Consider the following 57,671-nt stretch of genomic DNA (forward strand, 5'->3'; position numbering starts at 1 on the left):
AGCTATTAATCCAAATGCAAAGGGATTTAAAGAAGGTAACCATACAACTCATTATTCAGTAGCAGATAAATGGGGCAATGCTGTAAGTGTTACTTATACTTTAAATAAAAGATACGGCAATGCGGCAGCTATTGATGGTGCTGGTTTTCTTATGAATGATCAAATGGAAAATTTTTCTATTAAGCCCGGCTACCCTAATAGACACGGCTTGATAGAAATGGAAAATAATGCCATAGAACCAAATAAACGTCCTTTAAGTTCAATGAGTCCTACTATATTGCTCAAAGATGGTAAACTATTTATGGTAGTTGGAAGTCCTGGAAGCGGAAAGATAGCAACTGTTATAGTTCAAGTCATTTCTAATGTTATAGACCATGGTATGAACATATCTCAAGCCGTTGAATTTTCAAGAATCCATCATCAATGGTTACCAGATGAGATAAGAGTAGAATCATTTGGGCTTAATAAAGATACACAAGATGCACTAAAGAAAATGGGTTATAAGATTCTACTATCTGAAGATATGGGCGATGTAAATGCAATAGTGCGAGATATAAAGACAGGTATTTACTATGGAGTAACAGATCCTAGGCGTAAAATATAGCAAAACAGCACTTGAAAACTAACTATTTGTTCAATCTAATCTAAGCTTTTGGCATTTATCACCATGTCATCAATATCATAAAAAAGTTTAAAATTTTTTTAAAAATGCTATAATTTTGTAGAAAAGAGTCTTCTAACTAGGAGTGCATTAATGCGTATTTTAGTCATACACAATAACAAAGAAACTGTAGAGTATTTGAATCGTGAGTTGTCAAAAAATAGCTACCAAGTTGATGTTGCACATAATATGAAAGATGGCGAATATCATATTAGTGTCCGTAGTTATGACTTAATATTATGCGCATGGAAGTTGAGCGATGCAAAACCGGGTGAAGTTGTCTTTACTGTTAAAGAAAAATGTTCAAGAGTTCCACTGATTGTAACGGGTGAACCTAATATAGGATATGAAATTGCTTCATTTAAGGCTGGAGCAGATGATTATCTTGTTGAGCCGCTTGATATTGAAGTGCTATTAGTTCATATACAGGCTAGATTAAAGCTATGGGGCTCTAGTTTGATTGAGATAGGAGATTTAGTTATTATTCCAGATGAAGAACGAATTACATATAAGGGTATAGAAGTTGGAGTTAAGGGAAAGCCATTTGAAGTTCTAACACACCTTGCTAGACAGAAAGATCAAATAGTATCAAAGGATCAATTGCTTAATGCTATTTGGAATGAACCAGAATTGGTTACGCCAAATGTAATTGAAGTGGCAATCAATCAGATAAGGCAAAAAATGGACAAACCTCTCAATATAAACACTATAGAGACAGTCAGGAGGCGAGGTTACAGATTTTGTTATCCTAAAAAATAATACATTCTTTATATACTTTTTATAACTATATTGTATTAGCTTCTTCCTAACAGAACTTCTACAAATCCTTGAATTATAATTAATTTTATATGATTTTACATTTGTTGCAAAATCGCTTTTTTGTTTCAAACTAATTTTATAATTTGTAATTTATTGGAATCATTTTTGCTTTTACTATGCAACTCTTATTGAAAGGATTTCAAATGCAAATTACACAAAGTATCTTATATAAACGATATGCACAGGGCGTTCACAATCAGCAAAAAGTTGACATAGAGCATGGAGCAAGGAGTTACTATATCCCTAGTGCTGGTGAAGAAAGTTATTTTCCTCAAGATGTATTTGTTAAATCTGATTATTTACAAAAGATTGAGGGATTAGGAGATCTTATACATGGCGGGTTTAGAGATGCTAGCTCATTTGTAGAAATGGTAAATACACTACGAGGAGAAAGCATTCTTAATAGTCAAGATGTTATTGCTGCTGGTTATGTTGCAAGAACGAGCGATGAAATAAATTTTGATTCTTTTAATAAAATCTTACAAAATGAAAGTTTAAGTGTGGAAATGCGCGGGCTTGTTAGCCAACTTGTTAATAAGCTATATAATATTAATTATGTACATACTGGAGCAATGATGGCTTCTTAGCTATCTATTATGACTTTAATTTAAAAATATATTACTTGCTAGGTTTATGATTATACTATTTTAGATATCTTCATAAAAACTATAGCATTGATACATTGATAAGTAATATTTATTACTCTACTATCTGTTTTTGATATAATTAATCTTTATAGCTTAAACAAAGGAGATTACATGCTTGGTAAGATTATTGATTTAGATAAGATTCGAAAACAAGGTAAAGTTGAACAGATTCCTACCAAACGTGTTTATCCGTTTTTTTTTAACGCATGGGAAGGAGAAGAGGAGGATTTAGCTCCAAACATTGAAGTTGAATTTACAGTAGAAAATAGAGTTGTTTCTAAAATGAAAATTAAAATATCATTGGAAGACTTAGAAGCAATACAAATAACCAAGTCAGCTGATGATTGTATTAATGAATTTTTTGATAGGGAAAGAAGTATTCTTGAAGAATATACTGAATTCGTTGGCAACAACCCAGAACTTAATTTTATACTTATGCAAAGATTCTTATTCACAGCTTATAATGATCTATGCGATTTAGATTCTTCCTTAGAAAATAAGGAGCTAAGAGCTGTGAAGACGGAAGTAGCTAATCTTTATCGCAACTTCATAGAATATAATAAAAAAATACAATATCCTCTTCCGTATTGTTTTGATAAAATATTTTTATCTAAGCAGTTAAATTATATACATCTTGAACAATTTGTTGAAGATACAAAGATTGGAATGCAAAGCGCAAAAGCCGAATCTGAACCCTTAAGCAAACATTTAGAGGAAGAAGAACGTAATCTAAAGTTAATAGCAGATAAAAAAAGTCGAGAATACCTTGAGTATGAGAAAGAAGTTAAAGCATTAAGAAGGCGACTTGTGGATTTGATTGATTATGCGGCAAAACAAAAGGAAATTATTGCAAAAGAGAGTGCTAGATTAAAGTATTTTAAGGAGAAACACCTCCAAAAATTTTCCGAAATATTTTCAACAATGACAGATGAGATAAAGGGTAGATTTATCAAGTTACTTAATACTAAAGGATATTATCTAGATAAATCACTATGGCAGAGGGCTAAAACAAACCAATATGTGAAAAAATTCTTTAGAGATGCGGATATTCATGGGGGTTATAACTCAAAAACTTATTTACGTTATTTCTTAAGGGGTTTGGACAAAAATAAGGTCTCTGGTAAAACAAAAGAACTTTTTAATCTTTTAAAGAGTTTAGAGGATAATAGCGTTAAGAATATTATGATTATACAAGAAAATGATACAAATTCCTTTAAATCTAGACAACTTATTGAACGAGTTGATTCTAAATTGAAAATTACTGTTGAGCATAATCCATTTGAAGCACTTGTTAAATTACAATCAAAACCACAAGATGTTGTTATTATTGATTCTAAGATTAGCGGATTGCATGCTTTTGACTTTGTCAGTGAATATAAAGATTCACCACAAGCAAAAAATCTAACATTTATTGTTATTACGCCGCAGCAAGTTGAATATGAAATAATTGAAAAAGGTAGAGCACTAGGAATAGAATATTTTGTTGTAGCAGCAGATTCTGAAACATTTTCAGATGTTATTAGAATGGCAATTTAATTGAAAAATAGCATAAAACCAATTTAATAATAGATAAGAAGTAATAATGTATAACAATATTTACTCCCCATGGCGTAGCCCATATTTCTCAAGTATTGATAATGACATATGTGTATTTTGTAATATTTCCAAACAGATATTTAATAGCAACAGTATTAATTATGACAATAATTGCGCCAATAATGAACATAATATCAACAGGTACTCGTTGCCAAAGAAATATAGAAATATAGAAATAGAAAAAGAACTCTATGTATTCTACAATGACTCACTGTGTTTTGGAGTAATGAATCTATATCCATATACACCCGGACATTTTATGTTGATTCCGCATAGTCATGTTGATTCTCCTAGTTTGCTTTCGCAAGAAATTTGGCTGCATATTAATGGTATTGGACAAAGAGCTATTGCCATGCTAGAAGAATATGGAGCAAGTGGAATTAATATGGGTATAAATATTAGACAAGCTGCTGGAGCTGGGATTCCAAAACATTTGCATTTGCATTTTGTGCCCAGATTTGAAAGTGATACAAATTTTATCACTGTAATAGGCAATACTCGAGTATATGGTATTGAATTTAAATTGATTTTTGATAAAATTACAAAACTAGCAGAAAAATACTTATATTAGCGTTAATTTGTCATAGAGTGCTAAAAATAGCTATTCATTAAAAAAGCAAAAATACTTTTAATTTGGAGTCATCAATGATATGAAAAATTTAAAAAAAGCCTTATTTGTTGTTTTGTTTGGTGGTTTTATAAGCTCTAATCAATATGATTATTTATTATTTAGCCATATTCTAACTGACGTAGAAAGTGGACTTGAGCTAAAAGCTGATGTAAATGCTAGAATACATGGCATTACACCACTATATCAAGCTATTGCTACAAATCAAATTGAAATTGCTTATATATTAGTTGTTATGGGTGCAGATGTGAATGCTAAGGTAAATGGAGAAACTCCTCTTCATAAAGCGGCACAAGTTGGCAATCCTCTTATGATAGAATTGTTAATTAATGCTGGAGCGCAAGTTAATGCCCAAGATGAAAAATATGGAAATACACCATTGCACTACGCTGCTATTAATGGCGATTATCAATCTATTAACATTCTCACTCAAAACAATGCAAACGTAATGACTCCAAACTTTCAAGGTTATAATCCAGCGCAAATTATTAGTTCTGAAATAATCATTCCGCCCATTATCTTAGAAGACGATAATCTGGCAGTTAGTGCTAGCAGTTTTAAGCTTGGTTATGGAGCAGTAACATTCAATGTCAGAAATCTTACAAATCGAACTTTGAGAATTTTTTATACAGGGTTATATATTAATGGCAGATTGGCTAATTCCAAACATGAAATGCTAGTTATTCCACCAGGGACCACAGTAACTGAAGTCAATACCATGACAATACCAACGGTTGCTCCAACATTCATTAAGCCAAGTGTAGACGGATTGGCAGATATTAAAGTTGGATTTAGCATTGATTATCAGGCCGAAGGCAAAATGGGACAGGTTTTTGATAGTGTGGAAATGAAAATGCGTTTATGGAGTTCCCCTACAAAAAATAAACAAGACAACACAACAAAATAATTATTGAATTCTTTAGATAGATTCCATAGTTTATTAATATTATAATGTTCATATTGGCAAAATAAATTTTGGATTATCTACCTTATCTTGGAGCTTCTTTTAAAAGTGGAATATTTTCTATACTATTGCTGTAATTATAATTTTCTGATTCAGAATCTTTATTATCATCTAGATCTTGTGGATATGTATATTGATTTGATGACTGCTCTTTAGAATCCTTAGGTTCTTGCGATGTATTGGAATATAATAAATTATTTAAAATCGTATTATCCTTATCATCAAGCTTATTGGAATTTATATCTTGAGTTAATACACCTTGTTGAGAAGAAACTGAAGGCTGAATAGAATCTAAATTGGAATTTAAGTTATCATCGAATTCATTAGAAAAATTAACATCATCTTGACTCTCAAGAGAATCGTTTTGCGGATTAACTTGATCGGTTTTTATAGCAGATTCTTTATCTATCTTTATATATTTACCCTCTATCGGTTCTATATTAGAACTAGACTTACTGCTCTTGCCATAGCATTCTATTTTTGTCTCATGTTTTTGATCTCTATATGGATATTCATCTATAAATTCTTGAGACTGTAAAGATACATCTAAAGATTGCCCTACTTTCAAATCCATAGGAATATTTTTCATATAAGTCTTCTTTGGTTTTATATAATTTAACAACATATTCTTATATTTGTTAATTAGAGACTGATTCTGCGTTTCATATAATATATTGTGCGATATAATACAACCCGATATATTCCTCTTTCCAATATTTGTAATAGTGGCATTATATTTATATATATCAGAATATCTCAAGATACGGTCATATTGGACTTTAATATCAATTTTATAAAATATTTCATCCATTATATAACGCATAACAAAAGGTAGGCATATAACTGCCACAAATCCAATAAAAAATAATGCAACCGAAATAATCTTATACCTAAAAGCTATGAATGATAAAAACATAAAGCAAAGGCTAAGCATAAGTAGCGAAGCAAACAATAGTAAATCATAAGTATGCAAATGGGAAAAAAAAATAATTATCTTTTCTTTCATAACTAAAAACTACTTTTTATTTCTATTTTGTTTTTCTTCTATACCGCTTACGCCTAAGCGTCTCTCTAGCTCTTTATAAACTCTATCTGGACTAACTCCATTTTTTGCTAAAGCAACAAGAATATGATATAGCAAGTCAGCGCATTCATAAATCATCTCATCTATATTTGCATCTTTAAAAGCAAAACAGAATTCACCTGACTCTTCTATTACTTTTTTTGCAATAGCATTATCACCTTTATTAAATAAATTAGCAGTATAGGATAAGTTTGGATCATGAAATCGCTTTTCTAATATTATGTGATATAAAGTATCTAAGACTCCATATTTTAGCAAAGAATAGCTAGAGTTAGTAATATCTATAGAATCTGTATTCTCATGCATTGTTAATACATCTAAACTATTAAAGAAACACGTTTTATTGCCTGTATGACAAGCATAACCTTTTTGATCTACTTTCAATAGAATAGAATCTTTATCACAATCAAATAATATTTCCTTGATAACTTGAATATTACCACTAGTTTCGCCCTTTTTCCAAATTCTCTGCTTTGAACGTGAGAAATAATGGGCTATGCCAGTTTTTATACTTCGAATTAGAGCTTCCTTATCCATATATGCCAACATCAAAACTTCCCCAGCCCTGCAGTCTTGCACTACACAGGGAATAAGATCTAATTTATCCCATGATAGCGTATTAATAATCTTTTGTAAATCATTTGACATTGAAATATCCTATTTATTCTATTGATTAGATATTGTTGTTCTCTGCCTTGATTTAGAATCAACCCAAATATTTGGCACAGATCCTCCCGGAGTTAAGAATATTTGAGCATCTTTATTTTCTCTTAATGCATCATTAAACTTTCCTTGCATTTCAACTTGCCTTAACTCAAGCAATCTAGCAGATAGGCTATCACTAACTAGTCTATTTGCTTCTGCTTGTCCTTTTGCTTCAATAATATTTGCATCTGCCTTTCCTTGTGCTCTTTCTCTAGCAGCGTTTGCTTCTTGTTTTGCCCTTTCTGCTTCTTGTTTAGCGGCTTGGACTTGTTCTATTTTTTCTTTTACCAATGGAGGTAAAACGATTTCTCGTAACTGAATAGAATCAAGCTTTACAGGTTTATTGGGAGTGGCATCTAATTTTCCTTGAAAATTGGCAATTATAGCATTTGCAACTTCATCACGTTTGTTTGGTAAATCCTCTGCGGGATAATTTCCTACTACACTACGAACAACATCTAAAATTTTTGCATTAATGATTTTTTGCTCCCAAGAATAACCATATTCTCTGAAAGTTTGAGGAACTTTACTTCTATCGAGCTGATATTGAACAGTTAATTCAATTGAAACAGGTAAACCTCGAACATCGATTACATCTATTGCCTTGCTACGAACTATGCTTTGAGCATTGATTCCACTTCCAATAGCATCTTCATTGCGTGAAAAATTCCATGCTCTAACACGAGTATCAACAGTAATAATATTCTCAATTATTGGTATAAAAAAATGCAAGCCCGGATTTAGAGGAACATCCTCATACTTACCTAAATGAACTTTGATTCCAACTTCACCGTCATTTACTATCATAAACGGTCTAGCAAGAATAAATATTAAAATTAATACAATAAATACAAGTAACAATGTAAGCAATTTACCGTTAGGCATAGAAGGCATTTGCAAGGAATCCATGTTAAATCCCTTATTGTTTTTGTTGTTATTGCTATTGGAGCCATTATTTTGCCTATTCTGTTGCTGTGGCGAATTATTTTGTTGTCTTTGGTTATTTTGTTTATTCCTATGTTCATTTAAATCAATTGGCATGTTTTTCCTTTTATTGGGTAACGTGTTAATGTGTATTTAGTATAAATATAAATGATTGTGTAAGATTGCCTTGTAAAATACATCATATACAACTGCTAATTTAATATCCATTTTAAATTATTAAATAACGAAGCGATGGACATAAATGAAATTACTTAGAATTTTAATACAATAATATTCTAAATACCGTTAAAACTCTAGTTTATATAAGTTAGGAAATGTTTATATTTTTCGGAGTTACCTGTAACAATTTCAAAAAATACATCTTGTATTTTCTTTGTTATTTCGCCTCGTTGACCACTGCCAATGACTCTAAAATCAACTTCACAAATAGGTGTAATTTCAGCAGCTGTCCCAGTAAAAAAAGCTTCATCCGATACATATATTTCATCTCTAGTAACTCTCCTTTGTTCAATTTCTAGTCCCATATCCTTAGCGATGCAAAATACAGTATTATGAGTTATTGATTCTAGAGAATTATCATAAGGAGGTGCAATTATTTTTCCATTTCTAACAATAAATAAACATTCACCACTTCCCTCAGCAATAAATCCATTATCATCAAGTAATAATGCTTCTTCAAATCCACAAGCAATAGCTTCATGTTTTGCCATCTGCGAGTTAAGATAATTTGCAACGGCCTTAGCTTTACCCATAGTTGATTTTACACTACTTCTAACAAACGAACTAACTTTAACACGAATGCCTTTTTGAAGTGCCTCATCTCCTAAATATGCGCCCCATTCCCATGATGCGATTGCTACCTCAACAGGAGAATGCAAATGATATACACCCATCGCGCCATATCCAAGATAAATAATAGGGCGTATATAAACGTTTTTATTAAAGCACTCTTTATTGGCTTTTAACAATTCTATTTGAGCTGCTTTTAGTTCCTCTTTAGAGTAAGGACATTTTATCATTACAATCTTGGCACTATCTAGTAGTCTTTGTGTATGCTCATCAAGTCTAAATATTGCTAAACCATTCTTTGTCATATATGCCCTTGTCCCTTCAAATACACCATTTCCATAATGCAATGTATGACTTAGGATATGAGTAGTAGCATCTTTCCATGGAACTAACTTGCCATTCTTCCAAATATATTTCGCTTCTTTCATAATGGAACAATCCTTAAAGCAGTTTATTGAAATATTTTAATTATATAAATTGAACTTTAAATATAAAGATCTAATTATAACATATAAAGTTTAAAAAAATTAAAGCAGATTGCATAACTACTTTATAGTGAATAGAAATATTAAATGCATCTTTTTGTTTCTTAAGATTTTAGAATCTTTGACAACATCCATATATGATATAATATTTTATAAATGCCAAATTAAACAAAGGGGCTATCTTATGGATATAGGTAATATTAAAAATATCGAAAATGCCACTTCCTTCGGACAAAAGGATTTAATTAAAATAGGAATAGTTCTCCTTTTTTTCATTGCTATATCTATAATTGCAATATCATTTGGTTATCCTGTGAGCAATCCCATTGTTTTAATCTTTGCTGTTGTAATAGGCGGATATATGGCACTTAATATTGGGGCTAACGATGTAGCAAATAATGTAGGTCCAGCTGTTGGCTCTCATGCTATCACATTAGTTGGCGCAATAATTATTGCAGCATTTGCAGAGGCGTTAGGTGCTATTGTCGCTGGAAAAGACGTAGTAGATACTATAAAGTCTGGAATTATAGATTCAAAAAGCCTACAAGATAGCAAGATTTTTATATGTGTTATGCTAGCAGCATTAGCGTCAGGCGCAATTTGGTTAAACATAGCGACTATGATTGGAGCACCAGTTTCTACTACACACTCTCTTGTTGGCGGTGTTTTTGGTGCTGGAATCATGGCTGGTGGATTTAGTGTGGCTAATTGGTCTGTAATTGGCAAAATTGCATTAAGTTGGATTATATCGCCTATATTTGGCGGATTGATTGCAATAACTTTTCTTTTTATCATAAAACACCTTGTTACTTATAAAAAAGATAAAAAAGTTGCCGCTAAGAGAGTAGTTCCATTGCTAGTGTTTATTATGTCTTGGTGTTTTGGAGTTTATTTAGTTCAAAAAACAGGTATATTAAAAGTTAATTTTCAAATTTCTGTGCTATATAGTTTTGTCATTGCATTGGCTATATTTTTTATATCTCGTCCATTTATTATTAGAAAGGCTAATGCCATTTCAAATACTAAAGAAGATATAAATGAGCTTTTTACTGTCCCATTAATATTTTCGGCTGCCTTACTTAGTTTCGCACACGGAGCAAATGATGTTGCCAATGCCATAGGACCATTGGCCGGAATATATAGTGCCATTGCAGATTCCAATGATACATTTGGCGGTAAGGCTAATGTACCATTTTGGATTATGCTAATTGGTGGCTTAGGTATATCTTTAGGACTAGCACTCTATGGACCAAGACTTATTAAGACTGTGGGAAATGAAATTACAGAGCTAGATAAAATGCGAGCATTTTGTGTTGCATTATCTGCGGCTATGACTGTTTTGATTGCTTCTCAGCTAGGACTTCCTGTAAGTTCAACACATATAGCCATTGGTGCAATCTTTGGAGTTGGATTTTTACGTGAATATCTCAAGAAGCGCTATTATAATATGCAACAAGAAATTATTAAAGCTCATACAGGCAAAGATGAAGAAATAGTCAATAGATTCCTAGCTAAATTTCACAGCGCAAGTATAAAGCAAAAACAACAAATGCTTAAATCCTTAAAAAATATGCAACTAAAATCAGACAAAAAGAATGCTGTTGTTCAAGATCTACCACTTCTTAAAAAGAAAGAGCGCAAAATACTTAAAAAAGCATATAAGAATGAGCTAGTAAAACGAAGCACAATTAACCGTATAGTTGCCTCATGGCTTATTACTGTTCCATTATCTGCTGTATTGGGTGCAATTGGTTACTACTTAATTTATGAAATAGGATTTATTAAATAACACTTAGTATTAAGCTATTTTATTAGGCTTACAAATTTTACTATGGGTATCCATTAAATTATATTTAAAATTATTTTTATATCTGTGTTACAAGAAAGTATTTAAATTAAAGCAATTATTAACTATAAATATATCTAATTTATAGCATGTGAATCTAAATATTCTTTGATAGATAGCTTTCTTATATAAATTGAGTTTTTATAAACCATGAGTTATTTTAATGAAGTACCTTTTGTAGAAAATTATGCATCCTTGAGCTTAGCTGCTCGGCATTACTAAAAACTTGAGCAGGAGTATTATCAACAAGAATTTGTCCGCTCTCCATAAATAAAATTCTATTAGCTACATTTTTAGCAAATCCCATTTCATGTGTTACTACCAGCATGGTCATTCCATCTTTAGCAATTTCTTGCATTAGGCTTAATACTTCTTCTATCATTTCTGGATCAAGTGCGCTTGTTGGTTCATCAAATAGAATGACATCTGGATTCATACAAAGACTTCTAGCTATTGCTATACGTTGCTTTTGCCCACCTGAAAGTTTAGATGGTTTTACAAACTCTTTATCACTCAAGCCTACTCTATCTAAAAGAGTCTTAGCCTTATCAAGTGCCATTTGCTTTGTCATTAACTTAGTTTCAATAGGGGCTAAGATAAGATTCTCTAAAACTGTTTTGTTATTATATAAATTAAAATGTTGAAAAACCATACTCACTTTTTGTCTAATCTTGTTAATATTGATTTTTTGATCTAGGATATTTATATCATTGATTCTAATTTCTCCACTAGTTGGAACTTCTAGGAGATTTAGACAACGCAAAAATGTACTTTTTCCAGAGCCACTCGGACCAATTATAGCTACTACTTCGCCTTTCTTAAAACTTGTGCTTATAGAATCTAAAACCTTCAATGAATTATAATATTTTGTTAAATTTGTAACTTTTATAATATTTTCTTTCATAATTTAATCCAAATTAGTCATTTTTATGTAAGAGTTTTTCTATAAATTTCACGCCAAGTGAGAATATTTTTACTAAAGCATAATAAATAACTGCGGCAAATATAATTGGTGTTGGGCTATATATGACTGCTTGTAAAATCTTACTTTGAGAGGTTAAATCGATTACACTTATATATCCAACAACAGAAGTTTCTTTAAACAAAGCGATAAATTCATTTGCTAAAGATGGCAATATATTCTTGATTGCTTGGGGAAAAATGATATGGCGCATAGTTTGATAATAATTTAGCCCCATAGCTTTACCAGCTTCCATTTGCCCCTTATCAACACTTTGTATGCCAGCTCTAACAATTTCTGCAATATATGCTGATGAATTTAAGCCAAGTGCAAATAATGCAGCATAAAAATTATCGCTCAATGTGGCAAAAATAACATAGGCAAAGATCAATAATTGAACAACCATAGGTGTTCCACGTAAAATATCTATGTATTCATCTATTAAAAAATTTAATATCGCATTGTTCATCATACGTAAAAAAGCTAATATAAATCCTACTATAGTGCCTATTAACACACCACCTGTAGTAAGTAGTAATGTTACATAAACACTCCTTATGATTGCTTGATACTCTTTACTTGTTAGATTATATGGGAAGGTATAATACAAACCTACTCCAACAACTAAGCAAAATACAAAGAGTTTAAAAAATCTGTCCATTATCAAGCCCTATTCATATTGACTATTTAAAATTCAATAAGATTTTTAAGAATTAAATATATAAAACTATATACACTTCAATTACTTAAAATATTACTTCCCAAAAGCAAAGAAATAAAGATAGATTATACCTTATACGTTTGTAGCATCATATATAATATATCTTTTATGATTAATTTTTTAGCTTCTTTTGTATATAACTTTGGCTTGGATACATGTAAAATGTTTTGAAGCTAGTGCTTATAGTATCCTTTGAATCTGTAGCATAAGATTTAATCGTAATTGGGATATTTCTATCCTTATCTTGTTCATTATTTAAAGATTCTTTTGCTCTAAGTAGAACAACAAGCGTCCTATCGCTTTTACCCGGAATACTAAAATCGCTAACATTTGGATAGTCTGGGATAATAATATCAATATAATTTGCCATTTCGCCTTCTATCTCAAATGTAAAATTATGTTCTCTATCGTCTATATTCTGTATCAAAAATTTATACGCGTTATCCACCGCTCCACTTTGACGAACCATATAAAGTTCTGCTGTGCGAGTTATATTTAATAACATTGTAGTCCTCATATTAGCAACAAGTATCAAACTTATAAAGAATATACCCAAAATAACCATATAAGCGATTGTTTTAGCTCTAAATAGCTTAACTTTTGTTTGTTTCATAATGGCATTTGGAGAACTCCAATTCACAAGTGATGGCTTACCTAAGGAGCTCATAGTTGTAGAACAAGCATCAACACATTCTAGGCAATGAATACACTCAAGTTGCACACCCTTTCTAATATCTATATGAGTTGGACAAACTTGAACGCAACGCATGCAATTTGTGCATTCATTGTTTGGATCTTGTTTCTTTGGAGATAGTTTAATTAATTGCCCTGTAGAACTATATACACTTCCGCCTCTTTTTGTGTCATAAATTGACATAAGAGTATCGTTGTCAAAGAATACAGATTGAACCCTTGCATATGGACACATATAAATACAAAATGTCTCGCCAATAAAGCATACTTCAATAGTCATAAATATTGTAATTACCAACCAAAATCCAAGCAGTATAGTGTGATTAGCTGGATCTAAAATGTAAGAGAAAAAATCTTCGGGGGGAACAAAGAAGAACAAAAAATCAGCAGATGCAATTAAAGAAATAATAGCGAATAAAAAAACGCCTATAATATATTTTATCTTTTTAGCTGGAGTATTTAATTTTAATACTTCTTGCTTATTAGTTATTTTTTTTCGCAATTTTAGAATCTGGGTCTGAATAATATCCCTATATACAGACCTAAATATTGTCTGTGGACAACCCCAACCACACCATATCCTACCACCCATAACAGTTATAAAAAATATCCCAACGAATAAAATTATTAACATAAATGGAAGGACATAAAATTCTTGTATATTAAATTCAATTCCCAGCAAATGTAAAACTTTGTGATCAAATGAGAGTAAAAATATATGATTCTTAGATTCTCCAAGTCTAATAAAAGGTGCTATCAATAAAACAATAGTTAGGACAATATAAAGAATATGTCTTTTGCGTCTAAAATCCTTTATAAATAGAGTTTTATCAGATACATTATTATTACTGTTCATTTAAATTCCTTTAAAGTAGCTATACGACTATAAAATTAAATACTACTTATTAAGTCTCATACAAATTTTAACTATGGTTAAAACTTTAATTACGGTAAGATTATATTAATTTAATCTCTAATTGTCAACAATTATAGCTTTTTAGGAATTTTAATTGTTTACCAATAATATAAAGGATTTTATTTTATGTTACAAACAATAAATATCAGCATGCGCTATCCAACTAAAACTCTTTTTGAAAACATTAATATAAAGCTAGACAAAGGCAAAAGATATGGATTGATTGGTGCTAATGGCGCAGGGAAATCTACCTTTTTAAAGATTCTTAGTAAAGAAATAGTAGCAAATAACGGTGAAGTTTTGATTGATTCTGGTCTTAGGCTCGGCGTACTAGGACAAAATCAATATGCATATGAAGATATGTCTCTAAAAGATACTGTATTGATTGGAAATAAAAGATTATACAATGCAATAAAAGAAAAAGAAGCATTATATATTTCTGCTGATTTGAACGATGATAAAGTCAATAATAGACTTGGGGAATTAGAGATTATTTGTGTTGAAGAGGATCCTATGTATGAGCATGAAGTTGCTATTGAAAAGATATTACAAGATTTAGGCTTTCCATCTTCTATACATGACAATCTTATGAAAACGCTTACAGGTGGAGATAAATTTAAGATACTTTTAGCTCAAGTGCTTTTTCCAAAGCCAGATATATTACTACTTGACGAGCCTACCAATAATCTTGATTTATATACAATATCTTGGCTTGAAGATAACCTTAAAAGACACCAAGGAACTCTTGTAACTATATCACATGATAGGCATTTCTTAAACGCAGTTTGCACGCATATACTTGATTTAGACTTTAAAACACTGAGGGAGTTTAGTGGAAATTATGATGATTGGTATATAGCATCAACAGTTATGGCAAAGCAACAAGAGGTTGAGCGTAATAAGAAACTAAAAGAAAAAGCGGCTCTAGAGGATTTTGTCCGACGTTTTGGCGCGAATGCAAGCAAAGCAAAGCAAGCCACTTCGCGCCAAAAGCAGATTGATAAATTAAATATAGAATCTTTGCAGTTATCAAGCAGGAGGGATCCTAGCATTGTTTTTAAACCAAAACGTCAAATTGGCAATGAAGTTCTAAATGTAGAAAATGTAGATCATTCCTATGGAGATGTAGAGATTCTAAAGAATTTTAGCCTAACCATATTGCCTGATGACAAGATTGCGTTAATTGGTGCTAATGGTGTAGGGAAAAGCACAATTTGTAAGATTCTCGCTGAAGATATTTGCGCTAATAATGGCATCGTTAAATGGGGAGCAACCATACAGCTAGGCTATTTTCCTCAAGATACAAGTGAAATTGTAAAAGGCGATGTAAGCCTTTATGAATGGCTACGAGCATTTAATAAAAATGTTGACTCCAGTGAAATAAGAACGTCTCTAGGACGAATGCTCTTTAGTGGCGAAGAGCAAGAAAAAAAAGTAGATATGTTAAGTGGCGGTGAGAAGCATAGGCTAATGATATCCAAACTTATGCTATCAGGAGCGAATTTTTTATTACTTGATGAACCAACAAATCATCTTGATGTAGAATCTATTATTGCCCTTGGTGAGGGATTATATAACTATACAGGTGGAATTTTGTGCGTGTCTCATGATAGAGAGCTAATTGATGCCTATGCAAATAGAATATTATTCGTAAAGCGAAATAATAATGGAATAGAAGTTATAGATTTTCGTGGCAATTATGAAGAATTCCTGCAAAAATACAAATTGTAGTTATTTGATTGCAAATATTTTTTATCTTAGACTATCTTAATGTAACTTATACTGTATAATAATTAATATGTAAGTATATGCCATTTATAGATAGATTTAGTTATTATGTGTTGCAATCATTAAAACAGTCATTTTGCGGAAGAGATATTATGAGTTTTATTAGTATGCAAGGGATTACAAAGGCTTATGGCAAAGGTAAGAATTCATTTCAGGCTTTGCATGGGGTGAATTTACAAGTTCAACAAGGCGAATTTGTGGCACTTATGGGGCCGTCTGGCTCAGGAAAATCAACAATGGCAAATATACTAGGTTGCCTTGATATAGCTACCACAGGCAAATATCTTTTTAACGGTGTAGATGTATTTAGCCTCAATCGCACACAAAGATCCTTATTACGCAGGCATTACATGGGTTTTATATTTCAAGGATTTAATCTTCTATCTCGCACATCTGCCCTTGAAAACGTAGAATTACCACTTGTATATCGCGGTATGCAAAAAAAAGAAAGACAGAGATTATCAATGCGAGCTTTAGAAATGGTAGGGCTTGAACAATGGGCTAGTCACAGCAGTTCAGAGTTAAGTGGTGGACAATGTCAAAGAGTTGCTATTGCTAGAGCTATTGTAATTAGCCCGTTATTTCTCTTGGCAGATGAACCAACTGGAAATCTTGATACAAAACGCAGTAACGAAGTAATGCAAATTATGACAAATCTTAATAAAGAAATGGGTATAACTATTCTTATGGTAACACATGAACCAGATATGGCACAATATGCTCATAGAGAAATTTATTTTTTAGACGGAAATATCCAAAAAGAAGTCATTTTAGATTCTAAATTTGCTATTGAGAATAATATACAAGCAGCTAGTATAGAGTAAATTGAAGCCATTAAATTTCAACTATAATAACTCAAATATAAATTCTTGAAATAGCTATATAAATAAAGGATTCTAATGCAACAGAAAAACAATCAAAATATTCATATTATATTGTGTTGTGATAATAATTACATAAAATATGCAGCTACTCTATCTTTAGCATAGTAAATACTGTAAAAATCCATAATGACTTTGTTTATGACGCAAGCAATGTTCATTATTTAAAGCAAGTAGGACTAAAAAATATTCTTTGTAAATCGTTTAAAGAATTAGAGAATTTTAGTTTTATAAATAGTCCAAATAAGGAAATATTCAAGCAAAAACTACTAACGAAAAATCGGGGGGGGGGGGGTAAATCCCTAAATAATAATATAAGCACTCAACACAAAAATGAATCTTATATTAAAAATAATTCAATACATACAACAGTATCCAATAAAATGGCAGACAACATAAAGGATTCTAATCTTATCTTTCATATCATATTAGATTATATCTCTGCTAGCAATTCATATAAGATCCAATTATTAGAATCTATGCTAGGTGTCAAAATCAAAATAGATATAATCAATCCAGATATATTTCAAGATTTGATTCCTTGGGGAGAAGGAAAAAATTATACAACTTACTATAGATTAAAAATTGCCTCTTTTCTTCCCGTAAATGTTAGTAAATGTATCTATTTGGACTGTGATATGATCTGTAACGCTGATATAAGAGATTTATTCTTTACAGATCTAAATGGACATATATGTGGGGTTGTAGGAGATGTAAGAACATCTTATGAACCTATGTGGGAAATAGAAGACAAAAACTTTTCTATCAGAACAAAATACAGTTTTAATGCGGGCTTACTATTAATTGATATGGATAAATGGAGAATCCAAAATATAGAATCAAAGCTATTTTCTCTATTAAAAGATGTTAGGTTAACAGACCAAGATGCTCTAAATATTGTATTTAATGATGATATTTTGTTAATTGATCCTAGATGGAATTGCATCCCTGTGTTATTACAATTTAAACCTTCCACGGCATGGCACCATATATTTAGCGATGAAGCTACTCAAAATATCAAGCCTACTACTTCGTTTACTAGATATGAATATGAAAACATTTGCAAAGAAGCAAAGATAATTCATTTTGCAGGACCAAAACCATGGCAAAAACGTGCCTATGATTCTCCAAATACAAATATGTGGAATCTAAAAAGATGGTATTTCAGACTATGGTGGTTAAATGCTGCATGCACACCTTTTTATAAAGATATAACATACAAAACCTTGGAGTTAAAAAAATCCATATATGATACTATCAAACTACCAGAAAAGGCCATAAGAGCCTTAATAAAATATATTGGCAACCTTTTATTTAAAAACTTTTGATAGATAAAGCTTAAATTGAACACTTATATCTATATAGCTAATAAAATTTTTAGCATTTTAGATAATTATGATAAAAATGGACTCTTTATTGCATTTCATACTTACTTTATAATAGCCAATCTAATAAAGCAATAATTTGCTTAAACTTAAATATATAATCACACGCTAGTTATCAATCAACCCTAGCCAAAAAGAATAAGATTCTCTAAATTAGATATAATATCGATAAGATATGAATGATACTTGGAGATATAAATATGCTCGAAGAGTTACGCCCCCATATACAAGACTTACGTAAACGACTAATAATATCCTTATGTTGTTTAGTAGTTTGTTTTATGGTGGCTTTTGGATTTCATGAAGAACTTGTAACATGGATGAGCATTCCATTAAAAAATGCTTTTGCCAATGATGTAGGAAAAACTATTCAAACAGCACCAGCTGAATATCTTTTTGTAGCAATTAAGATCAGTTTATTTACCGGATTTATTGTTTCTGTTCCTGTAATCTTTTGGCAAATATGGCTATTTATCGCACCAGGATTATATAAACACGAAAAAAGGTTGGTTCTACCATTTGTATTCTTTGCTTCTATTATGTTTGCATCTGGACTCTTATTCTGTTATTTCATTGTATTTCCATTTTTGATTAAATATGTCATAGCTTTTGGGAGTAATGTAGTAGAAGCAAATATAACTATTAATGAATATTTAATATTCTTTGTTCGAATTATGTTAGTTTTTGGTTTTGTCTTTGAGCTACCTGTTGTAGCCTATTTTTTTGGTAAGATTGGTTTGGTTACAGATGAAACACTAAAGCATTATTTTCGCTATGCCATTGTTATTATCTTTATAATTGCCGCAATAGTAACCCCGCCAGATGTAATATCACAGCTTTTATTGGCGTTACCTATGGTGTTGCTATATGGATTTGCCTATTTAATTCTAAAAATAGTAAATCCAGCTTCTAGATTAGATTCTAATCTACATAACACTAAAAATGATAATGCCAATGAACAATCGACATATGAAAATGAAATACATAATGATAAAACAGATGAAGAAACAAATGCCACAAGAGAATCTAGTGATGAAGAAAATAATAAAAACTCAAAAAACACAATAACAAGCTTCTAATATAATTAAGCAATTAATTTGGATTTGTGTGTAAAGTAAAATCTATATAGTTAATTATTTTTTTACACAATACTGAACAATTGATCAAATAATAAAATAGTATCAATCATTAACAATATAAATTTGATTGTTAAAGGATTATTAATTGGGAAAAATTATTGTAAAGTAACCAATACAATAGCTAAATTATTATTTGCTATATATAGTATAAAAACTTTTAGAATTAATACACTTGAACCTGTAAATTAGCCTTAGCTTTTGGTGGGAGTTTATCTTTAAAACTTTGTAGATTAAATTTAATTCCTTGTGTAGCAGCCTCTTTTATTAAGGCTACAGCCTCATGGACGTTATATGGACTACCCCCCTGATAAGGTTCAAATATCCTATTGCCAATGGCTAATGCATAAGCACTTTTTTTAACATGATCAGAGGCTGCATGAGGTGCTGTTATATATGCTAGGCTTTCAATCAAGTCCTCATCAAATTTCCAATGATTAAACAAAAATCCAGAGAAACTAAGATGATCTGTTCCAAAAAATTCATTTTCAACAAAAGATATATTTTGAAAGTTATTTTGCTTTATTAATGCAAGAAATTCCTTATCTTTCTTATTTTGTATAAGCATGCTAGAAAATAATATCATACCAAGCCTTAATAACATAGTGCATGGCACAATTTGCTGTGATAATTTCTTATCTTCTTCACTTAGCCAATCTGACATAAAATTTGCTTCTTCAGCGCAGTTACGTAGAAAAGTAGCCGTATCTAAACCATATGGCGAAACATCAATACTAAGGTTGCCTTTTAGAGAATTAGCAATAGCTATATTTTTTATATTTCCAACGCCAAGCAGAGCAACCACTTGATTTATTGTAGAAATTTCCCTTGAAAAACCATAATATGGAGAATTAGCCAAACGAAGCAAATCGGCAGTCAATAGTGGATCATTAGAGATAATATTCACTACTTCTTGAATCTGCACTTCAGAGCCAGCCTTATCAACATAATCTCTTAGCTTTATTACAGTTTCTGGTAATGGAGGTAGACTCTCAATTGTTTCATTCAACAAATCTTGTATCATATTTCAGCCCCTTGTAGTCATTAAGATTCTATACTCCTGAAAAGCAACAATACAATTTACTATTATAGCATAGAATCATTAGCAAACATTTATCAAAACATAAAATAGAAAAAGTTAAATCTTAAATTGATACACATAAAATATTATCTTCAGCATACTAACATTCAATATAACAATAATAGAAAAATAATTTATAAATAACACATTCTTATTGCAAGTTATCCCGCTTAAGTGTCTTTATAGCTATTTTTTACACCAATTTGATAATATGTGAATCCGTTAGATTCTAATTGAGAATGCTGATAAATATTGCGCCCATCAAAAATAACAGGATTTGCCAAAAGCTTTTTTATCTCCTCAAAATCGGGGCTTCTAAACTCACGCCATTCTGTTAGAAGCACAAGTGCCATGCAATCTTTTAGTGCATCATATTTATTTGTTTGTAGCTCTATATGTTGCAAATTATCCTTAAAATAAAAAGCTGCTTGTTTAGCTGCCTTTGGGTCGTATGCTTTAATCTTTGCTCCTCTTTTAATAAGCTCACGCACAAGCACCAAAGAGCTTGCTTCGCGCATATCATCAGTTTCTGGCTTAAAGCTAAGTCCCCATAGCGCAAAAGTTTTGCCGTTTAAATCCTCTCCGAAATGGCGCACAATTTTTTCTACTAAGAGCATTTTTTGCGATTCATTCACAACCTGCACCGCTTTTAGAATCCGCGCCTCATAACCATAATCTTGCGCACTCTTTTCTAATGCACGCACATCTTTAGGAAAGCAACTCCCACCATAACCACAGCCCGGATAAATAAAACTATATCCGATACGAGAATCAGAGCCAATTCCTAGTCGCACATCATTGATATTTGCCCCCACGCGCTCACAAATCTGGCTCATCTCATTAATAAAGCTAATCTTTGTGGCAAGCATTGCATTTGCGGCATATTTTGTCATCTCTGCAGATTCTATACCCATAGCAATCAATCTATCGCTTTTAAGTAAAAATGGTGCATATAGAGATTTCATCACCTGAAGTGCACGCTCTGAATCTGCACCAATCACCACACGGTCTGGACTCATAAAGTCTTTAATGGCCACGCCCTCTTTAAGAAATTCAGGATTACTCACCACATCAAAGTCTATGTGTGATAAGTCGTTATGTCGCGCTTCTTTGTGGGAATTAGAATCTTTGCCCTCCCCTACTTTTATGCCACGTTCTTGCAGAGCAGATTCTATAATTTTACGCACCTTTCTTGCACTTCCCACAGGCACGGTGCTTTTATCAACAACTACAACATAAGGAGATTCTATAAATATTCCAATATCTCTTGCCACACTCTCCACATAGGATAAATCAGCACTTCCATCTTCTCCCATAGGCGTGCCAACAGCGATAAAAATCACTTCAGCAGATTCTAAAGCCTTTTTTTTATCAGTTGTAAAATGCAGCGCATTAAGGGCAATATTATCTTTTATCATAGATTCTAAGCCGGGCTCATAGATTGGAACCTCACCCTTTTTAAGATTTTCAATTTTACGCGCATCTATATCAATGCAAGTAACCACATTCCCCATTTGCGCAAAACATGCACCAGCCACAAGCCCCACATATCCACTACCAACGATTGTAATCTTCATTGTATCTACTCCATAAGATGATCGTCATTTTTGCGCAATATATTGGTATATAGCTTCCATTTCAGAATCTGTTAGATAATATTTAGGCATGACACCACTATTACTTCTTAGCTTTCTCTTAAACACAGATATATCGACATCTGTTATATCTGGAGCATATATTTCCATTGGTTTACCTTTATGTTTATATTGAGCTAACTGCATGCCTTTTCCATATTCACCATGACATATCTTACAGCTAATTCCTCTAGGGCTATTGTAAAGTTGCTTGCCATACTCCTCTTGCGTAATAAAATTAGTTTCTATATCAGATTCCATATTTCCTGTAATATTTAAAGAATTTGCAAATACAATAAATGCTGTAAAAAACATACATACTAATGTTAATGTAACTATTCTTAACAAAATTTACTTCCCATTGAAAAGACGGTATTATATCATTCTTTGCAAAAATTAGATAGAATGATGAGCTTAATTTTACGAAAATTAAAATTTCGCAAGGAAGATTCTTATGCAATATAAAGACTACAAAGATACTCTAATTCTACCTCAAACAAACTTTCCAATGAGGGGAAATCTCCCTAAAAAAGAACCACAACGATATGCCAAATGGCAAGATAACGCATATTCTTTCATAAGCAGAAAAAGAAAAGTAAATAAGGAATTTATTAATTCCAAAAATGACCGAGAACAACAAAATAGTTCAAACCATAATTTACAATTTACTCTTCATGATGGTCCACCTTATGCCAATGGACATTTACATGTAGGGCATGCCCTAAATAAAATTCTAAAAGATTTCATTGTAAAATTACATTATTTTCGCGGCAAGCAAGTTTTTTACACTCCGGGCTGGGACTGTCATGGTCTGCCAATAGAACAGCAAGTAAGCTCTCAATTTGAATCAAAAAATATTAAACCAAGTAAGCTTGAAACAAGACAAGCTTGCAGAGAACATGCAGAAAAATTTATTGAGATTCAAAAACAAGAATTTATTAGTATGGGAATTGTAGGAGATTTTGATAACCCATACAAAACGATGGACTATCATTTTGAAGCAAATATATATCGAGCTCTAGTAAAAATTGCTTCTAAAGGTTTGCTTATCCAAAGAAGTAAACCAATATTTTGGAGTTGGGCAGCTAGAAGCGCGCTAGCAGAAGCAGAAGTAGAATATAAAGATAAGAAATCAGATTCCATATATGTAGCATTTACACTAAGTAAAGAAGCCCTTATATCGCTAAATATAGAATCTTTTTCTACATCTAGAAAACCATTTATAGCGATATGGACTACCACACCATGGACACTTCCTAGTAATGTTGCAATATCTCTTAATCCCAATGAAGTTTATGTGCTATTAAAAGATGGGGCTATTGTAGCAAAGAAGCGGCATGAAGCATTGATTAATATGGGAATAGCGAGTAAAGAAATTTTATGTGAATTAGATGCTAAGAAATTCGAGTATTTAAAGGCTATTAATCCATTAAATAGCAAGGAATCTATGCTAATCCTAGCTGAATATGTAAGCATGCAAGATGGGACTGGGGCTGTACATAATGCACCTGGTCATGGTGAAGATGACTATTTCTCATGTTTAAAATATGGCTTACCCGTAATTATGCCTGTCGATGATTCTGGTTTATTTGATAGCAATGTGGTTAAACAGGGGTTATTTGAATCTAGTATTGCCAAGGAATTTGATGGCATGCATATATTTAAAGCACAAAAAAGAATCCTAGAAATTCTAAAAGAGCATCAGGCTTTGCTCTTCCATGAAGAAATTACACATTCGTATCCACATTGTTGGAGAACTAGTAAGCCTATTATATTTCGAGCGACCAAGCAATGGTTTATTCTTATGGATAAACCATATCATAATGGCAAAACACTTAGAGAAGTAGCTCTAGAAGAAATAGATAAGACTAGATTTTATCCTTCAAATGGTATTAATCGTATACGTACTATGGTTCAAAATCGCCCTGATTGGTGCGTGTCTAGGCAGAGGGATTGGGGTGTGCCACTAGCTTTCTTGTTGGATAAACAAAGTGGCGAACCTCTATTAGATAGCGAGGTTACAGATTTTATTGCGGATTTATTTGAGAAATATGGCTGTGATGTGTGGTGGGAAAGAGAAATAAGAGATCTGCTCCCGCCATCATTCAGGGACAAAGCTCATTTGTATAATAAAAACATGCATATATTAGACGTATGGTTTGATAGCGGAAGCACTTGGTTTGCAGTACTTAATAATATAGATTCTAATTTAGACTCTAAAACTATTAAAGAACTTAACTCTAAATATAACTCTGGTTTCTATCCTAGCTCTATGTATTTAGAAGGTAGTGACCAGCATCGTGGTTGGTTTCAAAGCTCATTACTTGTAAGTTGCGCCATAAATTATAAAGCACCATTTATGAGTGTTGTTACGCATGGATTTACAGTAGATGAAAAAAGCGAAAAGATGTCTAAAAGCAAAGGAAATGTGCTATCTCCTAGTTCTATTATAAAGAATAATGGCAGCGAGATTATGCGATTATGGGTAGCATTAAGTGATTATCAAAATGATGTAAAAATTTCGCAAAATATACTTAAACAAGTTAGCGAGAATTATCTAAAAATTCGCAATACTATTAGATTTTTATTGGCAAATACACAAGGACTTAAAGTACTTAATTTTGAAAATCTAAGTCCTATTGATATTTGGATTCTAATTGAGGCAAATAAAGCATTTGCCCAAATTGAAGAGTTTTTTAATATATATGATTTTTCTAAAGGCTTTATGATTCTAAATTCTTTTTTAACAGCTAGCCTTAGTGGAATTTATCTTGACATCTGCAAGGATAGCCTATATTGCGATAGTTCAGATTCTCCTCGCAGAATATCTATTCAAAGTGTATTTGGATTGCTTGCTAATCACATATTGCATCTACTTGCCCCATTTCTTACATATACTGTAGATGAAGCTTTAGAATATGCAGAATCAATACTTAAGGGAAATGCTAGCAATGTCTTTGAGCTAGAAAAAATACCTATGCCAAATATGGATAAATATTCTAATATTAAATATGAAAATTTTAATTTTCTTCTAGAGCTTAGAAGACTTTTCAATGAACAAGTAGATAGATTAAAGAAAGAAAAAATAATCAAATCTAGCTTAGAGTTAGAGATACATACATCAGATTTTATAAGTGAAGGTTTTGATAATCTAATGGCAGATTTTTTAATGGTTAGTGCTTGTAGCATAAACAAATCACTAAGGGAAGATTCAAATGGAGAAGAATTTAGCATTAAGATTAATGATAAGACATTCTTTATATTCAAAGCCAAAAAGAGAAAATGTTTACGATGTTGGCAGTATAAAGTAGCTTCTGATAATGAATTAGATATATGCCCTAGGTGCAAGGAAGTGTTAAAAAATAAATAGACTTGTTTTGCTTTATTACACTGCTAAAAGTTTGGATATTGGAAAATTTCTAAATTTTATAATAAGTCAAGTCTAGATAATTAGTATAAAGAATTGTTATAAACTATCTAAATTTAGTTCATTCCAATTCAATGCTTTTGTAACAACAACCATATAATGATAGTTGCTATTCAGATTTACATAAACCCTACCGACTTTCTGAATTAAAAGTAACTTGATACTTTTAAAGCAACTAACATAAATTAAATTGTTTTCTTATATCTAGCAATACTTACATATATCTAACAAATCAAAGCACAAAATCGCATAATATAAAAATTTAAACCTTTTATTATCAAGCAACATTATCTTATTTGGTAGCTTCCACCAAGTCTAATTTGTATCGGAACAGGCGGTCGTTTAAGATTCTTGGCAGATAATTCTACAACTTGTCGCATTGATTCATCTAATGCTTCATATTTTGTAGAAATAAGAATCTTTACATCTTCAATATGCCCATCAGGATATAGAGTGAATTCAATTACACCATCACCTTGCTGCTTAAGATATGCTGCAAGCTTTGGATACCCCATTCTATCTGCCGTCTGCTGAAATATAGCATAGTTCATAAAGTAGCTCTCTGCTATATAGTCTTTTTGTTCCTTGGTCATACGATATATATTGTTACCATATAAACGTTCAAGTTCTTCTAAAACCCTAGATGGAAGATTCTCTAATTTCAGATTCTCTTCTTTTTGTCTTATGCTTTGTGTTAAGCTAGGCTTTGGAGGAACTAGTGGGTTAAAGGATTCTTGTGGTAGGCTAAGAGACTGTAGATCAACATTGATGTCTGGTAAACTATCAGCATATTGCACATTCTCCTGTGGGGAATCTAATACTATATCTTCACTAGTGTTTAATTGCTCTTGTGGCTTTTGTGTTAATTTTTGCAACGGTTGTTTGATTGCTTCTTTTTGAGTTACTTTGGAAGGAGATTTCTTAACTCTTTTGGGGGCTGGTTTTGTTTCTATCTGGCTTGATATAGAATCTTTTTGAAGCTCGGTATTCTCTTGCATTTGCTTTTGATTTTTTATGATTCCAAGCGATATTGGCTGTAAAGATACACTCTTCTGCGGTTTGGGCAGTAACATATAACAAACAATAATAATTATATGGGCTAATATTGAAAATCCAAGTGATAATAAAAACCTATCCTTATAGATTTTATAATGTATGCTCTTCACTGATGCCCTTTTTTAGCAAAAGATTATCAAAACTCGATATATCATGCTCACTATTTTCTTGGCTATTTTTATCTGAATCTAGACATTGATCTGACTTAGATAGCTTATCAATTAATATCATTCCGTTTGGATTTAGTCCTAATATATAATCCATATCCCCAATATTTACAATAATAATTTTATTTTTAGAGTCAAGAATTTTTACTTGTTTAATTGTGATATTTGAAATTTGCGTGCCTTTATTCTGTCTTAACTTAACCACATAAAGTAAAATAATAAGGGCAATCATAATTCCTAATATAGATAGATAACGCCATGAACCTATATCATATTCATCTGACATAAATGTTTGTGTAGAAATATCAGAGGAAGAATTAATTGATAGATTTCCTGATGGAATGTTTGATGTGTTTTCTGTTTGTAAATTCAGATTCTGTAAATGAATCTGCGTGCTAGTATCGTATTCTACTGGGAGAATATTAGCTTTATTTGACAATAGGGTTTGACTTATATCATTTGTCCCAGCAAAAATTACATATAACATAATGCCATGCGCTTCAATTTTTATATCATATCCTACATTGCTTTTTAGTGATATATATACTTCTTGGTTAGGTCTTGTGTTAAGCTCTAATTTACCTAGAGATGTATCAAGCCTTTGCTGTTTTAGGTTAGTAATGTTTGGTATAGTAGCATATAGCATGCCATCTTTGTAAATTACATTTGGATATACTCGATCATTTATTAGTGGTTTATCTAAGCGAAGTGCCAAAAGCATTGACAAATTATATCTTTTAGCAAAATCATTTAGCAAAATTTGATCATCTACAACATAGCTTTCTTTTATGATAAACAAATTACTATTAGCAAAAAGAGGTTTAAAGAATATTGATACAAACATAAACAGGGCTATAGTATATAACCTACAATGAGCTACACAATAACAATTTCTAATATATATATTATGAATGACAAAAACTCTTGTCAAGAAAGCCCTTTCAACTTCAATCATTAAATTTGTATAAGCTAAGCATTATCATCAACTTGTCTCGCGATATAGTATACAATAGCATTAGAATCTAATATCTCGTTAATACGAATAGCAAGATTACGTTCATATACCATAACTTCACCCTTCCCCACTACTCTATCATTTACAAAAATTTCTACACTAGCACCAGCTGGTTTTTGCAAATCAATAATAGAGCCCTTTTCATATCGCAATATGTCATACAAAGGGATCTGTGTGCAACCCAAATCAGCACTAAAAAATACTTTCATATCAAGCAAATCTTCATAATTACTCATCATATCTTCTAAATATGAGGCAAGCTCTATTTCACGTTGGGTATGGACTTGCTTTTTGTCTAAAATGTTATATTTATCCTCGACTAGATTTTTGTTATCCCTGCTATCTACCATTATATCCTCCTAATAAAATCGTTGCGTAACTTGGAAATTATATAATAAATTGTAAATTAAGTTATCTTTGGGCATTATTTTTCTTTTTATATTGCAAAAAAACATAAAATACTCCAATTACTAAAACAATAGATAACAAAGAGAATACAACGATTTTCATCTTATCTCTTATAAACTCTTGTATATTGTCTTTCTCTCCCTTACCAAATGCTTCTGCAATTTCACCAACGCTAATATTGTCGAAAGAATCACCAAGCCACCAACCAAATAAGGCTAAAATACTAACCCATAATGCGGCTCCTATGATGGTAAATATACAAAATTTATATATATTCATCTTTGCTAAGCCAGCAGGCAAAGATATATAATGCCTTGCAACAGGTATTAATCTGCCCATAAATGTACTTATTTCCCCGTGCCTATTAAAAAAAAATTCGGTCTTAATTAGACTCTTTTCTCTCATAAAAAAATATTTTCCATATTTAATAACAAAGATTCTACCAACTTTATATGCTATAAAATAATTACAAAGTGCGCCTACAAGGCTACCAAATGTCCCAGCAAGAATGACTAAAATCATATTCATCTTACCTTCCCAAACTAAATATCCAGCGGGTATCATAACAATTTCGCTAGGCAATGGCAGAAAACTTGATTCTATTGCCATAAAAATAAATATGCCCAAATATCCAGACTGCTCAATAACATCAAGAATAAATTGTATAGCTGCATTAATCATACCCTCCTCCATTCTTACTATTTGTGAAAGTTCATTAAAATTATATAATATTTTTTCGATTAGGACATAGAATGAGAGAATTATTCAAAGGCGCAATAAAGTTCTATGAAGAGGACTATAACAATGAAAAAAATTTTTTCAAAAGCTTGCAAGAAAACAAGCCACACACTCTTTTTATTACTTGCGTAGATTCAAGAATTGATCCAAATAGATTAACTCAATCTAAGCCTGGAGAATTATATGTGGTAAGAAACATAGGCAATATCATACCTCCATATAGTAATAGTGAATGTGGCTATCTGGCCGTAACCTCATCGATTGAATATTCAATTTGCAAATTGAAAGTAAAGAATATTATTGTTTGTGGACATAGTAATTGTGGGGCATGTGCTATAGTATATGAAAATGATAAGCTTGATAAAATGCCATACGTAAAGAAGTGGTTAGAGTTATTAGAACCAACCATAGAGGAGGTAAACAATATGCAACCAGAAGATAAAAGAAAAAGAACTTGGCTTACAGAACTGCAAAATATTCAGCAACAACTACATAATTTACTAAGCTATCCATTTGTGGAGGAAAGATTTAATCGTGGAGAATTAAATATATACGGTTGGTATTATAATATTACGAGCGGTCAGGTTCTAAATTACAACTTAATCCAAAGAGAATTTAAGCCAATCATTGGAGATAAACCACTGCCTAACTAACTTTTCAGATTATGTATATATACATTAATATAAATAGATGCTATTAACCAGTTATAACAGTTAGTATTATCCTTATGATGACAATGAGCTTATCATTCAATTGTTTTTACCAATTTTAAATTTAGTTATCAACTAGCTTCTATTCCAAACAAAAAATGTGCTAACTTTTTTACATTTATCAAGGCTAATATTATTCAATCCTTTAGGATAATCATCATGCTTAGAGAAATCTACATCTATAACAATATGAGCATGGGAATCGCCATTATCATGGCGATATTCTTTTAATATGCCCCTTATCTTTTTCTTATCTGTTAATAGCACTTCGACTTTTTCCCCAATGCTATATGTAAAATGTCTTGGTTCTTTTAGAACTCTCTCTATTCCAGGAGAGCTAACCTCTAATAAATATGAGTTTTTATTTTCTAGCTCTACATCTAAAAGTGGGGATATAAGATTATTGATTTCCTCACAATTCTGTAATGTTACACCTTCTTTCTTATATATATAAATTCGCAATATGCTATCTGTATTTTCCTTAAGAAAGTTTATGCCATAAAGTTTAAGTCCCCTAGATTCTATAAGTGTCTCAATGTGATTATAAAGTGTGTCAGAAATCATGCTATACCTTTATCATCTCTTTCACTCGAGATTTGAGCAAATATCATATCAAGCTTATTTTGCCGTTGCAATGCAGAATCAAAGCATAAGATTAGTTTAGGAGCATTAAACCACTTACTAGCATGCAATATGCTTGATTGTATAAATGGTTTTGCTCGCTTAAATTCCTTTTGTATATTTTGTTTTTGAGTCTTACTAAGCCGACTAGCTTCTATAAATATTTTTGCACTATATTTGCCACGAGAACATCGCACATCTACAATTTCAAGCGTATTTAACTCTTCATTATGCAATGAACTAAAGACTTCATTTATAATCTCTTTAAGAAAGGCCTCTCTTTTTTGCTGTATAACCCGGCTTTGCATATAACCCACCTTTAATTAAGATATGATAATGACAAAATCATACAATAAATATTCTAAATGTTCTTATGCTACAATTCCATTTTAGATTCTAATCAAAATCTCATTATATTATGCAATAATCAACACCATAACCACATACTACCAACTAAGGAGATTTATGCAAAAATATGCAATCATAAGCGTAAGCGATAAAAGCAATATAGAATCATTTACAAAAAAATTAATAGATCTTGGATATAAAATTCTAAGCACTGGTGGGACTTTGCAAGTCTTAAAGCAATATGGCATTGAGGCAAGCGATATTTCTTCATACACGTATACCGAGGAGATGTTTGATGGTAGGGTAAAAACTCTTCACCCAAAGATACATGGTGGAATCCTTTTTCGAAGAAATAATGATAAAGATATAGCGCAAGCAATTAAAGCTAATATTGTTAGCATTGATGTAGTATGTGTAAACCTATACCAATTTCATAAAACAATACAAAGAAGTAATGATTTTGATGAAATTATTGAAGACATAGATATAGGCGGGCATACATTAATTCGTGCTGCAGCCAAAAACTTTCAAGATGTAACAGTTGTAGTAGATCCAAACAGCTATGAGGAAGTTATCCAATCGCTAAGCAAAAAAGATCATTTAGAATTACTAGAATTTCGTAAGGAGCTTATGATTAAGGCTTTTAATCATATAGCACAATATGATTGTATTATTGCTAATTACATGAATGAGAAATTTAAAGATGGATTTGGTGAAAAGAAGTTTATAGTTGGCTCTTGCGTTATGCAGACAAATTATGGCGAGAATCCACATCAAAAAGGCGCTCTCTATGAAACAGAAAATTTTTATTCTAAATATCTTCATATTCATAAGGGAAATATTAGCTTTAACAACCTAATTGATATTAATGCAGCTTTAAAAATTATTAGGGCTTTTGGAGATTCGCATTGTGCTTGCATCATAAAACATGGGAATCCTTGTGGATTTGCAATTAGAAATGACATTATATCCGCATATCAAGGAGCTATGATATGCGATAGTGTAAGCGCGTATGGTGGAGTGTTGGCAATTAATACTAAGCTAGACATTAGGTTAGCGCAAGAGATTCTAAAAAACTACGCAGAGGTAGTGGTGTGTAGGGATATAGATTTGGAAGCTTTAGAGATGTTTAAAACAAAGAAGCGAATCAAAATAGTTACTTGCTCTTTAGACAGAACTAATTCCAATTGCACTAGCAATCATCTTGTTGGATTTTGTGCTCCATCTGATGCTTGGAACTTCAAACATATAGAAGGTGGTTTTGTATATCAACAAAGCGATAAAATAGAATCTAATGAGGTTTATGATGCCAAACTCGTAAGCAATAAGGTGGCAGAAGATTCTCAAAAATTAGACCTAGATATTGCCTATAAACTAGCTGCATTCACAAAGTCTAACTGCGTTGTATTTGTAAAAGATAAAACTTTAGTAGCAATTGGTATGGGTATGACAAGCAGAGTTGATGCCATGTTTGCTGCTATCAAAAAAGCAAAAGAAATGTCAGTTAATCTAAATGATAGCGTCCTTGCTAGCGAAGCGTTCTTCCCTTTTAAAGACAGTATAGAGCTTGCATCTACTGTTGGCGTAAGTGCGATTATTGAGCCAGGCGGAAGTATTAGAGATAATGAAGTCATAGATGAGGCAAATAGACGTAATATTGCCTTATATTTTTCAGGAAAAAGACATTTTCTACATTAGAATAGGATATTTTAGCGATTTATTGATTTATAATAATATGTAAATACTCTTTTAGATATGTAAATATGATTGAATCTTTCCACACCCATAGCTTTGTTGTATCAATATTCAAATTTTATAGATTCTAAAGATTGTAAATTATCAATTTAACTTATAACAATATAGAGACAATGAGCTAAATATCATAAAATTAAGCATTAATCTATGATATTAGTTGACATAATTTATTAAATATGCCATCAGGATAAATAATAATATTATAAAATCCGCTAAATTAATAAATGAACACATTTTATAATATTATTATTGCAAATATATACAACAATTACACTATTTGCCATATTTAATATTCTAACTATATAAAGTCCTATATTTGTAGCATTAGCAGTTGAATCCAATAAATCCTAACAGTAAGCCCTATATGAAATTTAATAAAAAACCACAATAAAACTATTTTAAACTATATAAACTAAATAGCATTAAAAAAGATTCAATTTATTGCTATATAGGGCAATAAACTAAACCAACAATATCAGTTAGGATAAAGAACTAATGCGCAACGCTTCTCCAATAGTCTTACCTCTTAGATTGATTGTCGAAGATTCAATGGATACATCATCTGACACAGATGCACCTTGTTCGCTTAACTTTCGTATTTGCTCCATGCATATTCTGATTTCTTCTTTCTTAGAATTTATATATTCATTAAATTCATTAAATTCCTTCTTTTCCAAGAATGAAATTGGATTTTCTATCTCAAAATCTATAGTGCTAGAATACATAGAAGCAGATAATTTACTATCAAATAAATCTTTATCAATAAATCTTGTATTTATAACTAAATCTCTAGCTTGAGAAAGCAATATTTCGCTCATATTGATATTTGCCGGATTACTTGGATCATCTTCTAAGCTAAATTCAATCTTTGAAGCGATAATCTGCAATTTATTTAACCTAGCACTCAAAACCTGCAAGCAGCCAATAAGCTCATTAGCAGCCTTTATACCTTCACCAAACCGATATATTTGAATCTTGTTCTGCTTTTTGGCATTCAACATAATATCCTCAATATTGTCCAATCCGTTGAGGTGTTTTTTAAATGTTTGTAACATCTTATCCATAAACAAATCCTTCTGTATAAAATTTATTTAACTAAAGCAAATAGCATGCCTAATAGTTATGTTGTTATCCTTAACATTCATATATAATCGGCGATTTTTATTTATTTATGAGATAAAATTAAAAATTATTTGAAACTAAAAGACCTATATTGTTAATTAGAAAAACAAAATAGCCTGAATATAGCAGGCTAATTGTTAGGCTGACAAGTCTATATTTGTTAAAAAGCATAAATACTTATTAAAATACAAACATCTCAACATTCAAGTATGGAGATATTTCAAGTCTAAATATATATAAATACAAGAAAGTATCTATATAAATTATTATCTATTAAAGAAGATTTTAGTATTATATGACAATAGTTTATTTTGATGTAGCAATTCTAAAAGTCGATTATATTTCGCGTTTCGCTCTCCCCTAGCTGGCGCACCTGTTTTTATTTCTCCTGCATTTACCGCCACAGATAGATCTGCAATGAAGCTATCTTCGCTCTCACCGCTTCTATGGCTTATGATTGTTTTATAGCCATTATCTTGCGCTAGTCTAATAGTCTCTAATGTTTGTGTAATTGTTCCAATTTGATTGGGCTTTATTAGAATCGCATTCGCAATCTTCTGTGAGATTCCTTTACTTAAGATATCTACATTAGTGACAAATAAATCATCTCCAACTAACTGAATCTTGTTTGCTAATCTCTCTGTAAGATATGCCCAGCCGACCCAATCATCCTCGCTTAACCCATCTTCAATGGATACAATCGGATAATTTTCTACTAGTTTTTCATAATATTGAACTAAGCCCTTAGAATCCAACTTGAGATTTTCACCATTCAAGTTATAAAGTCCATCTTGATATAGCTCACTTCCAGCTATATCAAGTGCTATTCCAAATTCTTCTTTTGGTTTGTACCCAGCCTGTTTGATAGCATCAAGTATTAATAAAATTGGCTCTTCATTATTTTTTAGATTTGGAGCAAATCCTCCCTCATCACCTATACTAGTGCTAAACCCTTTTGAGTTCAAAATATTCTTTAACTCGTGATATACTTCAACACTAGCACGCAATGCCCTCTTAAAACAATCAAACCCTAAAGGCATAATCATATATTCTTGAAAATCTATTGTATTATTAGCATGGCTACCACCATTTATAATGTTTAACATAGGGACTGGTAAAGTTGTTGCATTTATCCCTCCTAAATATTTAAAGAGCGGTATATTCAAAGAATTAGCACTAGCCCTTGCTAAAGCCATAGATACACCTAACGTAGCATTAGCTCCTAACCTGCTATAATTGTTTGTATTATCCACACTTCTAAGAATAGAGTCAATACTAGTTTGTCTATAAGCTTCCATACCCATAATTTCACGCGATATTACTTCTGTAATATTTGCACAAGCACTCAACACCCCTTTACCCAAGAATCTTGACTCATCTTTATCCCTTAACTCTAAGGCTTCTTTTTTGCCTGTGCTTGCACCACTAGGGACGATAGCACTTCCTATAACACCATTGCTTAATATTACTTTTGCACACACAGTAGGATTTCCTCTGCTATCCAATACTTCAAACGCATCAACTTCTTTAATAGTTACTATCACGCTATCTCCTTACTTTGATAATAGCAAATACTAACACATTAAAAATAACTTAATTATAAGCAAATGCTAAAGTTATGTTTAATTTAATTATAGTTAAACTTACGAATATAACTGCCTAAATTTTACACTATAATATTTTCACGCTCAAAATTGAAACTTAAGGAGGGTATATGAAGTTTTTGAATAATGATAAGATTATCGAATGTTTCAATTTTAGATATGCATGCAAGGTTTTTGATTCCAAAAGAGATATAGCAGAAAACGATTTTATGACAATATTAGAATCAGCAAGACTTAGCCCTAGTTCTTTTGGACTTGAGCCTTGGAGATTTATCATTCTGCAAAATGAAGATATTAAAGAAAAAATATTTAATGATACTTGGGGAGGACATGAAGCTTTAAAAAGTGCTAGCAAATTTATAATTATACTAGCTCGTAAAAATATTGACTTACAACCAAATAGCCAATACGTTTGGCATATGATGCGCAATATACATAATATAAGCGATGATGGCTGTAAACTTCGGTCTAAGTATTATGAGAATTTTCACAAATACGACTTCGATATGCACAATGATGCGCAAAAGGTGTTTGATTGGTCCTGTAAACAGAGCTATATAGCTCTTGCCAATATGATGACTACTGCTACGCTTTTAGGAATAGACTCTTTGCCTATTGAGGGGTTTTGTCAAAAAAATATTGATATTATTCTAGAGCAAGAAGGAATTATAGATAGTATACACTTTGGTTCATCTGTAATGGTCGCATTTGGATATCGTTTAAAAGAACCAAAACGCGCAAAAACTAGACAGAAACTAAAAGATATTATTCAGTTTATCTAAATTATTGGAAAAAGAATATTTGACAAACACAATATGTAATGTTAAAATTATGTAAATTTTTAATAAAGGCGTTGCATGAACATATTAGGGTTTCCGCGTATTGGAGAGAAAAGGGAGCTAAAAAAAGCTTTAGAATCATTTTGGGCAAAAAAGAGCAGTGAAGCAGAATTGCTAGACGTGGCAAAAAAGCTTCGTAAGCTACATTGGAGCTATCAGAAAAATCTGCCATTTGTAGTAGTGAATGACTTTAGCCTTTATGATAATATGCTTGATCTAAGTTACATGCTCGGGGTAATTCCTGAACGTTTTAATAATCTAAAAGGCTTGGAACTATATTTCGCCATGGCTAGGGGTAATGGTAATAATATAGCTTGTGAGATGACAAAGTGGTTTAATACCAATTATCACTTCGTTGTACCAGAAATAAGTAAAAATTTGAAATATATTATTAATGCTGAAAAAATCACACAAGAATATAATGAAGCAAAGACACTTGGCTATTCTCCTAAAATAAGTCTTATTGGACTTTTTACATACCTAGGATTAGCAAAAATAAGCGACAATTCCAATAAGGAAGAGATTTTTCCTTATCTTAAAAAAGCATATTTAGAATTAATTCAGTCTTTAAGCAATTTAAATGATGAAGTTATAATTGAATTCCATGAGCCAATTTTTGTTAAAGGATATAATTCATTCTTTCCTCATATAAAAGAAGTTTATGATGAAATAGCTGGGTTTGGCATAAAATCCATTGTTAGCACATATTTTGAAGCAAGCAATGAAGCTACTAAAATCTTAGTGAAAACAAAGATCGATGGCTTGGGACTTGATTTTATATATGGAGAGAATAATTTAACAAGCCTAAAACTTATAGCTGATGCTGGTAAAAAACTCTACGCTGGACTAATTGATGGACGTAACATATGGGTAGCAAATCTAGATTCTAAACTTAGTATACTTGACAGGATAAGTTTAATAGTGCCAAAAGATCTAATATATGTTGGCACTTCATGTTCACTTTTACATGTGCCATTTAGTAAAGATTCTGAAACAAAAATGGATTCCGAAATTCTTAGTTGGTTAAGTTTTGCTAGAGAAAAAATACATGAATTAGAACTTCTAGAATCATTATTTAGGAACGGTGTTACAGAATCAAATAAGGAGAAATATACAAAGAATCAAGAAATTAACGCAATTAGAAAAAGCTCTAATAAAATCCACGATGCGAATGTTCAACAAAGAATAAGCTCTCTAAGGGCACAAACAAGAAAAGAAGCCTTTAAAGATAGAATCAAACTTCAAAGAAAGGAACTTGGCTATCCAAACCTAGCTACTACAACTATTGGCAGCTTCCCACAAACTCCAGAGCTTAGAGCCTTGAGACAAAAATACAAAAAGGGTGAAATAGACACACAAAGCTATGAAAATGGAATTAAAGACTATATAAGGGACTGCATAGCTTTTCAAGAGGAAATCGGCTTAGATGTGCTTGTTCATGGTGAACCAGAGCGAAATGATATGGTTGAATATTTTGGTGAGCAGATGAAAGGATTTGTATTTAGTCAAAATGGCTGGGTGCAAAGTTATGGTAGTCGCTGTGTAAAGCCTCCTATAATTTATGGAGATGTAAGTCGTCCAAATGCTATGACTGTGCGTTGGTCAAGCTTTGCCCAATCCTTAAGCAAGAAGATTGTAAAAGGCATGCTAACTGGTCCTGTAACAATCCTAAATTGGTCATTTGTCCGAGATGATTTGCCAAGAAATGATGTTTGTAAACAGCTCTCATTGTGCATTGCTGATGAAATTTCTGATTTGCAAGACGCCGGAATAAAGATTATACAAGTTGATGAGGCTGCTTTCAAAGAGGGGTATCCATTGAGAGAAGAAAATATAAGAGAATATGAGACTTGGGCATTAGAGTGTTTTAAGATTTCTAGTTCTGTTGCAAATCCTAGCACACAGATTCATACTCATATGTGTTACAGCGAATTTAATGACATTATAAAAACTATTGAAGCAATGGATGCAGATGTTATTAGTATTGAAACAGCTAGAAGCGGAAATGAACTACTAAAGATATTTAAGAAAGTTGGCTATTCAAATGAAGTAGGTCCTGGCGTGTATGATATTCATAGTCCAAGAATCCCAAGCGTAGATGAGCTATATAAGCAAATACAGCTTTTATTAGAAGTTTTGCCAAATGAACAATTATGGATAAATCCAGACTGTGGGTTAAAGACTAGGAAATGGGAAGAAGTTAAACCTAGTTTAAAAAATATGATTGAAGCAGTAAAAAGGATAAGAGCCGATCTTATAAAATAAGAATTAATGTTAAACACAATAAGCTTTATACTTGATCAAGTATAAAGAATTTTACATGAATGAATAAAATTCATATTTTTATTGATCATTAACATGTCAATTATGAAAACTAAATTATGGCTACATAGCATTAGTTTGCTTAATATCTACCTAAACTTAGACAATCTAAATTCCTATATTGTTCTTAATATTTTCATAATTAAGCTGTTTAATAACTTAGGCTTTAGATATAACCTAATTTTAGAATAATTCCTCTACATTTATAGGCATGTTTTCAGCATAAAGCTTTGTAAAATAAGAATCTATGCTGCTTGTAGTTTGTTCTAATGCGCCTTGCCCCTGTGCGCTATAATATAGATTTTGCGGGTCTTGATTTGGTGCTTGTTGTCCCGCAATTAAATCTTGATTCATATTAGGTATGCTTTGTTGTAACATTGAGTCTTGCGAATACAGAAGAGCATAAATACTTTATGAAAAATAAAACTATGCAACCAATTTATAAAGCTTTAGCAAAGATAGATGATGAGACAAGCATATTTGCACAAAGAGTTGGTTGGTTTGATAGATTAGCAACATTTACATATCAACCAAGTCAATATAAGAGAATAACAATATATTATGAGAGCCAAACAGAGTATTTTAATCTAGCAGTTTTTATTAATCCACAGATTAGAATTACAACTTTTTAACAATAGATATAAAGCCTATACCATACATCAATTATATTTGCTACTTCCCCAATTCATTGCATGCATCTTGTATACCACCATCACATGCACGATTTAAGTATTTTGCTTGTAAATCTCTAAAGCCCTCCCATTTTGACTCGCAATTATTGTGTGCATCTTCTATTGACTTAATTATGAGATAGCAACTTTTAGGCGTACATGTTGAAGCATAAGATTCCATAATAGGAATAATCTTATCATAATATTCAGTGTCTCCAAAATCTACTAGACCAAAAAATTTTATAGCAGAAATAATCCTATTATATTTAGTGTCTTCAAGAAAATCTAAATTTAGAGGACATCTCCAAGTAAAAGCATATGCATATGCTAATACTTCACAGTTTAGACTATATCCCCTTATGCAGGCTTGCGATAGAATTTCCTCTCTTTTTTTGAGAAATTCTAAAAAACACTTTTTTTTAGCAGGACTTGATTCATAGTATGATCCATAAGTAGACATTTTAAGACAATGATAAAACTCATTATGTGTATCAGGATCTAATCCACAGCCGCCAAATGCAATACTTATAAATAATAGAAAAAGTATTATTTTTATCTTACATACTATATAAAGATAGCTCTGTGTTGAATTCATGATAATCCCTTAGTGTGATACTAAAAGTATATATATTTTAGCATATTAAACACTAAAATAAAGGCAATCCCATATCAAGATCTCCTAATATATCATTATTTACTTTATCATCTATTTCAATAACTTTATGCTTTTTATTCTTGTATGTTTCATAATCTTCCACATTATCACTACTAAAAGTTAGATTCTCTGTATCAAAATTCACAATATACTTACCATGTATGCCTGTTTGCTTATTCTTTTGAATAATTACTGTCCTAGTGTTTTCATCTTGGTAACTTTCTTTATCTCTGCTTTTGTTTGTAGACACAGCGTTTGCTTCTTTGCTTTCATTTTATGTTGTGATACAAGGCTCATGATACATTCTTAATATTGTTCATAATCTTTCGTAATAAAATCAAACAAATCTGTGTAGATACGCATTTTCACATAGCTTTTAAAGGTTGTGCTTGGGTCTTTATGCCCTAACACGTTAGCTACGGCTTGATAATTGCCAGTCTTTTCAATCATGAAACTAGCAAAACTTTTACAAATCCAATTTAGATACCTAATAGCATAGGTGAAATATGATCATTAATAGCTGTTTGTGTTATAATTGATAATAGACAGCTTAGGCAATTTCTTCATTGCTATTTTAAAAAATATAAGGCAGACATTGAAACAATTTAGTAAGCAAAATGCAATGAGACTGTTTTGGATATTATTTAGCATTGCCTTAATTACATTGCTACTTGGAGTTAAAAGCATTGCTAACACACAAACCAATCAAACTACAAATCCAGACTTTCAAAATAGACAAGATTCTCAAAAAAGATTAAATATTAATGGTGTGCCTATTCCATCTATTGATTTAAATATAAATCCACCACAAACTCCTACCCAATTGGTAACAACATTAAATGTTGTGGTGTTGCTTACATTACTTATATTAGCACCATCTTTATTACTTATGATGACTAGCTTTCTGCGCATTGTTATCGTTTTAGGATTTTTGCGTGTTGCGCTAGGAACACAGCAATCACCTCCAACACAAGTTTTAGTTTCGCTAGCAATAATACTTACATTTTTCATCATGGAGCCAGTTGCAAAAGATGCATATAACGCTGGCATTAAACCATATATAGACGAAACAATTGGCTATGAAGAAGCCTTTGAAAAAACTATAAAGCCTTTTAAGAAATTTATGCTAACTAATACAAGACAAAGCGATATAGTACTATTCTATAAGATTCGCAATGAATCTCCTCCACAAATGGATAATCTTAATACAAAACAAAGCCTAGATGACCTAATAGATAGAGTATCTTTAACTATCATATTGCCATCATTTATGATAAGCGAATTAAAAACAGCTTTTCAAATAGTATTCTTGTTGTTGTTGCCATTTTTAGTAATTGATATGGTTATTGCCTCGATTCTTATGGCTATGGGGATGATGATGTTGCCACCTGTAATGATTTCTTTGCCATTTAAGATTCTTATATTTGTGTTAGTTGATGGTTTTAACTTACTAATATGGAATCTTGTCCGTTCATTTAATTATGGCTAGAGTTTAATGCCCAAGGAAGTCATTTATGTATGCCTATTGCTTACCATTTGTTGTTATTCCAAATGCATTAAGATATTTTTTTCATCATAATGGTATTTTAGAAAAAAATTCAAATAATTTTAAAATATCTGATACCAGCATTCATGCAAAATTTAACTCTGCTGTTGATTATATGCATGTGAATTGTAAGCGCATTGCCAACATAAACAAAATCAGGACACATTTAACAAATATAAAATCTACATATACAAAATATATTATAAAACCACAAAATATTATTATATTTATAGGTGGATTTTGTGATACTTTTCACCATGCCATCTTTGATATATTCTGCTCTTTTGCAAAATATCCATATGATATTAGCTTAGATAATAAGCACAATATTCCACTTTCTGCATGTGTAATGTATATAACATTTGATTGCTATTCTTTTTTAGAATCATTTATCCCTAAAGCACTAAACTATAATTTGAAGATTTTTATTATTTCTCATAGTTGGGGTGCAAAAAATATCTTACGATTGTGTTTACGCAATAACTTCAAAATAGAAATTTTGATTACACTTGATTGCGTTGGGCACTTCAACATTACGCATAGACCAAGCAATATTAGATTCTGGGAAAATATATTTATTGGTGATTATTTTAGTTCATACCATAGAAGCAATATTGCAGCATTAATTGGCGGAGCGCAAGGAAGCATTACATTTGCAGATAGCAATATATCAATTCCTTATCCATATCATCATGCGAGCACAGTTCAAATGCTAGAAAAATCTAAGTCAATTAAGAATATTCCACGTGAAGTATTAAGATTAAAGGTTTAATGGAAGAATGTATAATTGCACATTAAAATTATCGTTAGGAGATAATATGTCCCATAAGCATACCTCTAGCATTCATAAATATACACAAGGCTACACCGCAAAGTCAGATTTCTATACAAGCATAACGCAGGCTACGCAAGTAGAGCGTAAATTAATATATAATCCACAATCAGACGAGGCAGTCAATGAGAGAAGAATCTTTGGCGGGAATCCTACTGCTATATTTGAGCTAAATAAAATTAAATACCAATGGGCATATAATACTTGGAGAATCATGCTAGCTAACACTTGGTTTCCAGAAGAAGTAAATATGAGCCAAGACAAACGCGATTATGAATTAAACCTTAGTGTGCAAGAGAAGCAAGGATATGATAGGGCTTTAGCGCAACTAATCTTTATGGATTCATTACAAACAAATAATCTAATTGATAATATAAATCCATATATTACAAGCCCAGAGATTAACCTAGTGCTAGTAAGACAAGCCTATGAAGAATCTCTTCATGCTCAAAGCTATGCTGTTATGGTTGATTCTATATCTGTCAATACTGATGAAATATATAATATGTGGCGCAATGATAAACGACTAAAAAATAAAAATGACTATATAGCAAATGTATATATGGACTTGGCAAAATCTCCAACTGAAACAAATCTTTTAAAAGCAATGTATGCTAATCAAATATTAGAGGGAATATATTTTTATAGCGGATTTAGCTTTTTCTATACATTAGCAAGGAGTGGACGCATGCTAAATAGTGCTCAAATGATTCGCTTCATTCAAAGAGATGAAGTAACACACTTGAGCATATTTCAAAATATGATTAAGACATTGCAAAATGAAAGGGAGGATTTATTTACGTCACAACTAGAAGAAGAAGTCATAGAGATGTTCCGTAAAGCTGTTGACATGGAATCTAGCTGGGGAGAATACATTACTCAAGGAAAAATACTAGGACTTACACCACAAATTATCCGAGACTATATTGAATATTTGGCTGATAAGAGGCTAAGTGCTGTTGGGCTTCCAAAGATTTATAAGAAAAATAATCCCATCAAATGGGTAGACGACTACGCGCAATTTAACGACCAAAGAACTAATTTTTTTGAGGCAAAAGTAACCAATTATTCAAAAGGGAGATTAATTTTCGATGATTTTTAGGACTTTTTATAGTATACAGTTGCAAACCAAGGGGATATGGCAAGAAAATCTAGATAGATTAGAATCTAGAATTCTTAAGTGTGTAGACAATTCCTTTATACTTGCAAGCGAAATGTTTTTAACAGGGTTTGCTTATCAGCAAATGGATAAGGCTAACGACTTTAGCAATCTAGCTACTAAGAAATTAAAAGAATTAAGCACCAATAAAACCATAGCAATCACCATGATGCAAAAGAGCGGCGAGCAATACATAAATCTATGTAAGGTTTTTCATAAAGGTAAAATCATTCATACCCAACCAAAAGTTAAATTATTTGCACTAGGAGAGGAGCATTTATATTTTAAACCAGGTAAGATAGAGGATATTAAAATTTTTCAAATTGACAATATTCCATGTGCGGTTTTAAATTGCTTTGAAATCCGCTTTATTGAATTATGGCAGAGAGTTAGAGGTGCAAAAGTAGTATTTGTGCCTGCTGCTTGGGGTAAAACTAGGAAGGTGCATTTTCAAACTTTAACTCGTGCTCTAGCCATTGCTAATCAATGTTTTGTCATTGCTAGCTCTTGTGCTGGAGAAGAATATGCTAAAGGCAGTTGTATCATTACTCCATACGGCACAGTATATAAAAACGATTCTAAAGATATTATTAGTGCATCAATAAATCTATCTGAAGCAGACAAAATGCGATCCCACATAGATACCGGAGTATCTAATGCAGCCACATAGCTATCATATCATAAAGCTATTAAAGGGATTACCGCAGCACATTGATTCTACAATCATAGACGCCATAGCAAAAACAAATCGTGAGCTATTTGTGAATTCTACGATGAAAGATTATGCTTTTGAGAATCATGCTTTGCCAATGAATGATGGGCAATGGATTAGCTCACCTAGCACAGTTGCTAAGATGAGCTCATACTTGCTTGGTTATGATATATCTGATTTATCATCACAAAAACCAGATAATGTCCTAGAAATTGGGCTTGGTAGTGGGTATCAAGCTGTTGTACTATCACATCTATTTCGTAGAGTTTTTAGCATTGAACGTATTGAATCTTTGCTTTTTGAAGCAAGGAGTCGAATTGCTAGCTTACAAATACAAAATATTACTACCATGTATGCAGATGGCATGAAGGGCTGGATTGATCATTCGCCCTATGATAGAATATTACTATCGGCTTGTGCTAGTGAAATTCCTACATCTCTTATTGATCAACTAAGCAATAATGCCATCTTAGTAGCCCCCATTTATCATGATAATAAGCAAGTCATCATGAGACTGATTAAAAAAAATGGAATGATTGTTAAGCAAGAGATCCTAGAACAATGCCAATTTGTGCCAATACAAGATGGTATAGTAAAAGGTGGAGGAAAATAACTTAATATAATCAGATTACAAACAATTTACAATGAATTTTATTGCTTTTTGGATTTTTGCTTAAATAATACAATAATTCAATGCAATATTTATAAAACAACATATAAGTTAAGTTCAATATATAAAATTGTAAATCCCTATTTAAGTATTGCGGTCCCAATTCCTTTTTGAGTAAAAAATTCCAATAATAAACAATGATGTATCCTACCATTTAAGATATGCACACGAGAAACTCCATTTTGCACAGCCTTTATACAATTCCTAATCTTTGGAATCATACCTCCTCTTATGCTACCATCTAATATTAATTCTTCTGCTTTGGAAACTATAAGCTCTGATATGAGAGAATCTTTATTGGTGTAATCCTTATATACTCCATCAATGTCGCTTATAAACACCAACTTTTCAACTTGCATAGCTTCAGCTACCGCACATGCAACATCATCAGCATTAATATTATAACTCTGCGACTTATAGTTTATATTACCTATTCCAATTGGAGATATTACAGGTATAAAATCATGCTGCAAAATGGAATCTATTAGCAAAGAATCAACCTTGACAATCTCACCAACAAATCCCAACTTATCACTCTTAGAACGCACCTGTAACATATTACCATCTTTACCGCTTAAGCCACACGAACGTATGCCAAATTCGCTTAATATTCCTACAATCTCTTTTCCAATCTTATTTAGAACCATTTCAACTATTTCCATAGTAGGTTCATCAGTAACTCTTAATCCATCTTGGAACTTACGCTCAATACCAGCTATTTCTAACCATCTATCAATCTCCTTTCCACCACCATGCACAATAATAGGTTTAAATCCTATAGACTTAAGTAATGCTATATCTCTTATTAAACTTCTTTTTAATTCATCATTATCCATAGCACTACCGCCATATTTAATAACAATAACCTTACCACGAAAAAGCTGAATATAAGGCAACGCTTCAATTAAAATCATTGCCTTTTCCTGCCACAATTTCATATCCATTATTATTTCCTTTTTCAAATTACTAAAGCATTAAAGTCCAAAGATTCTATGAGTTACTTAATTTTTGCTATAATAGTCTGATTTATACTAGACTACACTTTAAGGATTTCCATGAAAAATATAGAGATAAGAAGCTCAATGATAGCAAAAAAAATAAGACATTTTAGAATAAATATTGTTACTTTGCTATGCATTACCATTCTTTTCTATCCAATACTAAATGCAAAAAGTGTATATGAACAAGAAAATAAAAAAGTAATTACAAATAGCGATATTTTTGGAGATTGGAATATACGTCTAATAGATGTAAATGGCATATTAATATATCCTCCAATGGAATCTGAATCTTCTAGGATTCAAATCAATAACAATCAAATTGTTGGTGTATCTGGTTGTAATAATTTCATGGTAGGATATACAAGGCAAGGACCAAGACAAATCTCTATTGGACATGGAGCTGCAACAAAGAAAATGTGTGCTCCGGAAGTAATGAATTTTGAAGATATATTTCTGCAAAACTTTACTGGACTATTTAACATTGAACATGCTCATAATGGAATATATCTTGTAAGAAATGGCGTTAAGGTATATCTTATTCGCTAACATAATTTATATTACTATATGATTATGGTTAATAAAATATATTGCGCTACTCAGAATGGCTTAAAGGCTAGTGTAATTGAGGTTGAGTCTACATTTACGCGAGGCTTACCAGCTTTTAATATAATAGGCTTAGCTTCAAGCTCAATTAAAGAGTCTCAATATAGAGTTTCTAGCGCATTAACGAATTTAGGCATAGAATTCCCTCCATTAAAGCTGACAATTAGTCTATCTCCATCTGATATTCCAAAAACTGGAAGTCAATTTGACCTACCAGTAGCCCTATTGATTGCAGCTAGCAAAGAGGCCTTAGTACTTGATAAATGGTTTGCATTTGGTGAAATAGGATTAGATGGGCATATTAGGAACCTCCCATTAATTTACCCCATGCTTCTAGATATAGCACTACAATTTCCTAATTCTAAAGTTTTATTACCAAAAGAAGGTAGAGACTTATTTATTAAGATACCAAACCTCAAGATGAGTTTTGCTGAAAACATTAATGAGGCTATGGACATCTTGCGTGATATACAAGAAGATAAGCATGAAGAAGCACAAAACGACTTTGATTTTAAATTCTTTAAAATTGGGGAAGAAAAATTTTATTATAATGACGAATTCCCATTTGATTTTAATGAAGTTAAGGAGCAAGAATACGCGATATATGTAGCACTTATTAGCGTATGTGGATTCCATAACATTCTTTTTGAAGGAAGTCCGGGTTGTGGCAAGAGCATGATTGCAAAACGTATGCAATATATTTTACCGCCACTAACACTAAAAGAAATGATTGAAAGTGTCAAGTTACAAGCACTCAATCAACAAACATTAGAGTATCAACCAAAGAGGAGCTTTCGCTCTCCTCATCAAAGTGCGTCCAAATCTAGTATACTAGGTAGCGCGTCTAACACAAATGTGCATCCAGGAGAAATTGCATTAGCGCATAATGGTATGATATTCTTTGATGAACTGCCATATTTCAAAAAGGATATTTTAGAAGCATTAAGAGAGCCATTAGAGAATAATCAATTGTCGGTTTCTAGAGTTCATTCAAAGATTATCTATGATACTTCTTTCTTATTTGCTGCTGCAATGAATCCATGCCCTTGTGGAAATTTATTTTCAACAACTAAAGAATGTAGATGTAAAGATTCGGATATTAAGAACTATCGTAATCATTTAAGTGAGCCATTTTTAGATAGGATCGACCTATATGTTCAAATGCAAGAAATAGAATCAGCAAAACAAAATTCAAAGCGTTATTCTATAATTTTAGATTCCAAAAATATGCAAGAAATAGTCTTTAAAGTCTTCAAAAGACAAGTACAAAGAGGTCAAAGAGATATTCAAGGAAATATTATATTTAATGGCAAATTATCCGAATCTGATATAGAAAAATTTTGCGTACTTGATGATTCTTGTAGAACACTTTTGGAACAAGCAAAAAATCGTTTTGGACTTAGTTATAGAGGTGAACAAAAAGTAAGGAAAGTTGCTAGAACATTGGCAGATATTAAAGATAGCGAATCTATACTAAGAGAGCATATTTTAGAAGCTTTGAGTTATCGCAGAGTTTAAAAGATCTTTGGTTTACACATTAAATATATAAGATTTACTTTATATTAACACTCTTTGTAAATAAAGCAAATCAAACATAGATATTAATTAACTAGAATAAAATATTCAGTTAAAAATGAATATAAAAAATAATAAAAAAACTATGAGAAGAATCCCCTATATATGATATAGAGGAAAAGTAGAAGTGAAAATTTTATTGATATAGACTAATCTCTGCTTGTAAGTCCAAGAATTTGCAACAAGGCAGTAAATACATTTAAAACATCTAAATATAGGGCTATTGCAGCCATTATAGGATTATCATAACGACCCCTAACTATATTCTGAGTATCATATGCTATATAAAGGCTAAATACAATTACCACAACACTAGCAATTGCAAATTGTAACATTGGACTCTTGAAAAAGAACATATTAAGAAGAGCAAATACAAAAATAACTAAAGCTGAATAAAATAAAGCTTTACCCATATTTCCTAAATCTCGAGTAGTTTTTAATGCAAATATGCTCATAATACCAAATATGATTGTAGTCATAGCTAAAGCTTGAGCCACTATAGCGGGATTTCTAGACATTACAAACGCTAAAAGCGGAACAAGTGCCAAACCACTAATAAATGAAAATAATGCAAACACGGCAATATTTAGACCGGGTTTATTCTGCACAAAACCTAAAGAGAATATAAGAGCAATTTCTATAATGAATATAGCAACCTTATATTCTGCAACCAAAGCAGGATTTTGAAGTCCAACTAAAGCTCCTATTGTAGCTAGTAGCAAGCTACCTGCAAAAAACTTATAAGTAGTCTTAACGAAGTTAACTAAAGCAGTATCACCAGTATACTCATATGAACTTTCAACAAATCCTTTATTATTTTGAGTATAATTCCTATCATAAATTCCCATATTTTCTCCTAAATTTCAGATGAAAGTTGTTTGAAGTATAGTAAAATTTTGTTAATGTAATTTAACGTCAATTTACATATTACTAAATAATACGTCTAAAATAACAAAATCCATAATATTTATTAATTTATTAATTAACATCATAATCTATTTGTAATTTTAGCTACAATTTCTTTCATATTTTTTATCAAATTATTCTCAAGGTGTCGAAATGAGTGGGGTTATATTGGACGTAAATTCAATTAGCAAGTCCTATAACAGAATTTTAGCTTTGAGTAAAGTCGGATTTGAGCTTAACAAAGGTGATATATTTGGACTATTAGGTAGAAATGGCGGTGGGAAGACCACATTAATAAAAATATTAACATCTATGATTTCAGACTATTCAGGCGACATTACTTTTTTGAATCACAATTTGCGAGATAAAAACTGTTTAATATTATTCAAATCGCAAATAGCATATTTACCAGATAAAGAGTTTTTGTATGGTAATATGAGTGCTCTAGAATGTGCAAATTTCTTTCAAGATTTCTTTCAAGATTTTTCTAAAGATAAGGCACTAGAAATATTTGATAGGCTAGAAATCTCACCATCAAAAAAGATTAATACAATGTCAAAGGGACAAGCAGAAAAGGTTGGCATAGCTCTAATACTAGCACGACATGTTGCCCTTTACATATTAGATGAGCCTTTAGCTGGCGCAGATATAATAAGCCGAGATGAGATATTTTTTATGATAAAAGAATATTGTTCAGATAATGCTGCAATCATTGCAACACATTTAATCTCAAATGTAGAACCAATTATTAATAAAGCAATGTTTTTGAATAAAAAGGTAATGGCATATGGAAGTAAAAACAAGTTATTAGAGGGTTTTTCTAGTTTGGAAGATAGTTTTAGATACTATGCAGGAAACCATCAAATAAAGCCTCAAATACAAGCACAAGATACAGTGTAGATATAAAATCACAAAATCCAATAAGCTATAATTACCACATTTTTGTAAAATTATAATAATGCTAGTAATGAGCAATATTTGATTTAAAACTAGATTCTACAGATACAAACCAAAAGGACGAGTATGAAAAGCAAAGATACAAACTCTCTTTATAATGGCTTTATCACTACAATAAAGATATGTAAACATGAATTTCTTTTGTCAAGGTCACTTGTAATTATAACCATCATAAGCACAGCATTAAATATTTTGCTAATATTGCTTAATAACACACCAATTAAAGAGCAAGAAACTCTAATAGGAATAATCATCTTGCTACAATTTTTCACTCTCGGGACATTTGTTGTTGCATATTATTTCAGTTCTGCAATTAGCTTTTATCATGGATTATTTGGGAGAAATGCATATCTCACTCATTCCTTACCTGTTTCGTTGAATGTAATTTTAATATCAAAAATTTCTATCTTTATGTTATGGGCTTGTGTAGGTTGTATTGAATTATTGCTATTCCTTGCATGCATTGATAAGATTTTCTACGATAAATTACTTACAAATTGGATTATATCAATATCATATGCCAAAGCAACAAGCCAATATAGCAACATGGGTGAATTTTTCAGCTATTTATCTCTGTATTATTTCTTGCTAGCACTTTCAGAACTTACACTTATATTTATGGTAGCAGCAATTGTCCATAGGATAAAATCCTATACAATGATATATGGTATCATTGTATTTTTTATTATTCAAGCAATTGCATTTTCTTTTATTGGTGCGGTAACCGAAATTACAAGCAATATAAAACAAATTGCAATTGAATGCGTAATGCTAATGACTCTTTCTTTAATATATTACTTTATTTGTCAATGGATTATAAAAAATAAGCTCTCCTTATAAACATAAGCTTTGTATTTATGCAATTTTAATAGAATCTATTATTAAATACTTTTTATTCAACAACAAAAAAGGCATAGTTGTGAAAATCACACTAGATACTTTTATTATTTCCGATACTCATTTTGGCCATAAGGCTGTTTTAAGAAAAGAAGCAAGTCGTATTACTGCTCTTAACTCTACTTGCTTTACAAACTTCGATGACTTTAGCATTAGTTGCTGGAACGAGACTGTAAAGCAAGATGATTCTATATTGCATTTGGGTGATTTATTCTTTGGAAATGGAAATGAGCTATTATCACGATTATCTGGTAAAAAGATGCTAATTCTAGGTAATAATGATATTGGAAAATGTGAAAGTTTAAAAGATTGGAAAATAATAAAAAGCATTAAATTCAAACTAAAAGATAAAAAAGAATATAAAAAGGCAATGAAGAAAAAATGGGGTAGCGCGCTAGATAATCCATATGCTACTGGCTTAATCATTGATATAAATAATGTAAGAGTAATGTTTAGCCACTTTCCTGTTGGAGAACGCAAAAGAAATGATAAATACTGGGCTGCTAGAGATATAATTGATTATGCTTATCATCTTACGGAATCTGAAATTAACATTCATGGGCATATTCACTCCCGTGATAGCAAACAAAAATATTGCTTTAATGCAAGTACAGAAAGACTATTATTTAGACCAAAAAAACTTAGAGATATATTGTTTGAATGGACAAGTAGCCAAATCTATTAGCTTTTATGATATTAAATACCTATACTTTATCGTTAATCAATCTTGCTTGTTACGATACAATCGTCATAATTGTCAATATTAATAGACACAAGCATCAAATAGAGATTGAGTTTATCCTAACGAGTTGCAATGAGTCTTACATAAGTAATGCTTATTCCTAACCATCATATATAGAAACTCCTAGCTACTCTAAAAATACTACTACTTTCTGTTGGAAATTGCTTCCATTGGATTAATATGCTTATCGCCTTGTATAATCTCAAGATTAAGCCTATCGCTAACTCTACCTATAACATATCCCTGTTTGACCACAAATCCTTTTTTTAGTGTTGGAGCTGTATTGTCAAGCATAGAATATATAGTATGTAACGAATTAGCATGTTCAACAATGACTACTTTCTTTAATCCGGGGACTTCTTGCACATGCAAAATCTTACCATCCATTATATTATATACTTGAGAATCTTCTCCATTAGGTTTTAAGACAACGCCATTATTAAATATTTTAATCTTATACACAGGATCTAAATAATCTCCAAAAGACTGTTCTAGAATATATGACTTAAGAGGCGAGAGCATTTTTTTACCCGTATACTTTATTGTGCTAACAGGTTGATATATACTATCTACCCTACTTAGCTCAAAATTATCAATAGCGGCATTAGCCTCTTGTGTGCTGATTTTTGCCTGATAATCACTTTCTATAACCTTACTTTGTACTTCAAGAAATTTTTGTGCTTGTTTGGAATCTTTTTGTGCAATTCTTTCCGCTTCAGCCTTTACTTTTTTTTCCGCTTCAGCCTTTTCTATTTGAGCCTTTCTTCGTTGCTCTTCTTCCTTTTTCTTTCGTTCAAGTTCCAATCTTGCTTGTCTTTCTCTCTCTGCCTTTGCTTTTTTTTCTGCTTCAGCTCTTTTTCTCTGCTCTTCTTGAGTATTCTTTTTTTGGATATTTAAATTAACTAATATTTTACCTAGTTCGTTTTTTTGAGATGCTAGATCTGTTAATCGCTTATTATATACTTTAACTTGACTTTGCATCTGCTCTACTTGACCTTTTTGCCTTGTAATCATATTTTGCAAATCTTGATATTTATTCTCCTCATTTGTTATGATTTTTGTTACTTCTTTAATACTATTATTTATATCTGATATTTGCTTTACTGTGAGTAATTGTTGCCTTTGCAATGTGTCTAATTTTTTTACGGTATCTTTCTTTAATATATCAAATGCATGCTTAGTCATCATATCATCAAGGCTCCAAACCTCTTCATTATCTAACACGCGAGAATATGTCATATAACGTAAAATAATTTGTGCTAGTTCTTCTTGAGAAGAATTCATATCTTTGCTTAATTTTGAAAGGCGATTTTTCAAAGATTGAAGTTTTGCTTCCTGAGATTTGTTTTGATCTTTATTGTTTTGAATGCTCCTTGTTAGATTTTGTATTTGAGAATCTAATTTTTTAATTTCCTGTTTAGCCTTGGCAATATTCTGTCCCAATGTGCTTAATTTTTGATTGGCAAGCTCTGCTTGTTTATCAATATCTTTCTGTCTTGTTTGGGTGCTCTTTATATCTTTATTAATTTTACTAATATCATTTGCATTATAAAATAAGATTCCATACAATAAGCTAAGCCCTATAACCAAGACATTGCGATATATCATGAACGAACCTTTGAAATTATAACAAACACTACACAGAAGAAAGATGATGCTAATCCTATTGAAAAAAGCTTAACAAAATCAAATGGAATTTGAAAAATATTCAGATTTAATCCCATAGATTCTAAAATATCATTAGTAGCTTGCATACTAGCTATATAAAACGTGAGCAATGCTATAAAAAAACTTGAAATTAGAGAATCAATTACAGCAAGTTTAAAGAGGCTCCTATTCCTAGTCCATACGCTTGCACCTAAGAAATCCATAATTTCCATTTTTTCTTTGCTTATATGTCTCCAAATCTCAATTTGCTTTAGCATAAGCATAAAACTAACAAACCCAAGCACTACCGAGAATGTAACCACACTAAACTTTATAAAGCTTAACAATATATAATTCTCTGAATGTTGATTGGAGAATGTATCAACAGCTATTATGTCTTGATTTTTTTTGAGCACAGCACTAATTGCATTAAGTCTATCTATACTAGGAAAATATTCTAGGCTAAGGCTATAAAAATATGGCAACTGCTTACTCAAATCCAACAAAGCACTATCCTTGATGTCTTTAGTCAACTTTGCTAGAGAATCTTTTGGATCTAATGGAGATAGATTCTTTGCTTCGGGTATCTTTGCTTGTATAGATTCAAAAGTGATTGGCTTATTTGATGTTATTCCAATAGCATATTTCTGCGTAATGAATTGCTCTTGCTTTGCAACAGTGCGCTCCAATATTAATAAACATTGTAGGCTAAAAAGCATAGTTAAGAGAGGAACAAGTAGTGAAAAATGTTGCTTAAGCATATTCATTAACCGCTCCTTCTTTAATCTCTATTCTTCGATATCGTATATTTAGATGTTTTGGAATCCTATGTGTTACAACCACAATGGTGATATTTAGCTGCTCATTGGAAGATTTAAGTAATCCCCAAATCATATCACTTGAATAATCATCAAGATTTCCGGTTGGTTCATCGCATAAAATAAGCCTTGGTCTATGAGATATGGCTCTAGCTAAGGCTACTCTTTGCTGTTCGCCACCACTTAATTCTAATGGATATTTATTTGCTTTATGCAAAAGACTAATATGAGACAATAGTCTTTGGACTTGCATCTTTATTTCTTCCCTTGAAAATTTATTAATAATCATTGGTAAGGCAATATTTTTCTCAACATTCCACTCCTTGATAAGCTTATAATCTTGAAATACTATACCAATTCTCCTACGCAACAAAGTTAGTCTATGTTTACTAATTTTGCGCATATTACAACGTAAAACATTAAGATCTCCAGACTGCACTTCAAGATTTCCATAAAGTGACCTTAGAAGTGTGCTTTTACCACTGCCACTAGCACCAGATATAAAGATAAAATCCTTAGGATAAATAGAAAAATTCGCATTTTTTATGACTAAACCTGTACGTTTATAACCTAAGCATAATTGCTTTGCTTGAATAATTGTTTCCATGAATTATCCTTTTAATTCTTATCATATAAACAACTTGTTAATTCTGATTTTTGGGCTAAAATGCTATCTAAGAATTTATGAGCTAAACGATGAGATTGGATATTAAGTGGATGTTTTAGATATCTTATCTTATGATCTTCCATAATTAAATATGTGTTAAATGGCATATAAAAGCTGCCAAAAGTAATTTGAGCTAAAGAAAGTTTAGAATTCAATTTTGATTCATACAAATTTCCAATACTAATAAAAAAGTCTTTCTCAATCCATTTTTTATTACAAAATAACTTTAAATCACATAATCTATATGGAAATTCGAAATACCCAACATCATCTTTACTTTTAATCTCAAGAGTTTGCTTAAATATATTTACATCATAAATATTCTTTTGCATTGCATTCCATTTTCGCTCATATTTACTTATCACATTAGTCTTTTTATTCTTATATATCTCAATATGAATACAATTCATCTCAAAACATTCTTTAATACAGTCCTGAAAATACTCAAAGTCATCAGTGCGAATATTCAGATTGCCGCTATCTTTCAAGATTCTAAGGCTATGCTCTAAAAATTCCCTACTAAATACTCTCCTATGTTTAGCTTTGTTCCAAGGAACTGGGAAATGTAAAAATATTTTTTCTACAAAATCAGATTGGATAACTTGGATTCCTAATCTAGCGTCAATATTGCATATATATAAATTGTTTATATTATAAAGATTAATAGAATTAATAACTTGCCTAATAGAAGGCGGATGAATCTCAAATCCTATTATTGTTTTATTTAAATTATTCTTAGCTAACTCTAAAATATGCCTACCGCTCCCAAATCCAATCTCAATAAGGTCTGGTTTCAATTCGCCTAATTTTGCTATATCAAGTAAAAATCCATTCTGAAAACCTAGCTTGTGCTTTTTTTTTGTAAAGTTCAGATTATGGGCTAATACATTCAAATCCGTAGATATGAACTGCAACAATTCTTTCATCTTTGCTATATCTGCAATACGTGCAATTTTATCAATTTTGTAAATATAACTATCTGCTCTCTGAATATGCCTAATAAATATCATTTCATTATTATAAATAACAGGCAGTATTGCTAAATTAGGAAAGGATTCATTATATATATAGTCTAAAATTTGAAAATCCCCATGCTTGGTATTAGTTTGCAAAAATTTATTTAAGCTAATAAAGTGTGGCATACAATACTTCTTCGGTTATCAAAACCTAATTACCATGTGACTCTAGACATGCCAATAAGAATATCATCATAGGCATAAATAAATTCATCATACATAAAATCTAATTTATTTGTATTAAAACTAGTATTAGAATCTCCTTTTATGGAGCTAGAAGGATTATTTGTATTGTTTGGATTATCAGATTCTATACCTTTACCAATATCATCAGAATCGGGCTGTTGTGGACTCATAGGTATAGATAGAGTTATCGTTTTACTTGGTAATGATTCTATGCCAAATTTATCCACACTTACAACATAATAAGAATATGTAACCCCTTTTTTCATATTGGTATCAATAAAATCTGCCGTCATGATTCTATCAAATCTATTAATAGAATCATAATTACCTCCCTTACGGTAAACAATATAATATCTGATCCTATCATCATTGATAATATTCCAAGTTATAACAGCGGAATTATTCTTTATTTTGCTATCTATTATAGTAGGAGTTTGCGGTGGGGATAATGTTTGCCCCTTTGTTGGAACATCTTGCTTTTCTGATTCTAATTTATATATATCTTGAGCTGTTACTTTATAAAATCGCGATGCCCCATTTTCTTGAATCTTATCAATATAAGAAGTAGAACGAACAAAGGCTAACTTTGTATAATTTGCATTTTCAGAATCTGCAACCCAAACATTATATCCAATTATGTCTTTACCCTCTATTGGATCCCAATCAACCCATATAGCATGAGGCTTATTATTAGTAGCCCTTATACCATTTACAGTATTTGGAGCGGAACGAGTTTGACCTATTGCCACCTTACTTGGCACAGATAAAGCACCGTCATAGCTTTGGGAGATAACTCTATATGAATACTCTATACCATTATCAAGACCATTGTCAAAAAATTCAACAGACATACGATTATTAGTTGAACCAATATTAACAAATGTATCAGTTTTAGGATCTTTCCTTTGAATGATGTAATTTTTCACAACAGGATTCGGACTTGGACTCCAAAATATCTTAATACGTCCTGCATAGTTCTTAGAAGTATATACAAAATCAACAGGATCTATATATGCAGTCCTAACTTTCAATACTTCACTTTTTTTAGAAACACGAGAATCCTCGCCAACTAAAGCGATAGCGTATTCATAGTCTGTTTGTGGTTGCAACTTACTATCAAAATAATGAGTAGATAATGCATTTTTTATAAAAGCTATTTTTTGAAAATTACCATTACTATCTTTACGATAAATTACATAACCGATAAAAGAATCCAGATCGCCCTCTGGAACTTTCCACTCAAAACCAATGGAAGTAGAATCTGGCAAAGCATTAAATGACTTTACAACAGGCAAACTCATATCAACTTCATCATTTATAACAGAACTTTTAGAACTATTAGACAATGAGGTGCAACCAACTAAAAAAAATATCAATACAAAAAAGCAAAAATAATAAAAGATAATCGACCCTAAAAAAGGTATATGAAATTTTTGTAAATAAAATTTTTTATTATAGATTTTATATTTATACAAATATATCTTAATCATTCTGCATTTACCTCATGATATTTCAGTATAGATTTTAGCATTTATCATTATTATCTATCAAGGTTTGTTGCCAAATACCAAGAGTTGTTTGTAATTTTTCTTGGTAATTACTAAAATTTTGCTCTAAGAATTCTAGCAAATCTTTAGGTATTTTTGCACTAAAAACCTTACCTTGAAAATAAAGAAATACCGCATGGAGTAACATTTTAGTTTTGTATTCTTTGCTTAAAGAATTGGGACTATAAAGAGAATCTCCATATATATAACGATTAAGCGAGCATAAATGCACCCTTATTTGATGTGTCCTGCCACTAAATAATCTAACACTTACAAGCTCATATTTACCATTATCGCTTTTCGCAATGCTTAAAAACTCGCTCTTAGAATCTCTAGCTTTAGGAAATCTATTTTTATCTAGCTTTGC

56 protein-coding genes (1 of these 56 running past the window's edge) are annotated in these 57,671 nt (G+C 31.3%); 27 read left to right on the forward strand and 29 right to left on the reverse strand.

From position 1 onward, the window contains the following. The 6 genes from LS73_RS02675 to LS73_RS02700 all read left to right on the forward strand — a co-directional run. Positions 1 to 604: gamma-glutamyltransferase (locus LS73_RS02675; RefSeq protein WP_201273576.1), on the forward strand; the 604-nt coding region annotated here is incomplete at its 5' end. A 150-nt stretch (positions 605 to 754) separates the two neighbouring features. Next, a complete protein-coding gene (gene hsrA, locus LS73_RS02680) occupies positions 755 to 1,420 on the forward strand; it encodes a homeostatic response regulator transcription factor HsrA (RefSeq protein WP_034557555.1) in 666 nt (221 codons plus the stop codon). A 203-nt stretch (positions 1,421 to 1,623) separates the two neighbouring features. Further along, on the forward strand, positions 1,624 to 2,067 hold the full coding sequence (locus tag LS73_RS02685) for a hypothetical protein (RefSeq protein ID WP_034557554.1): 444 nt from the start codon (positions 1,624 to 1,626) through the stop codon (positions 2,065 to 2,067). Between the two features lie 171 nt (positions 2,068 to 2,238). Beyond that, on the forward strand, positions 2,239 to 3,663 hold the full coding sequence (locus LS73_RS02690) for a response regulator (RefSeq protein WP_034557553.1): 1,425 nt from the start codon (positions 2,239 to 2,241) through the stop codon (positions 3,661 to 3,663). 46 nt (positions 3,664 to 3,709) lie between these two features. Continuing rightward, a complete protein-coding gene (locus LS73_RS02695; RefSeq protein ID WP_034557552.1) occupies positions 3,710 to 4,294 on the forward strand; it encodes an HIT family protein in 585 nt (194 codons plus the stop codon). 79 nt (positions 4,295 to 4,373) lie between these two features. Next, positions 4,374 to 5,258, forward strand: a complete 885-nt coding sequence (locus tag LS73_RS02700; protein WP_104692083.1) for an ankyrin repeat domain-containing protein — start codon at positions 4,374 to 4,376, stop codon at positions 5,256 to 5,258. Between the two features lie 82 nt (positions 5,259 to 5,340). Here the strand turns inward: LS73_RS02700 and LS73_RS02705 are convergent, their stop codons facing one another. The 4 genes from LS73_RS02705 to LS73_RS02720 all read right to left on the reverse strand — a co-directional run bounded on the left by LS73_RS02705 (position 5,341) and on the right by LS73_RS02720 (position 9,266). Then, complete coding sequence (locus LS73_RS02705) at positions 5,341 to 6,321, reverse strand: DUF2393 family protein (protein WP_034556773.1); 981 nt, start codon at positions 6,319 to 6,321, stop codon at positions 5,341 to 5,343. A gap of 9 nt (positions 6,322 to 6,330) precedes the next feature. After that, a complete protein-coding gene (hisIE, locus tag LS73_RS02710; protein WP_034556774.1) occupies positions 6,331 to 7,047 on the reverse strand; it encodes a bifunctional phosphoribosyl-AMP cyclohydrolase/phosphoribosyl-ATP diphosphatase HisIE in 717 nt (238 codons plus the stop codon). Positions 7,048 to 7,065: 18 nt separating this feature from the next. Beyond that, positions 7,066 to 8,145 (reverse strand): SPFH domain-containing protein, encoded by a 1,080-nt coding sequence (locus LS73_RS02715; RefSeq protein ID WP_034556775.1) that lies wholly within the window; start codon positions 8,143 to 8,145, stop codon positions 7,066 to 7,068. Positions 8,146 to 8,342: 197 nt separating this feature from the next. After that, positions 8,343 to 9,266, reverse strand: a complete 924-nt coding sequence (locus tag LS73_RS02720) for a branched-chain amino acid transaminase (RefSeq protein WP_034556777.1) — start codon at positions 9,264 to 9,266, stop codon at positions 8,343 to 8,345. A 241-nt stretch (positions 9,267 to 9,507) separates the two neighbouring features. On the opposite strand from LS73_RS02720, the gene LS73_RS02725 reads away from it, so the two are divergent. Then, the gene (locus LS73_RS02725; protein WP_034556779.1) at positions 9,508 to 11,112 is read left to right on the forward strand and encodes an inorganic phosphate transporter; all 1,605 of its coding nucleotides are present in this window, start codon (positions 9,508 to 9,510) and stop codon (positions 11,110 to 11,112) included. Between the two features lie 217 nt (positions 11,113 to 11,329). Here LS73_RS02725 and LS73_RS02730 read toward each other — a convergent pair whose 3' ends face one another. The 3 genes from LS73_RS02730 to ccoG all read right to left on the reverse strand — a co-directional run bounded on the left by LS73_RS02730 (position 11,330) and on the right by ccoG (position 14,400). Then, entirely contained in the window at positions 11,330 to 12,061 is a 732-nt protein-coding gene (locus LS73_RS02730) for an amino acid ABC transporter ATP-binding protein (protein WP_034557364.1), read from the reverse strand. Positions 12,062 to 12,086: 25 nt separating this feature from the next. Further along, the gene (locus tag LS73_RS02735) at positions 12,087 to 12,791 is read right to left on the reverse strand and encodes an amino acid ABC transporter permease (RefSeq protein ID WP_034556780.1); all 705 of its coding nucleotides are present in this window, start codon (positions 12,789 to 12,791) and stop codon (positions 12,087 to 12,089) included. Between the two features lie 172 nt (positions 12,792 to 12,963). After that, a complete protein-coding gene (ccoG, locus tag LS73_RS02740; protein ID WP_052089446.1) occupies positions 12,964 to 14,400 on the reverse strand; it encodes a cytochrome c oxidase accessory protein CcoG in 1,437 nt (478 codons plus the stop codon). A gap of 186 nt (positions 14,401 to 14,586) precedes the next feature. On the opposite strand from ccoG, the gene LS73_RS02745 reads away from it, so the two are divergent. The 4 genes from LS73_RS02745 (at position 14,587) to tatC (ending at position 19,593) form a co-directional block, all read left to right on the forward strand. Further along, positions 14,587 to 16,191: an ABC-F family ATP-binding cassette domain-containing protein gene (locus LS73_RS02745; protein ID WP_034556781.1), complete on the forward strand. Its 1,605-nt coding sequence runs from the start codon at positions 14,587 to 14,589 to the stop codon at positions 16,189 to 16,191. Between the two features lie 149 nt (positions 16,192 to 16,340). Beyond that, positions 16,341 to 17,072 (forward strand): ABC transporter ATP-binding protein, encoded by a 732-nt coding sequence (locus tag LS73_RS02750; protein WP_034556782.1) that lies wholly within the window; start codon positions 16,341 to 16,343, stop codon positions 17,070 to 17,072. Positions 17,073 to 17,512: 440 nt separating this feature from the next. After that, positions 17,513 to 18,457, forward strand: coding sequence for a glycosyltransferase family 8 protein (locus LS73_RS02755; protein WP_104692084.1), 945 nt, complete (start codon positions 17,513 to 17,515; stop codon positions 18,455 to 18,457). A gap of 257 nt (positions 18,458 to 18,714) precedes the next feature. Beyond that, the gene (tatC, locus tag LS73_RS02760; protein WP_104692100.1) at positions 18,715 to 19,593 is read left to right on the forward strand and encodes a twin-arginine translocase subunit TatC; all 879 of its coding nucleotides are present in this window, start codon (positions 18,715 to 18,717) and stop codon (positions 19,591 to 19,593) included. 223 nt (positions 19,594 to 19,816) lie between these two features. Here the strand turns inward: tatC and cheP are convergent, their stop codons facing one another. From cheP to LS73_RS02775, 3 genes are all read right to left on the reverse strand, one after another. Further along, positions 19,817 to 20,674: a cheVAW transcriptional regulator CheP gene (gene cheP / locus LS73_RS02765; RefSeq protein WP_034558629.1), complete on the reverse strand. Its 858-nt coding sequence runs from the start codon at positions 20,672 to 20,674 to the stop codon at positions 19,817 to 19,819. Between the two features lie 227 nt (positions 20,675 to 20,901). Then, entirely contained in the window at positions 20,902 to 22,308 is a 1,407-nt protein-coding gene (locus tag LS73_RS02770; protein WP_034558630.1) for a UDP-glucose dehydrogenase family protein, read from the reverse strand. Positions 22,309 to 22,332: 24 nt separating this feature from the next. Further along, entirely contained in the window at positions 22,333 to 22,713 is a 381-nt protein-coding gene (locus LS73_RS02775; RefSeq protein WP_233708790.1) for a c-type cytochrome, read from the reverse strand. Positions 22,714 to 22,819: 106 nt separating this feature from the next. On the opposite strand from LS73_RS02775, the gene ileS reads away from it, so the two are divergent. Next, a complete protein-coding gene (gene ileS, locus LS73_RS02780; protein ID WP_034558631.1) occupies positions 22,820 to 25,735 on the forward strand; it encodes an isoleucine--tRNA ligase in 2,916 nt (971 codons plus the stop codon). 344 nt (positions 25,736 to 26,079) lie between these two features. On the opposite strand, the gene LS73_RS02785 is transcribed toward ileS, so the two are convergent. From LS73_RS02785 to LS73_RS02800, 4 genes are all read right to left on the reverse strand, one after another. Then, a complete protein-coding gene (locus LS73_RS02785) occupies positions 26,080 to 26,958 on the reverse strand; it encodes a TonB family protein (protein ID WP_104692085.1) in 879 nt (292 codons plus the stop codon). After that, complete coding sequence (locus tag LS73_RS02790; protein WP_138069977.1) at positions 26,939 to 27,859, reverse strand: flagellar biosynthetic protein FliO; 921 nt, start codon at positions 27,857 to 27,859, stop codon at positions 26,939 to 26,941. The genes LS73_RS02785 and LS73_RS02790 overlap by 20 nt, the downstream gene beginning before the upstream one ends. A gap of 125 nt (positions 27,860 to 27,984) precedes the next feature. Further along, positions 27,985 to 28,380, reverse strand: coding sequence for a flagellar motor switch protein FliN (gene fliN, locus LS73_RS02795; RefSeq protein ID WP_034556848.1), 396 nt, complete (start codon positions 28,378 to 28,380; stop codon positions 27,985 to 27,987). Positions 28,381 to 28,441: 61 nt separating this feature from the next. Next, complete coding sequence (locus tag LS73_RS02800; RefSeq protein ID WP_052089460.1) at positions 28,442 to 29,119, reverse strand: DedA family protein; 678 nt, start codon at positions 29,117 to 29,119, stop codon at positions 28,442 to 28,444. A gap of 71 nt (positions 29,120 to 29,190) precedes the next feature. On the opposite strand from LS73_RS02800, the gene LS73_RS02805 reads away from it, so the two are divergent. After that, positions 29,191 to 29,829, forward strand: coding sequence for a carbonic anhydrase (locus LS73_RS02805; protein WP_034556843.1), 639 nt, complete (start codon positions 29,191 to 29,193; stop codon positions 29,827 to 29,829). 132 nt (positions 29,830 to 29,961) lie between these two features. Here LS73_RS02805 and LS73_RS02810 read toward each other — a convergent pair whose 3' ends face one another. Both LS73_RS02810 and rbfA read right to left on the reverse strand, forming a co-directional pair. Continuing rightward, positions 29,962 to 30,450 carry a ribosome maturation factor RimP gene (locus LS73_RS02810; protein WP_052089459.1) on the reverse strand — a complete coding sequence of 163 codons (489 nt, stop codon included), beginning with the start codon at positions 30,448 to 30,450 and terminating at the stop codon, positions 29,962 to 29,964. Beyond that, the gene (rbfA, locus tag LS73_RS02815) at positions 30,447 to 30,815 is read right to left on the reverse strand and encodes a 30S ribosome-binding factor RbfA (protein ID WP_034556841.1); all 369 of its coding nucleotides are present in this window, start codon (positions 30,813 to 30,815) and stop codon (positions 30,447 to 30,449) included. The genes LS73_RS02810 and rbfA overlap by 4 nt, the downstream gene beginning before the upstream one ends. A 157-nt stretch (positions 30,816 to 30,972) precedes the next feature. On the opposite strand from rbfA, the gene purH reads away from it, so the two are divergent. Continuing rightward, on the forward strand, positions 30,973 to 32,553 hold the full coding sequence (gene purH / locus LS73_RS02820; protein ID WP_104692086.1) for a bifunctional phosphoribosylaminoimidazolecarboxamide formyltransferase/IMP cyclohydrolase: 1,581 nt from the start codon (positions 30,973 to 30,975) through the stop codon (positions 32,551 to 32,553). A 536-nt stretch (positions 32,554 to 33,089) separates the two neighbouring features. Here the strand turns inward: purH and LS73_RS02825 are convergent. Beyond that, entirely contained in the window at positions 33,090 to 33,674 is a 585-nt protein-coding gene (locus tag LS73_RS02825; protein ID WP_034557849.1) for a flagellar FLiS export co-chaperone, read from the reverse strand. 324 nt (positions 33,675 to 33,998) lie between these two features. Beyond that, positions 33,999 to 35,273 (reverse strand): phosphopyruvate hydratase, encoded by a 1,275-nt coding sequence (gene eno / locus LS73_RS02830; protein ID WP_034558156.1) that lies wholly within the window; start codon positions 35,271 to 35,273, stop codon positions 33,999 to 34,001. 173 nt (positions 35,274 to 35,446) lie between these two features. Here eno and LS73_RS02835 point away from each other — a divergent pair, with 173 nt between their 5' ends. After that, positions 35,447 to 36,118, forward strand: coding sequence for an NAD(P)H-dependent oxidoreductase (locus tag LS73_RS02835; RefSeq protein ID WP_034557848.1), 672 nt, complete (start codon positions 35,447 to 35,449; stop codon positions 36,116 to 36,118). A gap of 75 nt (positions 36,119 to 36,193) precedes the next feature. Then, complete coding sequence (gene metE, locus LS73_RS02840; protein ID WP_034557847.1) at positions 36,194 to 38,440, forward strand: 5-methyltetrahydropteroyltriglutamate--homocysteine S-methyltransferase; 2,247 nt, start codon at positions 36,194 to 36,196, stop codon at positions 38,438 to 38,440. 240 nt (positions 38,441 to 38,680) lie between these two features. Here metE and LS73_RS09815 read toward each other — a convergent pair whose 3' ends face one another. Beyond that, on the reverse strand, positions 38,681 to 38,851 hold the full coding sequence (locus LS73_RS09815; RefSeq protein WP_158654940.1) for a hypothetical protein: 171 nt from the start codon (positions 38,849 to 38,851) through the stop codon (positions 38,681 to 38,683). 59 nt (positions 38,852 to 38,910) lie between these two features. Between LS73_RS09815 and LS73_RS02845 the strand changes: the two genes are divergently transcribed. Then, on the forward strand, positions 38,911 to 39,129 hold the full coding sequence (locus tag LS73_RS02845) for a hypothetical protein (protein WP_034557846.1): 219 nt from the start codon (positions 38,911 to 38,913) through the stop codon (positions 39,127 to 39,129). Positions 39,130 to 39,169: 40 nt separating this feature from the next. Here LS73_RS02845 and LS73_RS02850 read toward each other — a convergent pair whose 3' ends face one another. Both LS73_RS02850 and LS73_RS02855 read right to left on the reverse strand, forming a co-directional pair. Continuing rightward, positions 39,170 to 39,763 (reverse strand): hypothetical protein, encoded by a 594-nt coding sequence (locus LS73_RS02850; protein WP_034557845.1) that lies wholly within the window; start codon positions 39,761 to 39,763, stop codon positions 39,170 to 39,172. Positions 39,764 to 39,815: 52 nt separating this feature from the next. Then, on the reverse strand, positions 39,816 to 40,073 hold the full coding sequence (locus tag LS73_RS02855) for a hypothetical protein (protein ID WP_034557844.1): 258 nt from the start codon (positions 40,071 to 40,073) through the stop codon (positions 39,816 to 39,818). A gap of 345 nt (positions 40,074 to 40,418) precedes the next feature. Here LS73_RS02855 and fliP point away from each other — a divergent pair, with 345 nt between their 5' ends. Genes fliP through LS73_RS02880 form a run of 5 tightly spaced genes read left to right on the forward strand, consistent with a single transcriptional unit; the run spans position 40,419 to position 44,685 of the window. Beyond that, positions 40,419 to 41,312, forward strand: a complete 894-nt coding sequence (gene fliP, locus LS73_RS02860) for a flagellar type III secretion system pore protein FliP (protein ID WP_324736847.1) — start codon at positions 40,419 to 40,421, stop codon at positions 41,310 to 41,312. A gap of 25 nt (positions 41,313 to 41,337) precedes the next feature. Further along, positions 41,338 to 42,141 carry a hypothetical protein gene (locus LS73_RS02865; protein ID WP_052089584.1) on the forward strand — a complete coding sequence of 268 codons (804 nt, stop codon included), beginning with the start codon at positions 41,338 to 41,340 and terminating at the stop codon, positions 42,139 to 42,141. 46 nt (positions 42,142 to 42,187) lie between these two features. Further along, on the forward strand, positions 42,188 to 43,303 hold the full coding sequence (locus LS73_RS02870; protein WP_081955548.1) for a ribonucleotide-diphosphate reductase subunit beta: 1,116 nt from the start codon (positions 42,188 to 42,190) through the stop codon (positions 43,301 to 43,303). Beyond that, complete coding sequence (locus LS73_RS02875; RefSeq protein WP_034557843.1) at positions 43,293 to 44,030, forward strand: carbon-nitrogen hydrolase family protein; 738 nt, start codon at positions 43,293 to 43,295, stop codon at positions 44,028 to 44,030. The genes LS73_RS02870 and LS73_RS02875 overlap by 11 nt, the downstream gene beginning before the upstream one ends. Beyond that, positions 44,017 to 44,685, forward strand: coding sequence for a protein-L-isoaspartate(D-aspartate) O-methyltransferase (locus tag LS73_RS02880; RefSeq protein WP_034557842.1), 669 nt, complete (start codon positions 44,017 to 44,019; stop codon positions 44,683 to 44,685). Before LS73_RS02875 ends, LS73_RS02880 begins: the two co-directional genes overlap by 14 nt. Positions 44,686 to 44,822: 137 nt before the next feature. Here LS73_RS02880 and argB read toward each other — a convergent pair whose 3' ends face one another. After that, on the reverse strand, positions 44,823 to 45,680 hold the full coding sequence (gene argB / locus LS73_RS02885) for an acetylglutamate kinase (RefSeq protein ID WP_233708795.1): 858 nt from the start codon (positions 45,678 to 45,680) through the stop codon (positions 44,823 to 44,825). Positions 45,681 to 45,797: 117 nt separating this feature from the next. On the opposite strand from argB, the gene LS73_RS02890 reads away from it, so the two are divergent. Both LS73_RS02890 and LS73_RS02895 read left to right on the forward strand, forming a co-directional pair. Further along, entirely contained in the window at positions 45,798 to 46,289 is a 492-nt protein-coding gene (locus LS73_RS02890; protein ID WP_052089583.1) for an META domain-containing protein, read from the forward strand. A gap of 24 nt (positions 46,290 to 46,313) precedes the next feature. Further along, the gene (locus LS73_RS02895) at positions 46,314 to 47,864 is read left to right on the forward strand and encodes a YifB family Mg chelatase-like AAA ATPase (protein ID WP_034558147.1); all 1,551 of its coding nucleotides are present in this window, start codon (positions 46,314 to 46,316) and stop codon (positions 47,862 to 47,864) included. A 206-nt stretch (positions 47,865 to 48,070) separates the two neighbouring features. Here LS73_RS02895 and LS73_RS02900 read toward each other — a convergent pair whose 3' ends face one another. Further along, positions 48,071 to 48,769: a Bax inhibitor-1/YccA family protein gene (locus LS73_RS02900; protein ID WP_034557840.1), complete on the reverse strand. Its 699-nt coding sequence runs from the start codon at positions 48,767 to 48,769 to the stop codon at positions 48,071 to 48,073. 211 nt (positions 48,770 to 48,980) lie between these two features. On the opposite strand from LS73_RS02900, the gene LS73_RS02905 reads away from it, so the two are divergent. The 3 genes from LS73_RS02905 to LS73_RS02915 all read left to right on the forward strand — a co-directional run bounded on the left by LS73_RS02905 (position 48,981) and on the right by LS73_RS02915 (position 51,366). Further along, complete coding sequence (locus LS73_RS02905; protein WP_034557839.1) at positions 48,981 to 49,727, forward strand: ATP-binding cassette domain-containing protein; 747 nt, start codon at positions 48,981 to 48,983, stop codon at positions 49,725 to 49,727. A 123-nt stretch (positions 49,728 to 49,850) separates the two neighbouring features. Next, a complete protein-coding gene (locus LS73_RS02910) occupies positions 49,851 to 50,624 on the forward strand; it encodes a hypothetical protein (RefSeq protein ID WP_034557837.1) in 774 nt (257 codons plus the stop codon). A gap of 79 nt (positions 50,625 to 50,703) precedes the next feature. Next, complete coding sequence (locus tag LS73_RS02915) at positions 50,704 to 51,366, forward strand: metallophosphoesterase family protein (RefSeq protein ID WP_034557835.1); 663 nt, start codon at positions 50,704 to 50,706, stop codon at positions 51,364 to 51,366. A gap of 201 nt (positions 51,367 to 51,567) precedes the next feature. On the opposite strand, the gene LS73_RS02920 is transcribed toward LS73_RS02915, so the two are convergent. From LS73_RS02920 to LS73_RS02945, 6 genes are all read right to left on the reverse strand, one after another. Continuing rightward, entirely contained in the window at positions 51,568 to 53,031 is a 1,464-nt protein-coding gene (locus LS73_RS02920) for a murein hydrolase activator EnvC family protein (RefSeq protein WP_034557834.1), read from the reverse strand. After that, complete coding sequence (locus LS73_RS02925; RefSeq protein WP_034557832.1) at positions 53,028 to 53,837, reverse strand: FtsX-like permease family protein; 810 nt, start codon at positions 53,835 to 53,837, stop codon at positions 53,028 to 53,030. The genes LS73_RS02920 and LS73_RS02925 overlap by 4 nt, the downstream gene beginning before the upstream one ends. Next, positions 53,824 to 54,495, reverse strand: a complete 672-nt coding sequence (locus LS73_RS02930) for a cell division ATP-binding protein FtsE (RefSeq protein ID WP_034557831.1) — start codon at positions 54,493 to 54,495, stop codon at positions 53,824 to 53,826. The genes LS73_RS02925 and LS73_RS02930 overlap by 14 nt, the downstream gene beginning before the upstream one ends. Positions 54,496 to 54,506: 11 nt before the next feature. Next, positions 54,507 to 55,697 (reverse strand): tRNA (guanosine(46)-N7)-methyltransferase TrmB, encoded by a 1,191-nt coding sequence (trmB, locus tag LS73_RS02935; RefSeq protein WP_052089582.1) that lies wholly within the window; start codon positions 55,695 to 55,697, stop codon positions 54,507 to 54,509. Positions 55,698 to 55,726: 29 nt separating this feature from the next. Further along, complete coding sequence (locus LS73_RS02940; protein WP_138069978.1) at positions 55,727 to 57,103, reverse strand: fibronectin type III domain-containing protein; 1,377 nt, start codon at positions 57,101 to 57,103, stop codon at positions 55,727 to 55,729. 178 nt (positions 57,104 to 57,281) lie between these two features. Then, positions 57,282 to 57,671: the end of an RluA family pseudouridine synthase gene (locus LS73_RS02945; RefSeq protein ID WP_034557829.1), read on the reverse strand. The gene runs 651 nt beyond the window's last position; only the last 390 of its 1,041 coding nucleotides appear in the window; its start codon lies beyond the right edge, outside the window — the gene reads right to left on this strand; the stop codon is at positions 57,282 to 57,284.

Source organism: Helicobacter muridarum (genome assembly GCF_000765805.2).
In the GTDB taxonomy this organism is placed as follows: domain Bacteria; phylum Campylobacterota; class Campylobacteria; order Campylobacterales; family Helicobacteraceae; genus Helicobacter_A; species Helicobacter_A muridarum.

Bases quoted from the DNA above. Each gene is read 5' to 3' on its own strand.
- LS73_RS02835 (WP_034557848.1), top strand. From the start codon at position 35,447: ATGAAGTTTTTGAATAATGATAAGATTATCGAATGTTTCAATTTTAGA.
- LS73_RS09815 (WP_158654940.1), bottom strand. From the start codon at position 38,851: ATGAATCAAGATTTAATTGCGGGACAACAAGCACCAAATCAAGACCCG.
- LS73_RS02920 (WP_034557834.1), bottom strand. From the start codon at position 53,031: ATGATATATCGCAATGTCTTGGTTATAGGGCTTAGCTTATTGTATGGA.
- ccoG (WP_052089446.1), bottom strand. From the start codon at position 14,400: ATGAACAGTAATAATAATGTATCTGATAAAACTCTATTTATAAAGGAT.
- LS73_RS02715 (WP_034556775.1), bottom strand. From the start codon at position 8,145: ATGCCAATTGATTTAAATGAACATAGGAATAAACAAAATAACCAAAGA.
- LS73_RS02890 (WP_052089583.1), top strand. From the start codon at position 45,798: ATGAAAAATATAGAGATAAGAAGCTCAATGATAGCAAAAAAAATAAGA.
- LS73_RS02895 (WP_034558147.1), top strand. From the start codon at position 46,314: ATGGTTAATAAAATATATTGCGCTACTCAGAATGGCTTAAAGGCTAGT.
- LS73_RS02770 (WP_034558630.1), bottom strand. From the start codon at position 22,308: ATGAAGATTACAATCGTTGGTAGTGGATATGTGGGGCTTGTGGCTGGT.
- LS73_RS02850 (WP_034557845.1), bottom strand. From the start codon at position 39,763: ATGAATTCAACACAGAGCTATCTTTATATAGTATGTAAGATAAAAATA.
- LS73_RS02790 (WP_138069977.1), bottom strand. From the start codon at position 27,859: ATGTTTGTATCAATATTCTTTAAACCTCTTTTTGCTAATAGTAATTTG.
- tatC (WP_104692100.1), top strand. From the start codon at position 18,715: ATGCTCGAAGAGTTACGCCCCCATATACAAGACTTACGTAAACGACTA.
- LS73_RS02930 (WP_034557831.1), bottom strand. From the start codon at position 54,495: ATGGAAACAATTATTCAAGCAAAGCAATTATGCTTAGGTTATAAACGT.
- LS73_RS02745 (WP_034556781.1), top strand. From the start codon at position 14,587: ATGTTACAAACAATAAATATCAGCATGCGCTATCCAACTAAAACTCTT.
- LS73_RS02875 (WP_034557843.1), top strand. From the start codon at position 43,293: ATGATTTTTAGGACTTTTTATAGTATACAGTTGCAAACCAAGGGGATA.
- LS73_RS02880 (WP_034557842.1), top strand. From the start codon at position 44,017: ATGCAGCCACATAGCTATCATATCATAAAGCTATTAAAGGGATTACCG.
- trmB (WP_052089582.1), bottom strand. From the start codon at position 55,697: ATGCCACACTTTATTAGCTTAAATAAATTTTTGCAAACTAATACCAAG.
- hsrA (WP_034557555.1), top strand. From the start codon at position 755: ATGCGTATTTTAGTCATACACAATAACAAAGAAACTGTAGAGTATTTG.
- LS73_RS02870 (WP_081955548.1), top strand. From the start codon at position 42,188: ATGTCCCATAAGCATACCTCTAGCATTCATAAATATACACAAGGCTAC.
- cheP (WP_034558629.1), bottom strand. From the start codon at position 20,674: ATGATACAAGATTTGTTGAATGAAACAATTGAGAGTCTACCTCCATTA.
- argB (WP_233708795.1), bottom strand. From the start codon at position 45,680: ATGAAATTGTGGCAGGAAAAGGCAATGATTTTAATTGAAGCGTTGCCT.
- LS73_RS02720 (WP_034556777.1), bottom strand. From the start codon at position 9,266: ATGAAAGAAGCGAAATATATTTGGAAGAATGGCAAGTTAGTTCCATGG.
- LS73_RS02905 (WP_034557839.1), top strand. From the start codon at position 48,981: ATGAGTGGGGTTATATTGGACGTAAATTCAATTAGCAAGTCCTATAAC.
- LS73_RS02805 (WP_034556843.1), top strand. From the start codon at position 29,191: ATGAGAGAATTATTCAAAGGCGCAATAAAGTTCTATGAAGAGGACTAT.
- LS73_RS02705 (WP_034556773.1), bottom strand. From the start codon at position 6,321: ATGAAAGAAAAGATAATTATTTTTTTTTCCCATTTGCATACTTATGAT.
- LS73_RS02685 (WP_034557554.1), top strand. From the start codon at position 1,624: ATGCAAATTACACAAAGTATCTTATATAAACGATATGCACAGGGCGTT.
- LS73_RS02825 (WP_034557849.1), bottom strand. From the start codon at position 33,674: ATGGATAAGATGTTACAAACATTTAAAAAACACCTCAACGGATTGGAC.
- LS73_RS02695 (WP_034557552.1), top strand. From the start codon at position 3,710: ATGTATAACAATATTTACTCCCCATGGCGTAGCCCATATTTCTCAAGT.
- LS73_RS02810 (WP_052089459.1), bottom strand. From the start codon at position 30,450: ATGATTTCTGACACACTTTATAATCACATTGAGACACTTATAGAATCT.
- LS73_RS02690 (WP_034557553.1), top strand. From the start codon at position 2,239: ATGCTTGGTAAGATTATTGATTTAGATAAGATTCGAAAACAAGGTAAA.
- LS73_RS02735 (WP_034556780.1), bottom strand. From the start codon at position 12,791: ATGGACAGATTTTTTAAACTCTTTGTATTTTGCTTAGTTGTTGGAGTA.
- LS73_RS02700 (WP_104692083.1), top strand. From the start codon at position 4,374: ATGAAAAATTTAAAAAAAGCCTTATTTGTTGTTTTGTTTGGTGGTTTT.
- rbfA (WP_034556841.1), bottom strand. From the start codon at position 30,815: ATGCAAAGCCGGGTTATACAGCAAAAAAGAGAGGCCTTTCTTAAAGAG.
- LS73_RS02725 (WP_034556779.1), top strand. From the start codon at position 9,508: ATGGATATAGGTAATATTAAAAATATCGAAAATGCCACTTCCTTCGGA.
- LS73_RS02910 (WP_034557837.1), top strand. From the start codon at position 49,851: ATGAAAAGCAAAGATACAAACTCTCTTTATAATGGCTTTATCACTACA.
- hisIE (WP_034556774.1), bottom strand. From the start codon at position 7,047: ATGTCAAATGATTTACAAAAGATTATTAATACGCTATCATGGGATAAA.
- LS73_RS02865 (WP_052089584.1), top strand. From the start codon at position 41,338: ATGTATGCCTATTGCTTACCATTTGTTGTTATTCCAAATGCATTAAGA.
- fliN (WP_034556848.1), bottom strand. From the start codon at position 28,380: ATGGTAGATAGCAGGGATAACAAAAATCTAGTCGAGGATAAATATAAC.
- purH (WP_104692086.1), top strand. From the start codon at position 30,973: ATGCAAAAATATGCAATCATAAGCGTAAGCGATAAAAGCAATATAGAA.
- metE (WP_034557847.1), top strand. From the start codon at position 36,194: ATGAACATATTAGGGTTTCCGCGTATTGGAGAGAAAAGGGAGCTAAAA.
- LS73_RS02900 (WP_034557840.1), bottom strand. From the start codon at position 48,769: ATGGGAATTTATGATAGGAATTATACTCAAAATAATAAAGGATTTGTT.
- LS73_RS02755 (WP_104692084.1), top strand. From the start codon at position 17,513: ATGGCAGACAACATAAAGGATTCTAATCTTATCTTTCATATCATATTA.
- ileS (WP_034558631.1), top strand. From the start codon at position 22,820: ATGCAATATAAAGACTACAAAGATACTCTAATTCTACCTCAAACAAAC.
- LS73_RS02750 (WP_034556782.1), top strand. From the start codon at position 16,341: ATGAGTTTTATTAGTATGCAAGGGATTACAAAGGCTTATGGCAAAGGT.
- LS73_RS02800 (WP_052089460.1), bottom strand. From the start codon at position 29,119: ATGATTAATGCAGCTATACAATTTATTCTTGATGTTATTGAGCAGTCT.
- LS73_RS02925 (WP_034557832.1), bottom strand. From the start codon at position 53,837: ATGAATATGCTTAAGCAACATTTTTCACTACTTGTTCCTCTCTTAACT.
- LS73_RS02845 (WP_034557846.1), top strand. From the start codon at position 38,911: ATGAAAAATAAAACTATGCAACCAATTTATAAAGCTTTAGCAAAGATA.